Consider the following 56,199-nt stretch of genomic DNA (forward strand, 5'->3'; position numbering starts at 1 on the left):
TGCCGGTCAACTCCCGCAGGTCCAGACCGCTTTCCCGGGCGAGGCGGCGGACCAGCGGCGAGATCACGGGAACGGGGCCGGAGTCCGCGGGCCGGGTCGCCCGGGCCGGGGGCCCGGCGGTCACGGACGGCACGGGGGAGGCCGGTGGCGCGGACTGCGCCGGGGCCGCCTGCGCGCTGTGCACCGAGGCGCCGTTGACCGCGGGCTCGCGGCGCACCCGCCGCCGGCGGGCGGCGGGCGCCGCGGTGCCGTACCCAACGAGGACGTTGCCGGAGCCTTCCTCCCCGGAGGTCTGCGGGGCGGCCTCCTGCGCGGTGCCGGCGGCCGCGCCCACGGCGACGGTCAGCAGCGGTGACCCGACGGGGAGTTCGGTGCCCTCCTCGCCGAAGCGTGCGGTCACCACACCTCCGTAGGGGCACGGGACCTCCACCATCGCCTTGGCGGTCTCGACCTCGACGACCGTCTGGTCGACGGCCACGACGTCCCCGACCTGGACCAGCCAGCGGACGATCTCCGCCTCGGTGAGCCCTTCGCCGAGGTCGGGCAGCTTGAACTCGCGTACGACGGCCATCAGTTCCCCGCCTTCCCGGGCGTCCAGTCGGCTTCCCACTGGAGCCGGGCGACCGCGTCGAGGATGCGGTCCACTCCGGGCAGGTGATGCTGCTCGAGCATCGGGGCGGGATAGGGAATGTCGAAGCCGGTGACCCGGAGCACCGGCGCCTCCAGGTGGTGGAAGCAGCGCTCGCCGATCCGGGCGGCGATCTCGCCGCCGGGGCCGCCGAAGCCGGAGGACTCGTGGACCACGACCGCCCGGCCCGTCCGCCGCACCGAGGCGAACACCGTCTCCTCGTCGAAGGGGACGAGCCCGCGCAGGTCCAGGACCTCGAGGTCCCAGCCCTCGGCCCGGGCCGCCTCGGCCGCTTCCAGGCACACCGGCAGCGAGGGGCCGTAGGTGATCAGGGTGGCGCTGCGCCCCGTACGCCGGACCACGGCGCGACCGATCGGCTCGACCGCCTCGGGCCGTTCCGGCGACCAGTCCGCCTTCGACCAGTAGAGCCGCTTGGGCTCCAGGAAGACGACCGGGTCGTCGGAGGCGATGGACGCCCGCAGCAGCCCGTACGCGTCGGCCACGGTCGCCGGGGCCACCACGTGCAGCCCGGGCGTGGCCATGTAGTACGCCTCGGAGGAGTCGCTGTGGTGCTCGACGCCGCCGATCCCGCCGCCGTAGGGGACCCGGATGGTGATCGGCATCGGCATCGCTCCGCCGGTGCGGTTGCGCATCTTGGCGACGTGGCTCAGCAGCTGTTCGAAGGCCGGGTAGGCGAACGCGTCGAACTGCATCTCGACCACGGGCCGCAGACCGTACATCGCCATGCCGACCGCGGCGCCGAGGATGCCGGCCTCGGCGAGCGGGGTGTCCGTGCAGCGGTCGTCGCCGAACTCCTTCGCCAGGCCGTCGGTGACCCTGAAGACCCCGCCGAGTGTGCCGACGTCCTCGCCGAGGACGTGGACGTCCGGGTCCGCGGCCATGGCGTCGCGCAGCGCCCTGCCGAGCGCCTGCGCCATGGTGGCCGGCCTGCGTGTCACGGCGGCCGGCTCTGCGGTTGCTGCTGCGGTGGTCACCGGTTCTCCTCCCCCGCTTCCGCGGCTGCCTCGAGCTCTGCCCGCAACTGCTCCGCCTGGTCGCGCAGTTGCACGGTCCGTTCCGCGTAGACGTGGGCGAAGAGGTCCATCGGGTCGAGGACCGGGTCCTCGTTCATCCGCTCCCGCAGGTCGGAGGCCATGGCCTCGGCCGCCTCCTGCGCGGACCGGGAGGTGTCGTCGTCGAGCAGCCCGGCCGAGCGCATTTCCCGCTCCAGCAGGGCTATCGGGTCGTGGCCGCGCCACTCCTCGACCTCGTCGTCCTCCCGGTAGCGGGTGGCGTCGTCGGCGTTGGTGTGGGCCTCCATGCGGTAGGTGACCGCCTCGACCAGGGTGGGGCCGCCGCCGCTGCGGGCCCGGCGCACGGCCTCGCCCAGCACCTCGTGGACGGCGACCGCGTCGTTGCCGTCGACCAGCCGGCCCGGCATGCCGTACCCGACCGCCTTGTGGGCCAGCGAGGGGGCCGCGGTCTGCTTGGCGAGCGGCACGGAGATGGCGAACCCGTTGTTCTGCACCAGGAAGACCACCGGAGCCTGCCAGACGGCGGCGAAGTTCAGCGCCTCGTGGAAGTCGCCCTCGCTGGTGCCGCCGTCGCCGACCATCGCCAGGGCCACCACGTCGTCGCCCTTGAGCCGGGCGGCGTGCGCCAGGCCCACGGCGTGCGGCAGCTGGGTGGCGAGCGGGGTGCACAGCGGCGCGATGCGGTGCTTGCGGGCGTCGTATCCGGTGTGCCGGTCGCCGCGCAGCAGGGTGAGCGCCTCGACCGGATCGAGGCCGCGGGCGACCGCCGCGAGGGTGTCGCGGTAGCTGGGGAACAGCCAGTCCCGCTCCTCCAGCACGGCCGCCGCCGCGATCTCGCAGGCCTCCTGGCCGGTGCTGGACGGGTAGACGGCGAGCCGCCCCTGCTTGGTGAGGGCGGTTGCCTGGGCGTTGTACCGGCGGCCGAGCACCAGCTGGGCGTGCAGCCGGCGGAGCAGGTCCGGGTCGGCGGCCGCGGCCGCGGGCGTGCCCAGCACGCGGTGGGGCTCGGCATCCGGCAGCAGCGGCGCGGGGTCGACGCGCGGCCGCCAGGCCGGCGGCGGAACGGGATGGTACGACCCTGGCTGCTCCAAGACCGTCATGACGAGCACCTCCTTGTGGGCAGGCCAGCAGAGCGCGTTCGGTGGACGCTCACCTACCGATTGTTCGGTTGCCGGCACATTTTGGCTACAGGGGGGTTCAGCCTGTGGACAAACGGCTCTCCACAGCCTGAGATGGCTGCAGGACGTCCACGACGGGGAGGCGCACGGGGATGGAACCTGAACGGATGGCCGGAGACGGATCACTGCCGCCCGCGCGGCGGCTGGACGCCATCGACCGGGCGATCCTGCGGATGCTGAGGTCCGACGGCCGCGCCTCGATACGCTCGGTCGCCGACCAGGTGCACATATCCCGGGCCAATGCCTATTCCCGCATCAACCGGCTCATCGACGACGGCGTGATCCGCGGCTTCAGCGCCCGCGTCGACCACGAACGGGCAGGTCAGGGGGCTTCCGCGTACATCACCCTGAAGATCGTGCAGAACTCGTGGCGCACGGTGCGGGCCCAGCTCGAGCAGCTCCCCGGAGCCGCCCACATAGCCCTGGTGAGCGGCGACTTCGACGTTCTGCTGCTCGTCCACTCGGAGGACAACCGGGCGCTGCGGGAGCTGGTCCTCACCCGTATCCAGTCGATCCCCGAGGTGCTCAGCACCCGCACCCTGCTGGTCTTCGAGGAGACCGACCTGGAGCCGGAGAGCAGCTGACGGCCCGGCGCGGGGCACGGTCACCGGGCGCTCAGGTCGTGCGCAACCCCGAGAAGGCCATCCGGACGACCGCGTCGGCCACCTGCTCGCGGTCCGTCGCACCGCGGCCGTGCGGGCGGTACCACTCGACGATGGAGTTGATCATTCCGAACAGCAGCCGGGTCGCGAGGCCGAGGTCCACGTCGTCCCGCAGGTCGCCGTCGGCCGCCGCCCGCTCCAGCAGCTGCCGGACCTGGTGGTCGAACTCCCGGCGCCGCTCCATCGCCCAGCGCTCGGTGTCGGTGTTGCCTCGCACCCGCAGCAGCAGGGTGACGTACGGCAGCTCCGCCATCAGCACGTCCGCCGTGCGCCGGGTGACGTGCTCCAGCCGGTCGATCGCCCGCCCCCGGCACGCGCCGGGCTCCCGGAGGATGGCGAACAGGCCGTCCAGGGCCCGGCTTATCGCAAGCCGCAACAGCTCTTCCTTGCTGCGCACATGGTGGTAGATCGACGACTTGGAGATCCCCGCGGCGCGCGAGAGGTGCTCCATGGACGTGCCGTCGTAACCGCGCTCGATGAACACCTCGACGGCGACCGCGAGCAGCGATTCGGGCGTGTAGGTGTCGCGCTTGGCCATGGTCACGATTACAGCAGCTCCCCGGCGGCCACCGCACGGCGGCGAAGACGCTGCGAGGCGGCGTACCGGCCCGTCGGGTACTCCCGGTGGAGACGGTCCAGCGTCCGGCACAGCCAGGGGGCACCGAGCCGTTCGCTCCACTCCAGGGGGCCGAGCGGGTAGTTGACGCCCAGGCGCATCGCCGTGTCCACGTCCTCGGCCGTGGCCACACCCCGGCCCACCGCGTCGTGCCCGAAGTCGGCGAGCATCGCCACGGTCCGGGCGACGATCATGCCCGGGATGTCGTCGATGATGCTGACCTCCTTGCCGATGGCCTGGAACAGGCCGGTCGCGGCCTCCACGTCCTGCGGGAACGCGGTGTCGGACGGGGCGAGGGCGACACGTCCGGCGGTCCGGTAGTCGAGGGCGAGGTCGACGTGGATACGCCCGGCGCGCCGAACGTCCGTGGCCCGGCCGCCGTCGGTGAGGGCGAGCCGTGCGCCGCCGGGGAGCTCGATGCCCGGCTCGTGCCCCGGCTCGGCGTGGGTCACCGGGATGCCGGCCTCGGCGATCAGCTGCGGGAGGGCGGCCGCCGGTCCCAGGTCACCGGGGTGCAGCAGGATGCCGGCCGGCGCCTTGGCCGGTGCGGCGGTGTGCGGTACCGGCCGGCCGACCGCTCCGGCGTCGCCGTACGCATACCACCCGCGCCCCGACTTCCGCCCGTGCAGACCGGATTCGACGAGCCGGCGCTGGGCGAGCGACGGGGCGAACTTCGGGTCCTGCCCGAAGGAGTCCCACACCGACCTGGTGACGGCTTCGTTCACGTCCTGGCCGATGAGATCGGTCAGTTCGAACGGGCCCATCCGGAAGCCGCCGGATTCACGCAGCACGGCGTCGATGGTGGCGGGGGACGCGGCCCGCTCCTCGTGGACCCGGAACGCCTCGGCGTAGAAGGGGCGCGCCACCCGGTTGACGACGAACCCCGGGGTGTCGGTGCAGCGCACCGGCGTCTTGCCCCAGGCCGCCGCGATCTCGTACGCCCGGTCCGCCGCCGCGTCCCCGGTGGCGAAGCCGCTGACCACCTCGACCAGGGGGAGCAACGGCGCGGGATTGAAGAAGTGGAGTCCGACGAAGCGTTCCGGCCTGCGCAGCACCGCGGCGACCGCGGTCACCGAGAGCGAGGACGTGTTGGTGGCGAGGAGGCAGTCCTCGGGGACGACGGACTCGAGCTCGGCGAACAGCTGCTGCTTGACCGCCGCGTCCTCGACGATCGCCTCGACGACGAGCGCTGCGTCGGCCAGGTCGGCGAGCGCGCCGGCCGGCCGGAGCCGGGAGCGGGCGGCATCCCGTTCGGCGGAGTCGAGGCGGCCCTTCTCCACCAGCCGGTCGAGCCGTCCGAGAACGGTCCGGGCCGCCTCGGCGGCCCGCCCGGGAACGGCGTCGTACAGCCGTACGGTGTGCCCGGCGGTCAGCGCGACCTGGGCGATTCCCTGGCCCATCGTGCCGGTTCCGACGACGGCGACGGTGCTGCTGCGCGTCACGGTGTCCATGGCGGCGATCCTCCCCGAGGGTTGTCCACAGGTTCGACCGGACCCCTTGTCCCGACCGATCGTTCGGTTAGAGTACCTTCCAGGGCCTCCTGTCCCGCCGGCTCCCGGGACATCGGAGTCCACAACCGTTCCCGCCCGGCTCGACGAGGAGTTGGTCATCGATGGCCGCCGAACTGTCCGCAGTGCAGTTGATCGAGAAGCACCGCCCCACTCTGGACCGGGCCCTGGAGGCCATCCGCTCCCGCGCCTACTGGTCACCGCACCCGGAACACCCCAAGGCATACGGCGAGGGCGGCGCCCCCGGCAGCCTGGGTGCGGCCGAGGGGCAGGCTGCCTTCGACGCCCTGAGCGGCACCCGCATCGAGCTCGACCAGCCGGGGACCGACGGCTGGGTGGGCGGCGAGGTGTCCCCGTACGGCCCCGAGCTGGGCGTGGAGTACCCGCACCCGGACGTCGACGTGCTGCTCCCGGCCATGCGCAAGGCCGTCCCCGCATGGCGGGACGCCGGCGCGGAGGCCCGTTCCATGGTCTGCCTGGAGATCCTCTCCCGCATCAGCGCCCGCACCCACGAGTTCGCCCATGCGGTCATGCACACGTCCGGCCAGGCGTTCATGATGGCGTTCCAGGCGGGCGGCCCGCACGCCCAGGACCGCGGCCTCGAGGCCGTGGCGTACGCGTACGTGGAGCAGGTCCGCACCCCGGACGCGGCCGACTGGTCGAAGCCGCAGGGCAAGCGCGACCCGCTGAACCTGCGCAAGCAGTTCACCCCGGTCCCGCGCGGCGTGTCCCTGCTCATCGGCTGCAACACCTTCCCGACCTGGAACGGCTACCCGGGACTGTTCGCCTCGCTGGCGACGGGCAACCCGGTGCTGGTCAAGCCGCACCCGCGGGCCGTGCTCCCGCTCGCGCTGACCGTGGCCGTGGCCCGCGAGACGCTCCGTGAGGCCGGCTTCGACCCCAACCTGGTGTGCCTGGCCGCCGAGCGGCCCGATGAGGGGCTGGCCAAAACACTCGCGGTCCGCCCGGAGATCCGCATCATCGACTACACCGGGTCCACCTCCTTCGGCGACTGGCTGGAGGCCAACGCCCGCCAGGCGCAGGTCTACACGGAGAAGGCCGGCGTCAACACCGTGGTCGTGGACTCGACCGACGACTACAAGGGGATGCTGGGCAACCTCGCCTTCTCGCTCTCCCTCTACAGCGGGCAGATGTGCACCACCCCGCAGAACCTGCTGATCCCGCGGGACGGCATCGACACCGACCAGGGCCACCGCTCGTACGACGAGTTCGTGGCGGACCTGGCCACCGCGGTGGAGAAGCTGCTCGGGGACGACGCCCGGGCGAACGCCCTGCTGGGCGCGATCGTCAACCCGCAGGTGAAGGAGCGGCTCGAGGCGGCCTCCGGACTGGGCGAGGTCGCGCTCGCGTCGCGTACCGTCCAGAACCCGGACTTCCCCGGCGCCACGGTGCGCACCCCGGTCATCGTCAAGCTCGACGGGTCGAAGCCGGACGACGAGGCGTCGTACATGTCGGAGTGCTTCGGCCCGGTCTCCTTCGCCGTCTCCGTGGACTCGGCGGCCGACGCGGCCGCCCTGCTGCGCCGCACGGTCCGGGAGAAGGGCGCCATGACGGTCGGGGCGTACACGACCTCCCCCGAGGTCGAACGACTCGTCGAGGACGTCTGCCTGGAGGAGTGCGCCCAGCTCTCCCTCAACCTGACCGGCGGGGTCTACGTCAACCAGACGGCGGCGTTCTCCGACTTCCACGGATCGGGTGGCAATCCGGCCGCGAACGCCGCGCTGTGCGACGGCGCCTTCGTGGCGAACCGCTTCCGGACGGTCGAGGTCCGCAGGCCGGCCTGAGCCCCGTCCGGCTTCCCGGCGGGGGCGGCACCGACAGGTTCCGCACCCGCCGGCCCCGGCGGTGCTGCCGGGGGCGGCGCCGCCGCTTTCCGGCAGCCGTGGCTGTCAGATCTCGGCGTGCCGGCTGATCCAGGCATGCATGGCGATGGCCGCCGCCGCCCCGGCGTTGATCGAGCGGGTCGACCCGAACTGGGCGATGGAGCACACCATCGCCGCGTGCTCACGCGCCTCCTCGGTCAGTCCGGGGCCCTCCTGGCCGAACAACAGCACACAGTTCCGGGGCAGTTCGGTCGTCTCCAGCGGCACCGCCCCCGGCAGGTTGTCGATGCCGATGATCGGCAGTTCCTCGGTGGCCGCCCACGCCGTCAGCTCGGCCGTGCCCGGATGGTGCCGCACATGCTGGTATCGGTCGGTCACCATCGCCCCGCGCCGGTTCCACCGGCGTCGTCCGACGATGTGGACCTCTTTGGCGAGGAACGCGTTGGCGGTGCGCACGACGGAGCCGATGTTGAAGTCGTGGCCCCAGTTCTCGACCGCGACGTGGAAGTCGTGGCGACGGGTGTCCAGGTCGGCCACGATGGCCTCCCTGGTCCAGTAGCGGTAGCGGTCGACGACGTTCCGCCGGTCGCCGTGCTCGAGCAGCTCGGGGTCCCAGTGGGCTCCGGACGGCCAGGGCCGGCTGTGCGGGCCGACCCCGACCTCCGCCCCGGCAGCGCCGCCGGGTGCGAAGGCTTCGTCGTACTGGACGGGCTCGGTGGTCTCGCTGGTCACCCGACGAGGGTACGTTCCCGTTCCGCCGGCCCCGCTTCCGAGACTCCCGGTTTCCGTCGGTGCACCAGCCGGGCCCGGAGGCCGGCCGCCCGGTGCCCGAGCCGGCGCAGGAAGGACGTGGGAAGGAAGACTGCGTCCGCGGCGATCATGGCCAGGGAGAAGAACGGCAGACCGAGCAGCACCGCGATCCCGGCGTGCTCGGTGATCATCAGCGCGAGCAGGACGTTCTTGACCCGGCGGTTGAACAGCGTGAACGGGAACGCGACCTGGACGATCACCGTGCCGTAGGTGATGAGCATGACCATGACGCCGCTGGCGGCCAGCGCCTCCGAGAGGGCGGGCCAGGGCGAGAAGTAGTCGAGGTGCATCGGGTAGTACAGCGCGGTGCCGTCCTGCCAGCGTGATCCCTGGATCTTGTACCAGCCGGCCGTGGCGTAGATCAGGCAGACCTCCGTGACGATCACCAGGAAGGCGCCGTTGTGCACGAGGTTCCCGACGATCCGCATGACCGCGGGGATCTCGGAGCCGACGGCGTGACGGCAGGCGAGCCACCAGAGGGCGTGCCCCGTCCACAGTCCCCAGAAGAGCAGGGCCCAGCCACCGCTCAGCAGGCCGAGAAGGGTGGCCGTCACGAGTCCGGCGCCCAGCAACGACCAGAGCACGACGCCCGTGGCGTCCCGGCCGGACCTGGTGGACCGCAACTTCGTGGCGACGGCGGCGCCCGCCGTCGGTGCGTCCGCCGGTTCCTCCGGCGCGTCCGGCGCCTCCGAGGGCTTCCCCGACGCGTCGGCGGGAGCGCCCGTGGCCGCCGCCCGCCGGGCGCGACGGCGCGCGTCGAGCGACCACACCGTCCCGCAGCGGAGGAACATCAGGTAGAGCGCCATCAGCCGGATGACGTTGTCTCCCCCGTCCCCCATGAACACACTGCGGTTCTGCATGGCCAGGACGCCGAGCATGAACAGCACCGACATGGTGCGCGTGCGCCAGCCGAGCAGCAGGAGCGCCGCAGAGGTCAGAGCCAGCAGGTAGACCAACTCGAACCAGAATCCGCTGTCGGACCACATCAGCACCGTGAAGGCGTCGTTGTCGGCGATGAGCCGGCGCGCCATGTCCCAGCTCCACGGGCCGTCGGGCCCGTACAGCTCGGCCCGGTGCGGCCACTCCCGCAGCAGGAAGACGAACCAGGTGAAGGAGAACCCGATGCGCACGACGGCGGCCTGGTAGGGGCCGAGGGCGGTACGGGTGATCCGGTTCAGGCCGCGCGCGAGGGCGTTCTCGAATCGCATGTCGTTCACCGGGCCGCCTTCCCCTCCGCGGTGCGTGACGCGCGGGCCTCGTCGAGGGGCAGGTCCTGGTCGGTGACGTACCACCAGGGCAGCACCCGGCGCTCGGGCTTCATGTCGGTCTTCTCCCGGCTGTACGGCGGAGTGCCGATCGGCGTCGAGACGGAGCGCAGCTGGATGCGCTCCACCTTTCCGCCCTCGTGCTCGCGGCCGAAACGGAGCATGACTATCCGCTTCAGGTACTCCTCGGAGAGCCGGCCGCGCAATCCGTTCGGCTGCCCCTCGGTGTCGTGCGATCCCGTGAAGAAGTCCCAGGCACGGCGCAGTTCGTTCTGCTGGGTGTGGCTGGGGAGCGGATGATGGAGGATCGCGCGGCCGTCCTGGCCGGAGAGGTTCGTCCACCCGGTCTTCCGCAGGCCGCCGTCGGCGGTGCGGATCTGCGCCCGGGCGTGCACGGTGATGTTCTGCTGCAGCGGGTTGGGAGCGAAGAGCTTCCAGTTCTGCTCGAACTCGGGGTAGACATAGCCGTTGATCCGGTCCCCGTGCCGCTTGGTCAGCGTGTTCGACGGGGCGACGTGCAGGAAGACCATCGCCAGATGGAGGCCGACCGCGACCGTCACCACCGCGACGGCCAGCGCGACGGCTGCGCGAGCGGGCAGCGACAGCGAGGACACGCCTCGCGGTACCTCCGGATCCGGCTCCGCCCCTGCGGCGGTGTCGTGCCGCTCCATTGCCACTCCCCCTGGTCCACCGCCGCGGGGCAGTCGCCCCACGCCGTCCTTGCGCTGCGGTACGGCCCCTCCGGCACAACGGTGGTCCCGCACCGGAAGAACGGTACTCAGCCGACCGCACCCGGCACACCCCAACCGGGTTATCCACAGCCTTGACACCTTACGAGACGGGCCGCACCATTGAACCGAACGATCGGTCGGTCGGCTCGGACGGGAAGAAGGGGGCGCCGCATGGCGACGACGGTGGAAGCCGGAGGCGTACGCGAGGCCGCGTTCGACGCCGCGGTTGCGGCGGACGAACGGATCGAACCGCGCGACTGGATGCCTGACGCCTACCGGGCCACGCTCGTGCGGCAGATCGCCCAGCACGCCCACTCGGAGATCATCGGCATCCAGCCCGAGGCGAACTGGATCACCCGCGCCCCCTCCCTGCGCCGCAAGGCCATCCTGATGGCCAAGGTGCAGGACGAGGCCGGTCACGGGCTCTACCTCTACAGCGCCGCCGAGACCCTGGGCGTCGGCCGCGACGAGCTGCTCGACAAGCTTCACACGGGCCGCCAGAAATACTCGTCGATCTTCAACTACCCGACGCTGACCTGGGCCGACGTCGGCGCGATCGGCTGGCTGGTCGACGGCGCCGCGATCACCAACCAGGTCCCCCTGTGCCGCTGCTCGTACGGCCCGTACGCCCGCGCGATGGTCCGGATCTGCAAGGAGGAGTCCTTCCACCAGCGACAGGGATACGAACTCCTCCTCGCCCTCAGCCAGGGCACCGAGGCACAGCACGCGATGGCCCAGGACGCCGTGGACCGCTGGTGGTGGCCGTCGCTGATGATGTTCGGCCCGCCCGACGACGAGTCCTCGCACTCGGCACAGTCCATGGCCTGGAAGATCAAGCGCCATTCGAACGACGAACTGCGCCAGCGCTTCGTCGACATCTGTGTCCCGCAGGCCGAGGCCCTCGGTCTGACACTCCCGGACCCCGACCTGGTGTGGAACGAGGAGCGGGGCCATCACGACTTCGGACCCATCGACTGGGACGAGTTCCGTGAGGTGCTGCGCGGCAACGGACCGTGCAACGACGAACGGATCGGCCGGCGCCGCAGGGCCCACGAGGACGGCGCATGGGTACGGGAGGCCGCCGCGGCCTACGCGGCCAAGCACGGAGAGGCGAAGGCATGAGCTCGACCGACTGGCCCCTGTGGGAGGTGTTCGTGCGCAGCCGCCGCGGCCTGTCGCACACACACGCCGGAAGCCTGCACGCCCCCGATGCCGAGATGGCCCTGCGCAATGCCCGGGACCTCTACACCCGCCGGGCCGAGGGCGTGTCCGTCTGGGTCGTGCCCTCCACCGCGATCACGGCCTCGTCACCGGACGAGAAGGACCCCTTCTTCGCCTCGGCCGCCGACAAGCCCTACCGGCACCCGACCTTCTACACGATCCCGGACGGGGTGAAGCACCTGTGAGCGCGGGCCCCGTGGAGACCGGAACCGCCCCCATACGGCCGGCGGACAGGACCGCGGCCCTCGCCCTCGGCGACGACGCGCTCGTACTCGCCCAGCGCCTGGGGGAATGGGCCGGCCACGGCCCCGTACTGGAGGAGGAGGTCGCCCTCGCCAACATCGCGCTGGACCTCCTCGGACAGGCCCGGCACCTGCTGTCCCTGGTTGGGAACGAGGACGAACTCGCCTATCTCCGCGAGGAGCGCGAGTTCCGCAACTGCCAGCTGGTGGAGCAACCCAACGGGGACTTCGCGCACACCATCGCCCGGCAGCTGTACTTCTCCACCTACCAGGAGCTGCTCCACAACCGCCTGGCCCGCACCGGGACCCCCTTCGCCCCGCTGTCCGCGAAGGCGGTCAAGGAGATCGCCTACCACCGCGATCACGCCGAGCACTGGACGCTGCGCCTCGGCGACGGCACCCCGGAGAGCCGCGAGCGGATGCAGCGGGCCACCGACGCCCTGTGGCGCTACACCGGTGAGCTGTTCGAGCCGGTCGGGGAACTCCCCGTCGACTGGACCGAGTTGAACGACAGCTGGCTCGCTTCCGTCACGTCGGTGCTCGAGCGGGCCACGCTGACGGTGCCCGAGGGCCCCCGACGCGGAGCCTGGACCGCCGGCGCCGGCCGCGAGGGTCTCCACACCGAACCCTTCGGCCGGATGCTCGCGGAGATGCAGCACCTCCACCGCAGCCACCCGGGGGCGTCGTGGTGACGACGACACCGGCCGGACGGACACCCGTCGAGGAGGAACTGCGACGGCTCGCGGGATCCGTCCCCGATCCGGAACTCCCGGTGGTGACGCTGGAGGAGCTCGGCGTGCTCCGGGACGTCAGGATGCCCGCCCCCGGCCGCGTGGAGGTCGAGCTGACCCCGACCTACACCGGCTGCCCCGCCATCGAGGCGATGAGCAGCGACATCGAGCGGGTGCTGCACGACCACGGCATACCCGACGTCGAAGTCCGCACGGTACTCTCCCCGGCCTGGTCGACGGACGCCATCAGCGCCGAGGGGCGTCGCAAGCTGGAGGAGCACGGGGTCGCCCCGCCCCGGCCCGGAGGCAGCCGGGGACCGGTGCCGGTCGGCCTGTCGGTGCGGTGCCCGCACTGCGGCTCCACCGACACGGAACTGCTGAGCCGCTTCTCCTCCACCGCCTGCAAGGCACTGCGCCGCTGTGTCTCGTGCCGCGAACCCTTCGACCACTTCAAGGAGCTGTAGATGGCCGGCCCGGCGACCGCGCCCCCGCCCCTCCGTCATGGAGCGTTCCACGCGCTCCGCGTGACGGCGGTCGATCGGCTGACCGACGACTCGGTGGCCGTGACCTTCGAGGTTCCCGCCGAACTGCGGACGACCTTCCGCCATCTGCCGGGCCAGCACATCGCCGTGCGCCGGTTCGCCGAGGACGGCGCCGAGATCCGCCGGACGTATTCGGTCTGTTCCCCGGTGACGGGCCCGGACGGGCCGTCGTCGCTCCGGGTCGGCGTGCGTCTCGTCGAGGGCGGTGTCTTCTCGACCTACGCCCTGAAGGAGCTGAACGCGGGCGACGTCGTGGAGGTGATGGCCCCGGCCGGTCGCTTCGTCCTCGAACCACGGCCGGGCCGGTACGCGGCCGTTGTCGGCGGCAGCGGGATCACCCCGGTGCTGTCGATCGTCTCGACACTGCTCGCGAACGAACCGGGGGCGCGATTCTGCCTGATCCGCAGCGACCGGACCGCGGCGTCGACGATGTTCCTGGAGGAAGTGGCGGAGCTCAAGGACCGGTACCCGGACCGGCTGCAGCTCGTCCACGCCCTCTCCCGCGAGGAGCAGCAGTCGGGTCTGCCGTCGGGCCGTCTCGACGCCGAGCGTCTGACCGGTCTCCTGCCCGCGCTGCTGCCCGTGGACGCAGTGGACGGGTGGTTCCTCTGCGGGCCCTACGGACTCGTCCGGTCCGCGGAGCAAGCCCTGCACACCCTCGGCGTGCCGCGCAGCAACGTCCACCAGGAGATCTTCCACGTGGACGACGGCCCGTCGGCCACGACGGAGGCCGCCACCACGGCCCCCGCGCACAGCACGGTCACCGCGACCCTGGACGGCCGGGCCGGCAGCTGGCCGGTGGACTCCGGCGAGACGCTGCTGGAAGCGGTGCTGCGCAACCGTTCCGACGCGCCCTACGCCTGCAAGGGCGGTGTGTGCGGCACCTGCCGGGCGTTCCTGGTCGCGGGCGAGGTCCGGATGGACCGCAACTTCGCACTGGAGCCCGAGGAGACGGAAGCGGGATACGTCCTGGCCTGCCAGTCCCACCCCGTGACCGAACAGGTGGAGCTGGACTTCGACCGCTGACGGCCCGGCCGGCAGGTCCCGTGCTTCCGGCGAGACACCTGTGCGCCGGGACCGGGCCGCCAACCGGAACCGAGCACCGCTTGCGCACGCGCTCCGGCACCGGAACTCCCCCGAAACGCCCGTGCCCGCGCCCTCCCCTCACCGGGGACGGGCACGGGACACGGAGATCGTCCACGACCGGCGGCACCTAGAGCACGACGGCCGGCACCTGGTTGTCGTTGACCAGGGGGCGGCCGGCGGCGTCCCAGGCCAGCATGCCGCCGCCCACGTTCACTGCGTCAACGCCCTGAGCAATGAGGTACTGGGCCACCTGCGCCGACCGGCCCCCGGCCCGGCACACCACGTGCACGGTGCGGCCGTCCGCGGCCTCGGTGACCTCGCCGAACCGCTCGGTGATCCGCCCCATGGGAATGTGCACGGCGCCCTCGGCGTGCCCGGCACCCCATTCGTCGTCCTCACGGACGTCCAGCAGGAAGCCGTCCGACGGCACGGCGGCGGCGTCCACTGCGGGCAGCTGGCTGAAATGCATGACGACGGCCTCTCTCGGTACGGGTGCGTCGGGTACTCCCTCGGCGGGTGGCAGCCGTGGCTGCCCTCCGGCACGTTACCCAACCAGCTCGGCGAGACGTGCCTCACGCTCGGCGACCTGCGCCAGCAGCTGCTCGGCGATCTCGTCGAGCAGAGCGTCGGGGTCCTCGGGCGCCATCCGCAGCATGGCGCCGATCGCACTGGCCTCCAGCTCGGCCGCAGCCGCCGCCAGCAGCTCCTTGCGCTCGGCCAGCCACTCCAGCCGCGCGTACAGCATCTCGCTGGGGTCGGTGTCCTCCTCCCCGGCTGCCGCGGCGGTCACCGGCCCGGTCTCCCACTCCGCGGCGAGCGCCTCCAGCGCGGCGGCATCCCCCAGCGTGTACGCCTCGTTGACCCGGACGATGAACTCGCTCCGGCGCCGCTGCTCGTCGTCGTCACGCGCCAGATCGGGGTGCGCCTTGCGGACCAGTTCGCGGTAGATCCGCCGCGCCGCCTCGCTCGGCCGCACCCGCGACGGAGGCTGCACCGGCTGGCCGTTGAGCATCGCGGAGGCCTCGGGCGACAGCCCGTCGGAGTCGATCCAGCCGTGGAACAGCTCCTCCACGCCCGGCATCGGCAGGACCAGGCCGCGGGCCTCCTGCGCCCGGCGCACGTCCTCGGGGTCCCCCGAGCGCGCGGCGACGGCTTCGGCGATCTGGGCGTCGAGCTCGTCCAGCCGCGAGTACATCGGGCCGAGCCGCTGGTGGTGCAGCCGCGAGAAGTTGTCCACCTCCACCCGGAAGGTCTCCACCGCGATCTCGAACTCGATCAACGCCTGTTCAGCCGCACGCACCGCCTGCTCCAAGCGCTGCGTGGCCCGTTCCGCCGCCTGATCTTCCGCCTGCTCTGCCTCCGGATTCGTCACCCGACCAGCGTAAGGGTCCGGCGCCCGGTGCGGCCCCGGGGCGTCGGGACCGAGGGCGGGGAGCCGTCGGACCGGCCAGGCGGCACAGGCGGGGCGCGTCCCGTTCCGCGGCCCCGGCCCCGCGGTCCCCGGCTACACGCCGAGTTCCGCCGGGATCCGTCCGGCCCGGACAGCAGCCGTGAGCTGCTCGTGGTCGGCCTCCGTCCGGTCCGCGTACAGCACCGCGAAGTCCGCCACGGCCGTGTCCAGGGCCTCGCCCTTGCCGCAGTACCCGCTGATCAGCCGGGGGTCCGAGCCCCGGGCGTGGGCCCGCGCCAGCAGCGCTCCCGTCATCCGCCCGTAGTCGTCGAACTGCTTCGCGGCGAGTTCCGCGGGGTCCACGCTGCCCTTGCGGTTGCGGAACTGCCGCACCTGGTACGGCAGTCCGTCCACGCTCGTCCATCCCAGCAGCGGGTCGCTGACCACCTGCATCAGCTGCTGCCCGAGCACCACCCGGTGCCCCTCGTGCCGCTCGGGGTTCGCCCCCGCGAAACCGGCCTCCGCCACGTGCGGCAGCAGAGCGGACGCCCGCGCCTCCTTCACCTGGAGCACCATCGGCTCGTCCCGGTGGTCGAGCAGCAGCACGACGTACGACCGGGTGCCGACACTGCCCGTCCCGACCACCCGGAAGGCGACGTCCTGGATCGCATGCCGGGACAGCAGCGGCAGCCGCGCGTCGGGCAGCGTGCGGAGGTAGGGCCCCAGCGCGGCCGCGACCGCCGTCGCCTCGGCGTCCCGGACCCGCCGCAGCACCGGCGGAGCGTCCGTGAACCGCAGCCCGCCGTCCGGCCGGACCTCGGTGGCCTTGGCCGCGAACCGAGCGGAGGTGTTGCGCCGCGCCTTCTCGGAGACCCGCTCGAGGGTGCCGACGAGGTCGCGGGCGTCGGCGTGCGAGACGAGGGCTTCGTCGGCGATCGCGTTCCACGCATCGGCCGCGCCCATCTTCGCCAGCAACCGCATGGTCCGCCGGTACGAGCCCACCGTGTCGAACGCGGCCTCACGGCAGGTGTGCTCATCGGCGCCGGCCACCCGTGCCGCCAGCACCAGGGACGTGACCAGGCGCTTCAGGTCCCACTCCCACGGGCCGTGCACGGTCTCGTCGAAATCGTTGATGTCGATGACGAGCAGGCCGCGGTGGTCGCCGTAAAGACCGAAGTTGCCCGCGTGCGCGTCGCCGCAGATCTGGGTGCCGATACCCGTGACCGGCGTCCCCACCAGGTCGTACGCCATCAGGCCGGCCGCCCCGCGCAGGAACGCGAACGGGTTGGCGGCCATCCGCCCGACCCGGATCGGGGTCAGGTGCGCCAGGCGACCGGCGTTCGACTGCTGCACCGCCGTGACGGCGTCCGGCCGGTGCGGGCGCTCCGCGAGCCCGGCATGGGAGGCACGCGGCACCCGCTCCCGCAGGTCCTTGCCCCGCACCCGGGCGGTGGGCGACGGCTCCGGCCAGGGTGCGAAACCCTCGACCCGGGGCACGCGGGCCCCGGTCGTCGCCGTCCCGGTCGCGCCCCCGGCCCCGGATATTCGTCCGTCCTGCTGCACCGACGTCATGCTCCGCCCTTCCCCACCGCTCCGGCCAGGGCACGACGCTACCCCGGGCCCCGCGCCCCGACTGCTGGATCGCATCCTGGGAATGCCCGGGCGGATGTCATCCTTGTAGAGGACGGAAATGTACCCGGTGGGGTATCGAAAGGGGACGCAACTGTGGATTTGGAGCTTGCGGGTGCGGAATTGAGGGCCGTGGTCAACCGGCTGCGCCGCGCCCAGGGGCAGATCGCCGGAATCATCAAGATGATCGAGGAAGGACGGGACTGCGAGGAGGTCATCACCCAGCTCTCGGCAGCCTCCCGGGCTCTGGACCGGGCCGGCTTCGCGATCATCGCCACGGGACTGCAGCACTGCCTGGCGGCAGGTGAAGCCGGGAACGGTGAGAACCGGGACGAGATGCGCGCCCGGCTGGAGAAGCTGTTCCTGTCCCTCGCCTGAGCCGCCGGCCGTCGGCCCTCCCGAGCGGCTGACCGGCCGGCCACCGCCGTCCGCCCCACCGAAGCCCCGTACCCACGGCAGCCCGGCCGCCTCCGGACACACCGCGGGGACCGCGCCGGACGAAGCCGCGCGGTCCCCGTGTACACGCTGCACCGGGCAGGGTCAGCGTCGCGCCTTCGCCCGGTCCAGAGCTGCCACTCCCAGTGCGGCCAGCACGATCTGGATCAGCCACTCGATCCAGTCCACCCCGCCGCTGTCCGAGACTCCGAGTCCCTGGGCCAGGGCGGTGCCCAGCAGGGCTGCGACGATGCCGACCAGAATCGTGACCAGTACGCCTATGCGCTGGCGGCCGGGTACGACCAGGCGCCCCAGTACACCGATCACGATGCCGATGACGATGGCGCTGATGATGCCGGAGATCTCCACGGGTACCGTCCCTTTCCTGCAGAAGTTGTGCTTGCCGCATGCCCCGGCAGCGGCACGTCACGCCACTTCGAGGACGGCCGTCCTCATCCGCGCAGTGCGGCAAGGGTGGCGTCGAGGTCGGCCGGCCGGGGCCGGTTGTGGGGCAGCTTGGCCAGCATCGCGGCCATCCCGCAGGTGTCGGTCAGCGCGGAGAACACCAGGCCGCCCGCGATGCCGGCCGACAGCAGCATCGCCCAGGGGAACACGAGCCCCAGCAGCAGGCCGATGAGCACCAGGCTGCCCGCGACGAGCCGGACCTGACGCTCCATGCCCCAGGTGGTGCGGGCGCCCTCGGGCCGGTGCAGGTCGTGTCCGCGCTCGCGCCAGGCGTTCGTGCCGCCCGCGAGGGTGGTAGCGGTGATGCCCTCGGCGGCCAGCTTCCGGACCGCCTGGGCGGAACGGGCGCCGGAGGCGCAGACGACGAGCAGGTCGCCGCGGCCCGCCGCTTCCCGCAGGGCGGGCAGCGCGTGGTCCAGCCGGTCCAGCGGGACGTTGTGAGCGGCGGGCAGGTGCCCCGAGGCGTACTCGCCGGGCGTACGGACGTCGATGACGGTCAGGTCCTGGATCCGGGCGCCGGCCCGGTCGACGCCGATTTCGGTGGGGGTGGTGTTCATGGTGCTGCTCATCTCCTTTGCGTGCGTCGGCGGGACGCTCTTCTCGGGGTTTCCGAGGGTTCGGGGTTCGGGGGTTCGGGGGTTCGGGGTTGGGGAGCATGGGTCCGGTGCGGCCCACGAGGGCTCGCGGGCGAGGGCCGGGTGTCCGGGGCGGCCGTTCGCGGCGCGGCCGGCCGCCGTCGGAAAGCCTCACATCACCGCGTCCACCAGCATGAACACGGCCACGGCAAGCAGGGCGACCGCGAAAGCGCGCTGCAGCACGGTGCCCGACACCTTGGCGGCCAGCCGCTTGCCGTCCCATGCGCCGAGGACGGCCGCTGCGGTGAACGGGGCGACGACCGCCCAGTCCAGCCCGCCGAAACTGTCTCCCCGGGCAGTCAGAGCGGCCAGAGAGTTGACCGCGATCACCAGCAGGCTGGTGCCGATGGCGGCCCGCATGCGGAACCCCAGCACGTTCACCAGGGCCGGCACGACGAGGAAACCGCCGCCCACACCCAGCAGGCCGGTCACGCCGCCCAGTCCCGCCCCCGTGACCGCCGCCGGACCGGGACGGGCCGGGCGCGCAGCCTCTTCGGACTCGGCCGCGGGCCGCGGACGCAGCATCGTCACGGCGACGACGCCGGCGAGCACGGCGAATGCGGCCGTCAGGACCCCCTGCGGCAGCCGGGCGGCGGCGGCCCCGGCCAGCGCGGCCGGGATCAGGCCGGCCGCCGCGAAGGCGGCTCCCTGTTTCCAGCGGACGTTCCCCGCCCGGGTGTGGGTGACCAGCGCGGTCAGCGAGGTCGCGGTGACGATCAGCAGGCTCGCCGTCGTCGCGGCCACCGGGCTGAAGTGCAGCAGGTAGATCAGTGCGGGGACGGCCAGCACGCTGCCGCCGCCGCCGAGGCCGCCGAGCGCCAGACCCACCACCGCACCTGCGACGAGCGCGAGGATCAGCGCGGTCACGCCACCACGCCGCGTCCACCGCGGCCGTCGACGACGGGCAGGCCCGCGGACTGCCAGGCCTCCATGCCGCCCTTGACGTCGACCACGTCGAACCCGCGCTCGGCCAGCAGCGTCGCGGCCTTCTGCGAGCGGTTTCCCGAGCGGCAGATCGCCACCACCGGGCGCCCCTGCGCGGCTTCGGGCAGGGACGTACCCGCTTGCAGGTCCGCGAGCGGGACGTGCACGGCATCGGGCGCGTGCCCGACCCACCACTCCCGCAGGTCCCGCACGTCGAGCAGGACGGGACTGCCGGGTGCGGACGCGCCGGTGCGCTGGTGGGCCTCGGCCGCAGTGACCCGCTCGGGACGGGACGGGCGGTCCGACGAACGGGAGAAGAAGCGCGAGAACATCAGGATCACTCCAGTTGTGCCAGGTGTGGTGGCCGCCGGGGGCGGTCGGAATCAGCGGTCGGTGGTGAGGCGCAGTCCGGCGTCTCCTGCGGCGTCGAAGCCGTCGTCGACGGCGACCACGTCACGGCCCACCGCGTCCAGCAGCGATGCCGCGATACCGGCCCGCATACCACCGGCGCAGTGCACCCAGACGGTGCCGGGCGGCACCTCGCCGAGCCTGTTGTGCAGTTCGTGGACGGGGATGTGGACCGAACCGGCGATGAAGCCGGCCGCGCGCTCGGAGTCCCGCCGGACGTCGAGCACCACGACGTCGGTGCGGTCCGTTCCGGCCAGGTCGGCGAACGTGGCGCGCGGGAGTGACCGCAGCGCGTCGCCGTCCTCGAGCCAGTCGCGGGGGTCTCCGGTCGCGGCCGCGGCCGGGCGGTCGATGCCGACCCGCACCAGTTCGCGCTGGGCCGCGGCGATCTGCTCGGCGGTGTCGGCGAGCAGGGTGACCGGCTTGCCCCACGGGATCATCCAGGCCAGGTAGGTGGCCAGCTTGCCCTCGAGTTCGAAGTTGAACGTGCCGGCCACGTGACCCTCGGCGAAGGCGACCCGGTTGCGCAGGTCGACGACCCACTCACCGGCCGCCAGCCGCTGGGCGATCTCACGGCTGTCCGCCTGCTGCGGCGGGGTGAGATCGACGCCGGCCGGGCCCTCGGCGTTCCGCGGTGCCATGTGCGTGTAGTACGCGGGCACGTTCTCCAGCCCGGCCAGCATGTCGGCGACGAACGTGTCGACGTCCTTGGCGAAGGCGTCGTTGCCGGCGCGCTCCTTGCCGATCGTGGTGGCGTCGCCCCCGGCCTGGGAGGAGGAGCAGAAGCTGCCGAATCCGTGGGTGGGCAGCACCGGGACCTCGTCGTCGAGTTCGCCGACCAGGCGGTGCGCCGAGTCGTACTGGGCGCGGGCGAGCTGCTCCGTCAGACGCGGGTCGACCAGGTCGGGGCGGCCGACGCTGCCGATCAGCAGCGATCCGCCGGTGAACACCGCGACCCCCTGGCCGGCTTCCTCGAGAACGTAGGAGGTGTGGTGCGGCGTGTGGCCGGGGGTGGCCATGGCCCGCAGGGTCAGCCCGTCGCCGAGGTCTGCGGTGTCGCCGTCGGTGACCGGGGTACGGGCGAAGGCGACATCGGCGGCAGCGGGTACGAGGTAGCGCGCTCCCGTCACCCGGGCCAGCTCCAACCCGCCGGTGACGTAGTCGTTGTGGATGTGGGTCTCCACCACGTGCGTGATGCGTACTCCGCGCCGGGCGGCCGCCCCGACCACCTGGTCGATGTCGCGCGGTGGGTCGACCGCCACTGCCGTCCGGGTACCGCCCGCGAGATAGCTGCGGTTGCCCAGTCCCTCCAGCTCGATCGTGTCGATGAAGAACACGCTCGTACTCCCTTCGCTGTCACGTACCCCAGGGGGTATCCTCGATCAACGTAACACACGTACCCCCGGGGGTATATTCCACAAGTTGAGATCGTGTCCATATACCCACAGGGGTATTTTGGCAGGGTGGGAGAAGGGAGGCGCACGATGGTCGTCGACAACGAGGCGGTCGGCCCGGTGCTGAACCGGCTGCGCAGGGCCCAGGGACAGCTGGCCGGCGTCATCGCCATGATCGAGGCGGGACGTGACTGCAAGGACGTGGTGACTCAGCTCTCCGCCGTGTCCCGCGCACTCGACCGCGCAGGCTTCAAGATTCTCGCGAGCGGCATGCGGCAGTGCCTGGACCGCGCCGACGGCACGCAGGCCCCCATGACCGAGGAGGAACTCGAGAAGCTCTTCCTCACCCTGGCCTGAGATTCCGGCCGTCGAGGGCGAAGAGGCTGCCGGGCCCGGCGGCAGTGGACGTGAGCGAGCGGGGCCGCCGCAGCCGCGAGCGCTCCCGGGACGAGGCCGGGGCACCCGACACACAGAGCGGACCGCGAACACGGGAGAGGCCCCGCGGAGCACTGCTTCAGCGGCGGCTCCCGCACGGCCGACTCGGTGGGGCCGAGGCCAGGGGCCGGGGTGACGGGCCCGTCCTCGCTTCGAAAACACCCGATCGGGGACGACGTCGCCCACGCTCCTCGTCTCGCCACCTCCCTGGTCTAAGGTGACGCTTGTTGTCGGTACGAGGAAGGTTCGTTCTGCCATGCCGGTCACGCGCCCCACGCAGCGGTTCGCCGCGGCGCCCGCGCGTGCCCTGCTCCTGCTGCTGACCGCCCTCCTCGTCATGGCCTGCGGGCCGGGCCACGCGTCAGCGGACAACGACCGGCAGCGCACCCGGACCGTCTCCGCCGTCCAGGTGGACGCTCCCGCGGACATTCCCCAGGCCGAGTCCGCCCCCGACGGCAAGGACCACTGCGGGGGGAAGCAGGTCCCGGCCACCCAGCCCGCCGTGCACGACAACGGCCACCGGGACCAGGACACAGCGCACGACGTCCGCGCGTCCTCGAAGACTGTCACTCTGCAGCGTCCCGCCGGCCGCCCCCACCCGGGTGGCCCCGCGCCGCCGGCACCCGACCTCGCCCAGCTCTCCGTTCTGCGGATCTAGACGCGCCCGTTCACGCGCGCCTTTTCGATCCGAACAGAACGGACATGAACCCATGATTCTCGCGTCCCGATCGCGCGGGTCCAGTGACGTGCAGACGTCGCTACGCCTGGCCTCCGCGACTCTCGCGGCCTGGCCGCCCTCCCGCTGGGCCGCAGCAGGCCTCGGCGCCCTGCTGACCGCACTCGTCGTCGGCATCCCGACCGACGTCGTCCCCAACCCCCTGTTCAGCCGGTCCGTGCCGGTCCAGTGGTGGAACTACCCGGTCCTGGCGCTCACCGCCGTGCCGGCCGGCCTGGTGCTGGCGACCTACGTCCGGCGACCGGCCGGCGGCGAAACGGAACCGGCCCTCTCCAAGGCCGGATCCGTCGGCGGTGTGCTGTCGTTCCTTGCGGTGGGCTGCCCCGTGTGCAACAAGCTGGTGCTGCTGCTCCTCGGCACCTCCGGTGCACTCACGATCTGGGCACCTCTGCAGCCGTTCGTCGCGCTCGCGTCCGTCGTGCTGATGGCCTTCGCCGCCGTGCGCCGGCTCTCGACCGAGGCCGCCTGCCCGGCGCGCCCCTCGGCCTGACCTTCCTCACGACCTTCCGTCCTCCTTCACAGGGAGAGGTGCATCCGTATGTCCACCACGCCCACGAAGCCCGCGTCACGTCGCCGGCTCGTCATCATCGTGCTCGCCGTCGTCCTGGCGGGCCTCCTGACCGGCCTCGTCGCCCTCGTCACGGGAGAGGGCGGCCGAACCTCGGAGTCCGGCCCCGATTCCGCGCCGGCCTCCGTGTCCCCCGGGGAGCAGACCGGCCCCGACCTCTCACGCCGCGACAAGGACGACGTACACGCCATGGGCCGTCGCAACGCGCCCGTCGTGCTGGTCGAGTACTCCGACTTCCAGTGCCCCTTCTGCGGCAAGTTCGCCCGGGACACCGAGCCCGAACTGATCAAGAAATACGTCAAGAAGGGGGTCCTGCGGATCGAGTGGCGGGACTTCCCGGTGTTCGGTGAGGAGTCCGTCACGTCGGCACGGGCGGGCTACGCGGCCGGACAGCAGGGCAGGTTCTGGGAGTTCCACGATGCCCTCTACGCCGAGCCCCGCCGCAGGAACGCGGGCGAGTTCGCCCCCGGGAAGCTCGTCGAGTACGCGCGCAAGGCGGGCGTCGCCGACCTGGAGCGCTTCCGCACGGACATGAACGGCGAAGCAGCCCGGAAGGCCGTCGAACGCGACCGCGAGGAAGGCTACAAAATCGGCGTCACGAGCACCCCCGCCTTCCTCGTCAACGGGCAGCCGATCCTCGGCGCCCAACCGACGGAGACCTTCGCCGAAGCCATCGAGAAGGCCGCGGCCGAGGAAGCCGAATGACCGACATCGGCTACGCCGCCGCATTTCTCGGCGGCCTGCTGGCCCTGCTCAGTCCCTGCAGCGCACTGCTGCTGCCGGCCTTCTTCGCCTACTCCTTCAGCAATCCGGTGCGCCTGATGAACCGGACCGCGCTCTTCTACGCCGGCCTGTGCGTGACGCTGATTCCCCTCGGCGTGGCGGGCTCGTTCGCGAGCCGGCTCTTCTACGGCAACCGTGACCTGCTGATCGCGGTCGGCGGATGGACCGTCATCGCCCTCGGCGTCATGCAGGCCCTCGGCCTGGGTTTCGGCTCTCGCCGCATGCAACAGGCAGCGGGCCGGGTACGTCCCGGGTCGGGCCCGTCGGTCGTCGCACTGGGCGCGGTCTACGGCCTGGCCGGATTCTGCGCGGGCCCGATTCTCGGGGGCATTCTCACCATCGCCGCCGTGCACGGCAGCCCCTGGTACGGCGGCACGCTGCTGGCGGTGTACGCCCTCGGCATGACGCTGCCGCTCTTCGTCATGGCCCTGCTGTGGAAGCGCTTCGAGCTCGGTTCACGACGGTGGCTGCGCGGCCGTCCCGTCACGGTGGGACGGCTGACCCTGCACAGCACCTCACTGCTCACCGGACTCATGTTCGTCCTGCTCGGCAGCGTCTTCCTGCTGTTCGACGGCACCTCGGCGCTCCCGGGACTGCTGAGCGTCGAGACCGAGTTCGCCCTGGAGGAGGTGATCACCCGGGCCGGCGGGGCGGTGCCGGACGCCCTTCTGCTCGGCTTGCCGGCGGTGGCGGCCCTCCTCACCGCCGGCGCCGTCGCGTTCCGGCGCTCCGTCCGGAAACCGCGCCGTGACGAGGAGGCGCCGACGCGAGCGGAAGGCTGATCCCCGTGCCGGGGCGGCCGAGGCCGCCCCGGCACCTCCGCCCGCCCCCGGGACTCCGGGCGGCCGACCCGGATCCGGATACGGGCACCGTCCCGATGCCGCTTCGATTCGGTAACAAGCCCCCGGCCGCCCCCGCCGGGTGAAAGCCCCCTGCGTAGGCTCGTGGAAATCCCGCACATCGCCGGAACCCTCCTCGACGGAGCGCACGTTGCATCTCCGTACATCCGGTCACGGAACGGGAGCACGATCGAAGCCCGAGGCAACGTCGCGCCACTCGCCCGGGCCGTGAAGCAGCCCACGCAGCGAGCCGGAGCGCACCTTGGCCGAACAGCCCGACCCGAGCGCGAGAGTGCTGGCCGTCCTGCCGTTCGTGGCCATGACGCTGGTGGCGGTCATGGACATCGCCAGCGGACCCGGCGCCGGACTCCTGGCACTCGTCTCGCTGGGGCCTGCCTTCTCCGGGCTGGTCGGCGGGTGGCGGCGCACGGCGGTCGTCGGCGCCTGCGCGCTGGCCCTCTGCGTGGGGCTCGGCTTCTACAACGGGCTGTTCGTGCAGAAGCGGGGGTTCTCGGCCATGGCGTCCGTCGCCGGCGTGACGGTGGCCGGTCTGGTGGCGGCCCGGATGCGACAGCGGCGCGAGGCCGAGCTCGCCGGCGTCCGCACCATCGCCGAGGTCGCGCAACGGGTCCTCCTGCGCCCGGTACCGAAGTACGCCGGACCGTTGCGCATCGCCGTCTCCTACACCTCCGCGGTCGCCGACGCCCGCATCGGCGGGGACCTCTACGAGGTCGTGGCCTCGCGGCACGGCGTACGCGCCATCATCGGCGACGTCCAGGGCAAGGGACTCGACGCCGTGGAGACGGCGGCGGTCGTCCTCGGCGCCTTCCGGGAGGCCGCCTACGACGAGCCGGACCTGACGGCCGTCGGCGAACGGCTCGAGCGCGCGCTGGCCCGGCACCTGTCGGGGGAGATGTTCGTGACGGCCGTACTCGCCGAAGCCGCGGGTCCGAGCATCACCCTGCTGAACTACGGTCACCCGGCCCCGCTGCGCGTCCGGCCCGACGGCACCGTCGACTACCTCGTGCCTCCGGAGCGTGCCCTCCCCCTCGGCCTCGCGGCCCACGGCGCCGAGCCGCCCGTCGGCCACACGTCGGACTTCGCTCCCGGCGACCAGATCCTCTTCTACACCGACGGCGTCGCCGAGGCGCGCGATGACGCGGGCCGCTTCTATCCGCTCGACCACCGGGCCTTCCTCCTGAAGGATCCCGACCCCGAGATCGCGCTGGACGCGATCCGGCGGGACCTGGCGGAGCACCTGCAAGGTCCCGGCCACGACGACGCGGCGATGCTGCTGCTGCGCTACCGCACGCCCGGCCCACCCGCCGCGTCCGGCTGACCGCCGGGAACACACCCCGCCGGGCACAGCCATCGACTCGGCGCGCGTGCGCGGCCGACGTCCCCTCCGCATCGAGGAGGGTTTCGGCACCCGGTTGCCCCGCGGGTTCCGTCGTCGCTCGTGTCATTCGCCGATCTCCCCGGCTCGCGACACCGATGTCGGTACGGTCGTCGCCGGGGGCGTTCAGCTGATCACGACGGACCGCGGGTGAGGGGGCCGCGCGCCATCGGAGGTGGGTGCCGTATGACCACTGCGGAGGATGCTGTCAGCGCTCCGGCGAAGGAGCACGTCGGAGGAAGGCCCCGGCCCGGACAGATCGTCGTCGACTGGCTGACCACCACCGATCACAAGACCATCGGCACGCTCTACCTCGTGACCTCGTTCGCCTTCTTCCTGGGGGGAGGCGTACTCGCGCTGGCTCTGCGGGCCGAACTCGCGCGACCCGGCCTCCAGATCGTGTCGAACGAGCAGTACAACCAGGCGTTCACGATGCACGGCACGGTCATGCTGCTGATGTTCGCGACGCCGCTGTTCGCCGGCTTCGCGAACTGGATCATGCCGCTGCAGATCGGCGCGCCCGACGTGGCGTTCCCGCGGCTGAACATGTTCGCCTACTGGCTCTACCTGTTCGGTTCGCTGATCGCGGTGGGTGCCTTCCTCACCCCGCAGGGCGCGGCCGACTTCGGCTGGACCGCCTACACCCCGCTGTCCGACGGAGTGCGTTCGCCGGGCATCGGGGGCGACATGTGGATCATGGGTCTGGCCTTCTCCGGATTCGGAACGATCCTCGGCTCGGTCAACTTCATCACCACGATCATCTGCATGCGCGCACCGGGCATGACGATGTTCCGCATGCCGATCTTCACCTGGAACGTGCTGCTCACCGGTGTGCTGGTGCTGCTCGCCTTCCCGGTGCTGGCCGCCGCGCTGCTCGTCCTGGAGGCGGACCGGAAATTCGGGGCGCACGTCTTCGACCCCGCGAACGGCGGCCCCCTGCTGTGGCAGCACCTGTTCTGGTTCTTCGGCCACCCCGAGGTGTACATCATCGCGCTGCCGTTCTTCGGCATCATCACCGAGATCCTGCCGGTGTTCTCGCGCAAGCCCGTCTTCGGCTACATCGGTCTGATCGCCGCCACCATCGCCATCGCCGGACTGTCCATCACCGTGTGGGCGCACCACATGTTCGTCACAGGTGCCGTCCTGCTGCCGTTCTTCTCCTTCATGTCGTTCCTGATCGCCGTACCGACGGGGGTGAAGTTCTTCAACTGGATCGGCACCATGTGGAAGGGAAGCATCAGCTTCGAGACCCCCATGCTGTGGTCGGTCGGTTTCCTCGTCACCTTTCTCTTCGGGGGCCTGACCGGCGTCCTCCTCGCCTCGCCGCCGATGGACTTCCACGTATCCGACTCGTACTTCGTGGTGGCGCACTTCCACTACACCGTCTTCGGAACCGTCGTCTTCGCGATGTTCGCCGGCTTCTACTTCTGGTGGCCGAAGTTCACCGGCAAGATGCTCGACGAGCGGCTCGGCAAGATCCACTTCTGGACGCTGTTCATCGGCTTCCACACCACGTTCCTGGTCCAGCACTGGCTGGGCGCCGAGGGCATGCCCCGCCGGTACGCGGACTACCTTGCCGCCGACGGCTTCACCGCCCTCAACACCTTCTCCACCATCGGGTCCTTCCTTCTCGGACTCTCGGTGCTCCCCTTCGGCTACAACGTGTGGAGAACCGCGCAGTACGGCCGCAAGGTGGAGCTCGACGACCCGTGGGGCTACGGCCGCTCGCTCGAGTGGGCGACCTCGTGCCCGCCTCCCCGGCACAACTTCGTCACCATCCCCCGGGTCCGTTCCGAGTCCCCGGCGTTCGACCTGCACCACCCCGAAGTGGCGGAGCTGGACCGGATCGCGAACGCGCCCCACCGGGACGTCGTCGAGCCCGGCGAAGGGACGGCCCCGCCGATGCAGGACCGGGACGAGGAATGAGGGGGCGCCCCGAGGAGGGGACGGACGACTTCGCGCAGGGCCTGGCCAAGCTGGAGGGGTACCTGCTGTGTCACGCCGAACGGTCCTCCGCCCGGGCCCGGGCGGAGGCTTTCGCGCGCCGGATGCCGTGGTTGACGCGTGCCCAGCACGACGAGGTGGTGCGGCTCTACACGGAGGACCACATGGAGGTCACGCGCGAGAAGCTGCGAGCCATCGAGAAGCGGTGCCGGGAACTGCGCGGAGAATACGGCGACCGCTACGCAGAACTGCGACGGCGCCTGCTCTGCACCGGTGCCGTCCTCGTACTGAGCGCATCCGCACTCTGCGTGTGCACCGTGCCGTTCGCCCGGCTCGGGGTGTGACGCCCGGGGGTGGCAGGGCAGGCGCGAGGAACCGGCCGGACCGCACAGCGGTCCCGGCAGATGCGGCGGCCGTGGCCTGCCGGAGCCGTCACGATCCCGGGGCCGGCCCGCAGCGTCCGTGGCAGTCGGGCGCTGGGGTGTCCGGGCACCGCATGCGGCGCAGGCAGCGGCCGGGCGCCGGGCGCGCCCCCGACCGTGCCGCCCTGACCGCAACGGTCCGGTCCGCGAACACCTCCCGTCGACGAGCACGTGCGTTCCGGGGTCCGGGCCGGGTCGGTCCCCGGGAGCCGGGCCGGGTCAGTGCCCTGGAGCCGGATCGGCCCAGCCCAGCGGATACAGGTCCTTCGCGTCGACGGCCGGCTCGCCGCCCGCCGCGGCGAAGGCCGCCAGGGCGTCGACGAGTGCCGCCCGCCGGTCGGGGGCCATGCGGGCGACGATCCGCGCGATCTCGTCCCGCCTCCGGGACGTGGTCTCGTCGACGATCCGGCGGCCGTCCGGCGTGAGTCCCAGCAGCGTCTCGCGCCGGTCGTCGGGGTTGGGCCGGCGTTCGACGAACCCGGTGGACACCAGCCGGTCGACCATCCGCATCGCGGTGGACGGGTTCACTCCGAGGTGCTCGGCGACCTTCACCAGTTTGACCGGCCCCTGAGCGGACAGCACCACCAGCAGCCGGAACTGATGCAGCGTCACCGCGTCCTGGACCGCGGCGAGCGATCGCGCCGAGACCGCCACCAGCAGCCGGGAAGCGGTCAGTACCGCGCGGGTCACCGCATCCACGTCCTCCGCACCCCCGGGGGCGCCCACTCGCTCAGCCACAGCCTCTTTCTACCCCGGAGACCCGCGCCCCGGACCGGCCACCCGGACAGGAATCGGCAGGGCGTAACCTTTGCACAGTGCAATGGAGTCGGCGCAGAGGCATGGAGGCACACGCATGGACGGCGGAACGAGGACCGCGGCCGGGACGACCGCGGGCGGCGGCACGGTGCGCGTCCGCACCGGCAGGTCCTCCCTGGCGACCGGGATCCGCGAAGCCCCCTGGGGACTGACGGTCCTCGCCCTGACGGTCGGTGCCGGAGCCGGGCTCGGCTCGATCGCCTTCCGGTGGCTGATCGAGACGTTCACCCGCCTGTTCTCCGGCCACGCCGACTACGCAGGCGCCGGTCACGCCGCCAACCCGCACGTTCCCGGACTCGGCCCGTACTTCGTCGTGCTGGCCCCGGTGCTGGGCGGGCTGCTGTACGGCCCGCTCGTCGACCGCTTCGCCAAGGAGGCCCGCGGCCACGGCGTCCCCGAGGTGATGCTCGCGGTGGCCCAGCGCGGCGGACGCATCAACCCCAACGTCTCCGTCGTCAAGGCCCTGGCATCGGCCCTGTGCATCGGCTCCGGAGGATCGGTGGGCCGGGAGGGCCCGATCGTGCAGATCGGCTCAGCACTCGGCTCCACCCTCGGACGCATGGTCGCGGTCGCCGAGGGCCGGATGCGGCTGCTGGTCGCGTGCGGCGCGGCCGGAGGGATCGCCGCCACCTTCAACGCCCCGCTGGCCGGGGTCTTCTTCGCCATGGAGCTGATCCTCAGCGACTTCGCCGTCGACGCGTTCGGCGCCGTCGTCCTGGCCTCGGTGTCCGCCTCCGTCATCGGCCGCGCCGCCTTCGGCGACACCGCCTTCCTGACCCTGCCCGCCTTCCACGTCGACCACGTCGCGCAATACCTGCTGTTCGCCCTGCTCGGCATCGTCGCCGGACTCGTCGGGGTCGGATTCACCCGCGTCCTCTACGCCGTCGAGGACGCCTGCGACTGGGCCTGGCGCGGCCCGGAGTGGCTCCGGCCCGCCGTGGGCGGCCTGCTGCTCGGGCTGCTGCTGCTCGTCCTCCCGGAGATGTACGGCGTCGGCTACCCGGTGCTGGAGAAGGCGACCCGGGGGGACTACGTCGCCGTGTTCCTGCTCCTGCTGCTCGCCGGCAAGATCCTGGCCACCGCCCTCACCATCGGCATCGGCGGCTCCGGCGGCGTGTTCGCCCCGAGTCTGTTCATCGGCGCAATGCTCGGGGCGGCCTTCGGGTCGACCGTGCACGGCCTGCTGCCCGGCACGGCGGGCGCGGTCGGCGCCTACGCACTGGTCGGCATGGGGGCGGTGTTCGCCGGGTCCTCGCGCGCGCCCATCACCGCGGTGGTCATCCTGTTCGAGTTGACCGGGCAGTACTCGATCATCCTGCCGCTCATGCTCGCCATCGTCACGGCCACCCTGACCAGCCGTCTGCTGTCGCGCGACACCGTCTACACCCTCAAGCTCCGCCGCCGCGGCATCGACCTGGCCGGGCCGGCGCCCCGCGCGCGCCTCGGCTCTCGCACGGTGTCGTCCGTGATGGAGGGTCTGCCCCCGACGCTCCCGGCATTCACCGCCCTCGACGAGGCGGCGCCTCTCCTGAGCCTGTCCGAGCACGGGGTTCTGCCGGTGCTCGACTCCGACGGCCGCTACCTGGGGACCCTGACGGCGCGATCAGTGGCGGAGGCACTCGCCGAGAGTCCCGGGGACGGGCCGGCGCCCCCTGAGACCGCCGGCGAACTGGCGGAACTCCCCACCCCGGTCACCGCCGACATGGCACTGGCCACCGCACTGCACGCGCTGGTCGCCGCCCCGGGCACCGGTTTGCCCGTACTCGACGCGGACCGGACCCGCCTGGTCGGCTGGCTCACCCACCAGAGCGCGCTGCGCGCCGTCCATCCGCCCGCGCCGGCCTGAGAGTTCGGCACCCGAGCGGCGGGTCGGGCGCGCGCTCCCGGCGCAGTGCCTGCGACCTCCGGCGTCCTCCGCTGCCTTCCGGGGACAGCAGGGCGCCGGGGCTCCCGCATGCCCGGCCCGGCCGGCCGGGGACCCGTCCACACATGACCCGGCCCTCCCGGAGCGCGGTGGTGAGCGCTCGGGGAGGGCCGTGAACGACCGACGGGACCGGCTCTCAGCGGCCGGCCGGTACCGGAGTCCGCTGCGCATCCGGGCGGACGTCGTCCGCCGTGCGGCTGCGGGCCGTCCCGGCGGGGTCCTTCCGGAAGGCCCACTCCATCCTGGGCTCCATCGCGAACCGGAACATCCGCTGGACGGGCGGGGTGCACAGGGACGTCACCAAGGCGGCCGCGAAGACCGTCAGGGCGATCATGCCGTCGGCCGTGTGCAGCCACGGCAGCTCGTACCAGTCCCAGAACCGCGAGCCCTTGGCGAGGAAACCGTGCAGCAGATAGCCGTACAGGGTGCCTGCGCCGAGTGCGGTGAACCACATGGTCCGCTTCGGCACCCAGACGAAGAAGCACGCGGCCAGAAGCGTCGAGCAACCGAAGAGGGCGAGCGTCATGAGTCCGCCGGTCCAGGCCGGGGCGCCGAGTTCCTGGGCGCTGTCGCGCTTGTAGAACCAGGCGGCGTTCATGCGCGGCGCGGCCCAGTAGGCGAAGAGCAGCGCGCCGGAAATCACCGGCAGGGAGAGGAGTTTGGCCTCGCGGCGGCGCAGCAGCTGAAAATGCTCGGGCTTCAGTACGAGACCGAGGACGAAGAACGGCATGAACTGCAGCACGCGCTGCAGATCGAGATCGTCACCGATGTCCGGTGACACTGCGGCGAGTACGGCAATCGCCAGCGCGAGCGGAACGGGCCACCGGGCGATTTTCCACAACGGTGTGGACAGCCGCCAGACGACCAGCGCGACCAGGAACCAGGTGAGATACCACGGATCGAGAAGGCTGATCGGATACGTGGGGTCGTCGTTCGCCACCCGTTTGAACAGCGTGTACGCCACCTCGAAGATGATGTACGGCACCGCAACGCCCGTGATCAGGCGCTTCAGCTGAGCCGGCCTCGCGGTGAAGCTGCGCGAGAAGTAGCCGGAGATGATGATGAACGCCGGCATGTGAAAGGCGTAGACGAAGATGTAGAGCGCGGCAGCGGTGCGGCTTCCGTCCCTCAGCGGTTCCCACGCGTGACCGCAGGCGACGAGGGCGATCGCCAGGTACTTGGCATTGTCGAAGAAGGGGTCCCGTTCCTTGGGTCTGCCCGTCTCCGGTGATCCGGCCCTGCTGTTCTCGGCGTTACCGCCTCTTTCCTCGTTCCGTGCGGACGCGTCTCCGGCCGGCTGACTCTCCGGGGACTTCCGGCTGTGAAGTGAGGCACTCGTCATGGGCACCCTCGCCAGGTATGGGTGGATGAACGAATTGATGTCGATGCACGACCGCGATGTTGGGCTCGTGACGGCACCCGGGCACCCTAGTAGTGATCTCCTGCGCGTGAAAAATTCGTTCCGCCCGACGGGGATCCCGACCGCCCGGCACCGAGTGCCGCATTCCGCTCCGGGGATCACACGACTCCGGCTCGCCTGTCGTCGGTGCGCTGCGGTCCCGTCCCCCGGCATGCCCGACGCGACGGGACGGAACCGTGCCGTCCCGGCGTCCGCGAGCCGCATCCGGGACCGACGGCACTCCGTGACGTGCCTCTCCCGCCCCGGACGTGACGATGTGACGAAGTCGTCACCCGGAAGGCCCACCGGCCTCTTTCGAATGACGACTCCATCGGCGATGACGGTCGACGACATCCGCCGAACGGGCGACCGCCAAGATGTCGTGATCATGTTCGCTTCCGCCCGGCGGGCCGCGCCGGCCCGGCGGTTGCGCCATCCGCCGTGACGTGGCCGTGCACCACCTCGACCGCTGAACCGCGCTGCTGTTCACTCGAGTTCAGGCGATGGATCCCGCCTGGGCCGCTCAGGCCCGAACCGCCCCTCGGTGGCTGACGGACCCTGACCACGGGTCAGGAGCGCACGCCCCGAGGAGGTGCCCCCGGTGAAGCCGGCCTCGTCCGCTGCCGAAGTTCCTTCCGGAACGCTCGCCCGGCGTCGGCACGCCGCACACTCCTCGCCGCCCTGTCCGAGGACCTCCGTGCGGCACCCGGGCGCGCCCGACGAGAAGGGAACACCAGCGATGAACTGCTACGACTGCCACGCCACCGGAAGTGACACCACCGCCGTCGCCGCCTGCCGCACATGCGGAGCCGGCATCTGCGGCGACCACGCCCACAGCCGACCCGAGACCCTCCACCGCATCTCCGGCACGGGGGTGGCCACCCTCCCCCGCTCCGCTCGCCGCATCACCTGCGGCACCTGCACAGCAGCGGAAACCCGGCTGTGAGCGGGTGGGGGGCTGTCCGGCTCTCCGGGCCGGGGCAGCCCCCCACCCGGATCGGGGACGGTTGCGATCACCGACGCCCGGGTCGTCGGCTGCCGGGACCACCTCCCGCCCCCGGTCAGGAAGCCGATTGACCGGCACCGGCCGGGGCACCCGGAAGACGTCCCGGGCCCGTACCCCCGCGGTGCACCCGGCCTCGCTCGGGGGCCCCGGGCCGTTCGCGCACGGCCGCGGCCACGGCACGGCACTCCCGGCCAGGAGGACACGATGGAACCGTTCGACGTGATCGTGGAGATCCCCCAGGGCTCCCGCAACAAGTACGAGATGGACCACGAGCAGCACCGGATCCGGCTGGACCGGCTGCTCTTCACCTCGACCCAGTACCCGGCGGACTACGGCTACATCGACCACACCCTCGGCCGGGACGGGGACCCGCTGGATGCGCTGGTCACGGTCGGCGAGCCGACGTTCCCCGGCTGCACCATCCGGTGCCGGGCCATCGGCATGTTCGTCATGCGGGACGAGAAGGGCCCCGACGAGAAGGTCCTCTGCTTCCCCTCCCACGACCCGCGCTATGCGGCGGTCCAGGACATCACGGACGTGAGCGAGTTCGACCGGCTGGAGATCACCCATTTCTTCGAGGTCTACAAGGACCTCGAACCCGGAAAATCGGTCGAGGGGTCGCACTGGGAGGGCCGGGAACGGGCCTACGGCGAGATCGAGGCCTCCCGCAGCCGCGCGGCGGGTCCGGCGGGGCATCCGGGGTGAGCGGTCGGCCAGGCACCGTACAAGGAGGGCTCGGTACTCTGGGCGTCTGCGGTGATCCGTTCGCCGCGCGGCGGTGGGGCCCGCCGCACCCAACCGCGGCAGCGCTGCCGCCAACGGTCCCTGCTTGCGTCGAGGTGCGTCCGCCGGGAACGGCCGACGCCCTGCGAGTGGGGAGTGGTATGGGTGAAAGGCCGTGGCAAGAGTCGTGAACGAGCCCAGGGATCCCGATGTCGATCTCCATGTGCCGGCGCAGCGGCGCGAGTGGAGTCGAGGACAGCTGACACTGGTGGCCACCGTGGCCCTCGGCGGCGGCGTGGGGGCCACCGCCCGGTACGGGGCATCGCTGCTGTGGCCGACGGCACCCGACTCGTTTCCGTGGACGACACTGGCGGTCAACGCGGTGGGCTGTGCGGTCATCGGCGTCTTCATGGTCGTGATCACCGATGTGTGGGCGGCCCACCGGCTGGTGCGGCCGTTCTTCGGCACCGGTGTGCTGGGTGGCTTCACGACGTTCTCCACCTATGCGGTGGACATCCAGCAACTGGTCGTCCACGGGCGGGCCGCCGCCGGCCTCGCCTACATGGCGGCAACGGTGTGCGTGGCGCTGGCGTCGGTGTGGGCCGCGGCCGCGGCGACGCGGCGCCTGGTCGACGGGAGGCAGCGATGACGAGACTCACCGGCAGGGCACTCCGGCTGACGGTGTTCATCGGGGAGAACGACGTCTGGCATCACAAACCGCTGTTCTCCGAGATCGTGCATCGTGCGCATGCAGCGGGCCTGGCCGGCGCCTCGGTGTTCCGCGGAATCGAGGGCTTCGGCGCCTCGTCGCTGATCCACACCGCCCGATTGCTGTCGCTCAGCGAGGATCTGCCGGTGGCGATCGTGATCGTCGACGACGAGACGAGGATCCGTGCGTTCCTGCCACAACTCGACGAGTTGGTGCGGGAAGGACTGGTGATGCTCGACGCGTGCGAGGTCATCCGCTACGAGGGCCGGGACCAGAAGAAGTGAACTGGGTACTCGTCATCGCCGGTGCCATGGTCGGAGCGCCCCTGCGCTATCTGACCGACCGGGCCGTGCAGCGGCGGCACGACTCGGTCTTTCCGTGGGGGACGTTCACGGTGAACGTCGTGGGGTGCCTGACCCTGGGAGCAGTGACCGGTGTCGCGTCCCCGCACGTCCAGCTGCTCCTGGGGACCGGACTGTGCGGGGCTCTGACCACCTACTCCACGTTCTCCTACGAGACGCTGCGGCTGGCCGAGGACGGCGCGGGCTTCTTCGCTGCGGCGAATGCCGTGGCGAGTGCGGTCGCGGGGCTCGCGGCGGCATTCGCCGGTGCGGCGGTGGCGCAGGCGCTGTGACGGGGTCCCGCGTCCCGGCCGGCCACGGGACGGTGCCTGCGCGCCGACAGTGACCGCGCGGCCGGACCGCGAATGTCGGCAGGTCCGCCGGGGCCGACCGGGAACGTACACGGCGACCGCCCGGCAGCCGTCGGGTCCGACGGGCCCGAGCGGGGGCAGCCGTTCCCCGAATCCGGCCGGCTCCCTGCCGACGGCCCGCACCCGAGTTCCCCGCCATCACTATTCGTGTTAGTCTATAACTAAAGTTAGTGACTAACACGGAGTGTCCATGTCCACTGTGGTGATCGCCGGTGCCGGCCCGACGGGGCTCGCCCTCGCCTGCGGGCTCGCCGCCTCCGGCGTCCGGGTCCGTCTGCTGGAGAAGCGCGAGGAGCCCGCGCTCACCTCGCGCGCGCTCGGTCTGCAGCCACGCGGAGCGGAGGTACTGGACCGCCTCGGCGCGCTCGCGGATCTGCCCGACCGTTCCGTGCCCGTCGCCCGGGTCGTCACCCACGTCAACGGCACGCCGGTGGCCGACCTGCCCGTGGGCCGGCCCACGCCGCTGGTGACGAGGCCCGGACTGCTCATCTCCCAGGCGGAGATCGAAGCGTCCCTGCGCCATCGGCTCCGTGAACTGGGATGCGAGGTGGAGTGGGGAAAGGAGATCCACGCCGTCGCCCAGGACGCCTCCGGCGTGAGCGTCTCGTGCTCCGGGGAGAAGATCCGGTCCTCGTGGCTGATCGGGTGCGACGGCGCACACAGCCGCGTGCGCAAGGCGGCGGGGATCGGTTTCCCCGGAGTGCCCGTCGCCGAGGACTTCCTCCTGGCGGACGTGCGGGCCCCTCTGCCACTGCCGCGGGACGCCGTGTCCGTGTGGCTCCGGGCCGACAGCATGCTCGGTGCCTTCCCGCTGCCCGGCGACGGGATCTGGCGTCTCATGGCGCCCGCACGGGCCGAGAGCGTGAGCCCCGGATCCGGAGGCGTCCCGGACGAACTGACCCGGCAGCTGCGGGACCGGACCGGCCTCAAGCCCCCCGTGGCGGAAGAAGTGCTCTGGTCCTCACGGTTCCGCATCCACCGACGACTGGCGTCGACCTACCGGAGCGGCCGCGTTCTGCTGGCCGGCGATGCCGCCCACATCCACAGCCCCTTCGGCGGACAGGGCATGAACACCGGCCTCGGGGACGCGGAGAACCTCGCCTGGAAGCTGGCGCTCGTCGCCCACGGGGCCGCCCCCGGCACCCTGCTGGACACCTATGAGGCCGAGCGCAGGCCCGTCGCCCGCGAGGTGCTGGCTTCCACGAGTTCGCTCACGCGCCTGGTCGTCGGGGACACCGCCCTCGCCCGGGCCGCGCGCGACCGCGTCTTCGTACCGCTGATGAACCGGCCGCTGGTCCAGAGGCTCGTCCGGGAGCGGTCCTCGCAGCTGAGGATCCACTACCGCGGCGGTCCGCTGGGCGCCCGGCTGCGCGAGCGGTGGGCGCCGGGCCCTCCGCGGGCGGGGGACCGGGTGCCGGATCTGGTATGCCGGCACCCCGACGGCTCGCCGACCCGGCTCCATGCGGAACTGGGAGCCCGCTGGGCACTGCTGATCCCCGGACCGGGCAACGGGGCGGCGTACCGCACGACCGCCGAGCGTCACCTGGGACCGGAGACCCGCGTCATTCCGCTGGTGCCGTGCACGGCCGGGCACCGTTGCGTCATGCTGGTGAGGCCGGACGGTCATCTGGCCTGGCGGGGCAGTTCCGCCGCCTCGCTCGACGCATGGCTGAGGCACGGACTCGGCATCACCGAGCCCCACCCCCCGGAGGACGACGACGCATGAACCGCCCGGCGAGACCACCCGCGGGCCTGCGGGAACGCAAGAAGGCACAGACCCGGCGCACCATCCAGGAACAGGCACTCCGCCTGTTCCTGGACCAGGGTTACGACAACACCACCGTCGGGCAGATCGCCCGGGCCGCCGACGTCTCGAGCATGACGTTCTTCCGCCACTTCCCGACCAAGGAGTCCGTGGTCGAATCCGACGACTACGACCCCCTCGTCGTGCGACTCATCGAACAGCGGCCGCCCGAGGAGACACCGCTCGCCGCGCTCCGGCACGCCCTGCAGGAGGGCCTGGCCGGCGTCTACGCCACCGACCGGGAGGCGCTCTTCGTCCGCACCCGCCTCATCCTCACGACCCCCGCGCTACGTGCCCGCCTCTGGGAGAACCAGCACGCCACGGAGGAGATGCTCACCACGGCCCTCGCGGCCCGCTGCGGGCAGGAACCCGCCCTGCGGCTCCGCGTCACGGCCGCCGCCGCTCTGGCCGCGCTCACCGCGGCCCTCACGGTCTGGGTGGAGGGCGACGGCGAGGCCCATCTGCCCGCCCTGGTCGAGGAGGCCTTCGCAGCGCTGCGACCGTGAGGCACCGGTGCGCGCCCGCCCGGGTACGGACGTCGATGGTGGCGGCGGCCGACCGGGGCCGCCCTCGGCGGGCGTCCGCACGGTCCGGTCCGCAGGGGTGGCCGAACACCCGCCGAACCTGCCCGTCCGGTCCGGGGCGGGTTGGAACAGCACACGCGGAAAAAGGCTGTCGGCGTGCCGGTGCACCGTCAGGAAGGTCCGTCCGGCACCGCGTCCCGGGACCGCTCGCGGACGCCTGCCGGTCCGGGGCGGCCAACCGGTAGTGTGTTCCGCGGTGTGCCGGGAAGCCTGGTCGGCGAACAACGCAGTGGTCTGTTCACCGATCGGGGGGAACGTCGTGGTACTCGTCGCGGTCTTCGGGGTCGCTCTGCTCGTCGCCGTCCTGGTGTCGGGACTCGCGGCCCGTTCGGTGCTCTCCACCTCTCTGCTGTTCCTCGTCGCCGGTGCACTGGTCGGCGACGAGTTCCTCGGGCTGATCCACATCACCCCGGACAACCCGATGGTCGCGGCCACGGCCGATCTGGCCCTGTTCACCGTACTGTTCACCGACGGGATGCACGTCTCCTTCCCCGCCCTGCGCGGGGCGTGGCGCAATCCCGCCCGGGCCCTGGGGCTGGGCATGCCGCTCGCTTTCGCCGGCATGGCGCTGATCACGCACTATCTGGTCGGGCTCGACTGGACGACGTCCTTCCTCGTCGGGGCGGTCCTCGCGCCGACCGACCCCGTGTTCGCCTCGGCCATCGTCGGGCGCAAGGAAGTCCCGGCACGGCTGCGGCAGTTGCTGAACGTGGAGAGCGGGATCAATGACGGGCTGGCCCTGCCGGTCGTCCTGATCCTGATCGCGACGGCGGGCCCGACCTCGGGCCCCGCCCAGGCATCGCTACCGCAGATCGCCGCCGAACTCGTCGGCGGACTGGCACTGGGCGCCGTCCTGCCGTACGTGGTGAACCGGCTCGTCCGCCTCCCACTGCTCGGCGCCGAGCCCAAGCTGCAGCCACTGCTGCCCCTGGCGACCGGGGTGATCCTCTACGCGGTGTGTCATCTGACGCACGCCAACCCCTACCTGGCCGCGTTCTCGGCCGGCGCGGTCCTGGCATCCGTGTCGCCGGAGAGCCGGGCTGCCTTCGAGGGCCTCGGCGACGCCCTGGCGGAGCTGAGCAAGTTCGCCGCCCTGCTCGTCTTCGGAGCCCTGCTCACACCTCAGCTCTTCGGCGACCTCTCCGTCGGCGGCTACGTCGCGGTCGTCCTCGCCATCGTGCTGATCCGGCCGGCCTCCCTGCTCCTGTCGCTGGTCGGCAGCCGGTTCGACCGGCGCGAGCGGCTGGCGGCAGCGTGGTTCGGGCCCAAGGGGTTCGCCTCGGTCGTCTACGGGCTGCTGGTGCTGCAGTCCGGCATCCCCCAGGGAAGCGAGGCGTATGCCCTGATCGCGGTGTGCATCGCGTTCTCCATCGCCGCGCACAGCAGCACGGACGTCCCCATCGCCCGGCTCTTCGACGTCGAGGACCTCGTCGGGATCCCGGACGACGACGAAGACGGCAGACGCGCGCAGGTGGAGCGGGCGTCGCAGGCAGAGCGGGAGTCGCGGCCCGCGGACGCGCAAGGGTACGGCCGGGTGCGCACCTGATCAGCCGGGCGCCCGTCCTCGCACCGCACCCCCGGGGGGCCGGCCACTCAGGCTGACGGCATGCGGTCATCCGGCGCGCACACGGTGGGCATGCCGAGATCCGTACTGGCCGGGGCGGTGAGGCGGGGAGCAGCCCTGTGCCGTCGGCGCACGACGAGGATCCCGACCCCTTACCCTGCGCGGACTGACCTGTCGGATCTACGCAACGCCCGACGGCCACGCCGGGGCGCGCACCGTCGACCAGCTCGTCCAGGCGCTTCCCAGCGGATTCCCGGTACGTGGCAACGCTCGCCGAAGGTCTGGCGGTCTGCTCGGCATCATGCGCCCCGGGCCGGGGACCTGACTTCGACCGGCCATGAAGCGCATGCGCTCTTCGCCGGGTGCTCGAGGTGGGATCGGAGCGTGTCGAGAGGTGTGGCGCTGGACCGGACTGCGCTCCTCGGGGCGAGGCCCGAATTGTCCCGAGGACAAGCGCGTCAGTGAGAGGCGTGGACCGCGGCGTGGCCCTGGCCGCGGCCGATCATCCACTTGTTGACCGGGGTCGTGATCAGGAAGGCGACGGCGAAGCCGCCCAGCAGCGAGGACCAGAACAGGGCGTCGGAGAGGTGGGCGTCCATCGCCCCCGGCACCACGGCGATGATGCCGTTGTCCACGAGCTCCATCACGGCGATGGACACGGTGTCCGCGGCCAACGCCACCTTGATCGCGCTCTTCCAGCCCAGGTGTGACCTCCGCACGGCGAGCAGCGTGAGCGAGTAGCCGAAGAGGAACGCGAAAGCGATCGCCAGGAGCATGGTGGGCACGTTGCCCCACATCAGGGCGGTTCCGATGACCATGCCGAGGATTTCACCGATCGCACAGCCGGTCAGGCAGTGCAGGGTGGCCTTGGCCGCCATTCCCCAGGAGGCGCCGCCGTGAGCACCGTGATCTGCGTCCGCCATGTGCGCGGCGTGGTCGTGGGCGGTGTCGGTGTGGTCCGTCACAGTCATCCCCATCCCGTCCAGTGCGGTTCGGTTCCCGCGGCCACCATACCCCCACGGGGTATTCCCCACTCTCTCCGGATGCCGACGCTCACCAACTCCTCACACGTCGCGGACCGCTCGTGCTGTCAGGGGTGATGGCCGTCCTGGTGGGCGGGATCGCCGGCCGCGGGAGTCCCTGGACTCGAGTGGACGGTGCCGGGCCGGGGGCGTCTTCGGAAGGTGGTGCCGTCTCGTCGGGTTTCTCGTCTTCCTCCTCGCCACCGCTGTGGCTGTGCCCGCCGGAAGGCTGCTCGCCCATGGAGTCGGCCACGGAGCGAAGAGAGCCACCTCCCGCCCCCGGCCCGCCTGCGGGGCAACCGCGCGGCCTTGGAGGCCGGGGAACAGTGGTGCGTGGGCCTGCGGCTGCACGGGCGCATCGACGCAACCGCGTACCAGCGACGCATGAGCGACCCGGCCCACGGCCGGTTCACCCCGGCCCGCCGGTGACCCCGGGAGGCCCACGGGGAAGCCGGTTCGTGCTGACGTTCCGACCCTCGGCAGTGACAATCGACGTGAGGTGTGCAGATCCCGCAGAATCGGCCGGGTCGGCAACATCCCCTCGAGGGAGGGACGAGCGTGCACGACGTCGAAGACGGTCACGGCCGGTACGACACGGTGGCATCGCGCGACGGGCGCCGGAGGGCTGTGCTGGATGTGAGCGGGCTGGCGTGGGCGTCGCAGCAGAGCACGGTCGCCGCCGTGCTGGGCCGGCGCCCCGGGGTCCTCGAGGTCGAGGTCAATCCACTCGCCCAGTCGGCGACGGTCACGTTCGACCCACGGCGGACGTCGACGCTCCAGCTGCGGCGCTGGGTGACCGAATGCGGCTACCACTGCGCCGGACAGGTCGTGCCTTCGCACATCTGTGACCCGCTCGTGGATCCCGGCCGGGTCGTCGTCCCCGAAGCTCTCGCGCACGGCGCACCGACCCCGGAGGCAGAGCCTGTAGAGACACCTGCGGTCCCGGAAGCCGCGGCACCGCCCGAGGCTGTGGGCGAGCACGACCAGAAGTCGATGGCGGCGATGGTCTCCGACATGCGCAACCGCTTCCTGGTCGCGGTGCTGTTCTCCGTCCCCGTCGTCATCTGGTCGCCCATCGGCGAGGACGTATTCGGCCTCCACGCCCCCGTCCCGTTCGGTCTCCGGCAGGACGTGTGGGCGCTGCTGCTGAGTCTGCCGGTGATCTTCTATTCGTGCACGATCTTCTTCACCGGCGCCCTGCGCGCCTTGCGGGCCCGCACCCTGGACATGATGGTGCTGGTCGCGGTCGCCGTCGGCTCCGGCTGGCTGTACTCGCTGATCGTCACCCTGACCGGGGGCGGGGACGTCTTCTACGAGGCGGCCACCGTCCTGGCCTCCTTCGTCCTGCTCGGCCACTGGTTCGAGATGCGTGCCCGCGGCGGTGCCAACGACGCCATCCGCACGCTTCTCGACCTGGCCCCGCCCAAGGCCCTCGTCCTGCGTGACGGCGAGCCCGTCGAAGTCCCCACGGCCGAAGTCGAGGTCGGCGATCTCCTGCTGGTCCGCCCGGGCGGGAAGGTCGCCGTCGACGGGACCGTGGAGGAGGGCGAGAGCGAGGTCGACGAGTCCATGGTCACCGGCGAGAGCCTGCCGGTGCACAAGGCCCCCGGCGACCAGGTCGTCGGCGCCACGATCAACGCCAACGGCACGCTGCGGGTCCGTGCCACGAAGGTCGGCTCGGACACCGCGCTCGCGCAGATCGTCGAACTCGTCCAGGAAGCGCAGAACTCGAAAGCTCCCGGCCAGCGGCTCGCGGACCGGGCCGCGTTCTGGCTGGTGCTCGTCGCCCTCGTGGGCGGGATCGCGACCCTGGCCGTGTGGCTGCTGGCCACCGACCGTCCACTGGGCGCTGCGATGCTGTTCGCCATCACCGTCGTGGTGATCACCTGCCCGGACGCTCTGGGCCTGGCCACTCCGACGGCGATCATGGTCGGGACGAGTCTCGGGGCGAAACGCGGCGTACTGTTCAAGAACGCCATGGCCCTGGAGGCCTCCGCTTCCATCCGGACCGTGGTGATGGACAAGACCGGGACCCTGACCCGGGGGGAACCGGAAGTCACCGACCTGGTCACCGCTCCCGGGACGGATGAGGTACGCCTGCTGCAGCTGGTCGCAGCGGTGGAGCGCGAGTCCGAACATCCACTGGCCGACGCCGTCGTCCGTTACGCCGAGGCGCAAAGCTCCGGCACCACCGGGGGCACCCAGCAGTTCGAGAACGTTCCCGGGCAGGGCGCGGTGGCTGTGGTCGACGGCCGCCGGATCGCGGTCGGCAACCGCCGCCTCGCCGAGCAGGAGGGCGCCGATCTCGGCGAGCTCGCCTCGGCCCGTGAGGAACTGGCCGCAACGGGCCGCACCGTCGTCATCGCCTGCATCGACGGCCGGGCCGCCGGACTGATCGGCATCGCGGACGCGCCTCGCGAAACGTCGGCCGACGCTGTGGCCGAACTCCACGCCCTCGGTGTCGAGGTCGTCATGCTCACCGGCGACAACCGGGCGACGGCCGAGCGGATCGCTCAGCGGCTCGGCATCGACACGGTCATCGCCGAGGTGCTCCCCCGCGACAAGGCCGCCAGGATCGCCGAACTCCAGCGCGACGGCCGCAAGGTCGCCATGGTCGGCGACGGCGTCAACGACGCACCCGCACTCGCCCAGGCCGACCTGGGCATCGCGATCGGCGCCGGCACCGACGTCGCCATCGAAACCGCCGACCTCGTCCTGATGCGCTCCGACCCCCTGGACGTGCCCACGGCCCTGCGCATCGGCCGCGGCACCCTGCGCAAGATGCGGCAGAACCTCGGCTGGGCCATCGGCTACAACGCCATCGCCCTGCCCATCGCCGCCGGGGTCTTCGAACCCGCGACCGGGCTGATCCTCCGGCCCGAGATCGCCGCCGTGTCCATGTCCGGCTCCAGCATCATCGTCGCCGTCAACGCCCTCGCCCTCAAGCGACTGCACCTGCCGCGGCACGTCCCTGGCATCCGATGAGCCCTCCTGACCCGAACAGCTGCACCTGCCGGCGTCCGATGCTCCGGCGCCGGGCAGGTTCAACGACGCGGACGTCACGTTCGCCCAGTCGATGATCCCCCGCCACCAGCAGGCGGTGGAGATGGCGCAGCCGGCGGACGGCCGGGCCTCCGACCCGGAGATCAAGAGCCTGGCCTCGAAGATCGAGAAGGCCCAGGACCCCGAGATCACGACCATGCGAGCATGGCTGAAGTCCTGGGACAAGCCGGAGTCGGGTTCGGCGCACGGCATGGACCACGGCTCCGGTGACATGGAGGGCATGGACCACTCCGGGATGGCCGGGATGATGTCGAAGAAGGACATGGCCGGCCTCGAGGCCGCGAAGGGCACCGACTTCGACAAGAAGTTCGCCCGGATGTTGATCGCCCACCACGAGGGCGCGATCAACATGGCCGAGGACGAGCAGAGCAAGGGGCGCAACGCCACCGCCAAGGAGCTCGCCGGCGTGATCATCAAGGCCCAGACCGCCGAGATCGAGCAGATGAAGGCCCTGCTCGAACGGCTCTGACCGTCAGTAGGACGACGCTGTTCCGGGCCCGCCGGTCGCGGGTCCGGAACAGCCCTGCCCAACTCCCCCCCGATCGCTGCGCGGTGCCCGTTCTCCTGCCTGCCGCACCCGCCTCAGGACGAGGAACGAACAAGACCCCCAACACCGCCGGCGCCGCAGTGCTCACCTTCGCCCTGACTCGCGTTCACCGGCCGGCCGGGAGGACGAGACGCGCATCACACCGGCACCCGGTGCGGCAACGCGAGACGGGCTCCTCCGGCGTGACCTTCGTCACTCGGAGAAGCCCGTCTCGGTACTTCTGGTGCGCGAGGGGGGAGTTGAACCCCCACGCCCTTTCGGGCACTGGAACCTGAATCCAGCGCGTCTGCCTATTCCGCCACCCGCGCATGGGTGCTGTCGCTCGGCTCTCGTTCCGGACCGTCCGGTCCTGGGAGCGCCTCCCGACATCGAAAACACTAGCACGCTGGCGGGAGTGGTCTCACATGCCCGATCGGCCGCCCGGAGCGCACCGGGCTACCCTCGACAGCCCCGCCCCGTCGAGGAGGTCGCCGGTTGCGGGACACTGTCCGGACACCGCCCCTACGATCCCTGTACGAGCCGACACCGAGCCCGGGGCAGGAAAGGGGAACCACCGGCCCTTGCGGCTCGTGGATACGATCAGTCAGCAGTACGACGACTTCGACACCGACATCAGGGAAGGAGGTGCCCCGTGGGAGTACTGAAACGGTTCGAGCAGCGGCTCGAAGGTCTCGTGAACGGCACCTTCGCCAAGGTGTTCAAGTCGGAGGTCCAGCCGGTCGAGATCGCCGGCGCCCTCCAGCGCGAGTGCGACAACAACGCAACGATCTGGAACCGCGACCGGACGGTCGTGCCCAACGACTTCATCGTCGAGCTGAGCACCCCCGACTACGACCGCCTCAGTCCGTACTCCGGACAGCTCGGCGACGAGCTGTCCGCGATGGTGCGCGACTATGCGAAGCAGCAGCGGTACACCTTCATGGGTTCCATCAAGGTGCACCTCGAGAAGGCGGACGACCTCGACACCGGCCTCTACCGGATCCGCAGCCGCACGCTCGCCTCCAGCGAGTCCCGGGGCCGGCAGCCCTCGGCCGCACCCCATCCCGGCGGCTACCCTGCACAGCCCTCGGGCCCGCCGCCCATGCCCGCTTCCCCGCCTCCCGGCGGGCGCCCCTCCACGGACGACCGTCCCGGTGAAGCCGGCCCCGTGCCGAGCTCCCGGGCCCGTCGCTGGATCGAGATCAACGGCACCCGCCACCAGATCTCCCGGCCGACACTCGTCCTGGGACGCAGCACCGACGCCGACGTGCGGATCGACGATCCGGGCGTCTCGCGCCGACACTGCGAGATCCGCGTCGGTGCCGCCGCGACCGTCCAGGACCTGGGGTCGACCAACGGCATCGTGGTGGACGGGCAGCACACCACCCGCGCTACGCTCCGCGACGGCTCGCGAATCGTCGTGGGCAGCACCACCATCGTTTACCGGCAAGCCGAAGGGTGAAGCGGGGGCAATGTCAGAGCTGACCCTGACGGTCATGCGGTTGGGCTTTCTCGCCGTACTGTGGCTGTTCGTCATCGTGGCCGTGCAGGTCATCCGTAGCGACCTGTTCGGAACCCGGGTGACCCAGCGCGCGTCGCGCCGGGGCGCCGAGCAGAGCCGCGCGTCCGGCGGGCGGCAGCAGCCCCCGCCCCAGCGCCAGCAGAGCGGGCGCGGCTCGGGCGGCCGCCAGCGCCGCGGCGCCCCCACCAAGCTGGTCGTGTCGGAGGGCACCCTGACCGGTACCACCGTCGCGCTCCAGGGCCAGACGATCAGCCTCGGCCGGGCCCACGACTCGACCATCGTGCTGGACGACGACTACGCCTCCAGCCGGCACGCCAGGATCTACCCGGACCGCGACGGACAGTGGATCGTCGAGGACCTCGGGTCGACGAACGGCACGTACCTCGACCGGACCCGGCTCACCACGCCCACACCGATTCCGCTGGGCGCACCGATCCGCATCGGCAAGACCGTCATCGAGCTGCGGAAGTAGTACGACAATGAGCGAGCGAGCCATGACCACCTTGGTCGCCTTGTCGGTCCCCGAACGGGACTGCGGCACGCTCCCGACCGGAGGGTGGGCACCGTGCGGATGTACCCGGAGCCGACAGGCGAGGTGCGCATGAGTCTGTCACTGCGTTTCGCCGCGGGATCCCACAAGGGGATGATCCGTGAGGGCAACGAGGACTCCGGCTACGCCGGTCCTCGCCTCCTCGCGATCGCGGACGGCATGGGCGGTCAGGCCGCCGGTGAGGTCGCGAGCTCCGAGGTGATCTCCACGCTGGTCGGCCTGGACGACGACGTCCCCGGCTCCGACATCCTCACCTCGCTCGGCTCGGCGGTTCAGCAGGCCAACGACCAGCTGCGCGTCATGGTCGAGGAGGACCCCCAGCTCGAGGGGATGGGCACGACCCTCACCGCCCTGCTGTGGACCGGCCGGCGGCTCGGGCTCGTCCACGTCGGCGACTCGCGCGCCTACCTGCTCCGCGATGGCCGTCTCACCCAGATCACGCAGGACCACACCTGGGTCCAGCGGCTGGTGGACGAGGGCCGGATCACCGAGGAGGAGGCCACCACGCACCCGCAGCGCTCGCTGCTGATGCGGGCCCTCGGCAGCGGCGACCACGTGGATCCCGACCTCTCCGTCCGCGAGGTCCGCGCCGGTGACCGCTACCTGATCTGCTCCGACGGGCTCTCGGGCGTCGTGAGCCACCAGACGCTCGAGGAGACCCTCGCCGGTTACCAGGGCCCGCACGAGACGGTGCAGGAGCTGATCCAGCTGGCCCTGCGCGGCGGCGGCCCCGACAACATCACCTGCATCGTGGCCGACGTGCTCGACGTCGACGGCAACGAGACCCTCGACGGGCAGCTCAACGACACCCCCGTGGTGGTCGGCGCCGTCGCCGAGAACCAGTCCCAGCTCGGTGACGCCGGGGCCATGCACACGCCGGCCGGACGGGCGGCCGGACTCGGCCGCGGCGTCCCCCACCAGGCGGCCACCCCGCCCGCCGGCGGCTTCGGCCCGCCCGGAAGCGGCGACGCGTCGCACGAGGACGGGGCCTACGAGCTCTACAGCGACGACGAGCTCACCAAGCCGCGCCGCGGCCGGTGGCTCAAGCGGTCCCTGATCCTGGTGCTCGGCCTCGGCGCCGTCGGTGCGGCGCTCTACGGCGGCTATCGCTGGACCCAGACCCAGTACTACGTGGGCGCCAAGGAAGGCCACGTAGCGCTGTACCAGGGGGTCAGCCAGGACTTCGCCTGGTTCAGCCTCGGCAAGGTGCGCGAGGAGCGCCGCGACGTCGAACTCAAGTACCTCCCCGCCTACCAGCGGAACCAGGTCAAGGAGACCATCGCCGTCGGCAGCCTCGACCAGGCCCGGGACAAGCTCCAGGAGCTCGGCAAGCAGGCGTCGGCCTGTGAGAAGCGCGCCGTACTGGCCAAGCAGGCCGAGGAGCGTCGCAAGGCCGAGGAGCGCAAGAAGGCCGAGGAGAAGGAGAAGGCCGCCGCCGAGCGCACCAGTGCGTCCGGCAGCGCGCCCGTGACCCGTACGGTCAGCGCCGGCGCGCAGAGCACGAGCACGCCGAAGCCAGGTCCCAGCCTCTCGGAGGATGAGCAGCTGCTGGCCAAACAGTGCGATAGCACCCAGCAGTAGCCGTAGGGGGCCATCCAGCCATGAGCAGCAGCACCACGAACACCACCACCATCGGCGCGATGGGCGCACCGAGCCGGCGCAACACCGAGCTCGCCATGCTCGTCTTCGCCGTGATCATCCCCGTCTTCGCCTACGCCAACGTCGGCCTGGCCCTGAACGACGAGCTGCCGGCGGGCATGCTCGCCTACGGCCTGGGCCTCGGCCTGCTCGCGGGCGTCGCGCACCTGGTGGTGCGCAAGTTCGCGCCGTACGCGGACCCGCTGATGCTGCCGATCGCCACCCTCCTCAACGGGCTGGGCCTGGTGCTCATCTGGCGGCTCGACCAGTCGCCGCGCCTGATCCGGCAGGCGGCCGGGCAGGGCATCTCGAACAGCTCCGCCCCCACCCAGCTGATGTACTCGGCGATGGGCATCGCGCTCTTCGTCGGCGTGCTGCTGCTGCTCAAGGACCACCGCGTCCTGCAGCGCTACACGTACATCAGCATGGTCGTCGCGCTGATCCTGCTGATCGCCCCGGTGTTCTTCCCGGCCCGCTTCGGCGCCCGGATCTGGATCACCATCGGCGGATTCTCCATCCAGCCGGCCGAGTTCGCGAAGATCATCATCGCGGTCTTCTTCGCCGGCTACCTGATGGTGAAGCGGGACGCGCTCGCGCTCGCCAGCCGCCGCTTCATGGGCCTGTACCTGCCGCGTGGCCGTGACCTCGGGCCGATCCTGGTGATCTGGGCGATGAGCCTGCTCATCCTCGTCTTCGAGACCGACCTCGGCACCTCGCTGCTGTTCTTCGGCCTCTTCGTGATCATGCTGTACGTGGCCACCGAGCGCACCAGCTGGATCGTGTTCGGTCTGCTGATGTCGGCGATCGGAGCGGTGGTCGTCGGCTCGGTGGAACCGCACGTCAACGTCCGTGTGATGGCGTGGCTGCACCCCTTCGCGGTCTACGCCCCGAACCCGCCGTCTTGGGCGACGACCGAGCAGATCGCGCAGTCCCTCTTCGCGTTCGGGTCGGGCGGCATCTTCGGAACCGGCCTCGGCCAGGGCAACTCGGACCTCATCGGCTTCGCCGCCAAGGCCGACTTCATCCTGGGCACCGTCGGCGAGGAGCTCGGGCTCGCGGGCATGATGGCGTTCCTGCTGCTGTACGCGCTGCTCGTGGAGCGCGGCGTGCGGACCGCGCTCGCGGCCCGCGACCCGTTCGGCAAGCTGCTCGCGGTCGGCCTGTCCGCAGCGTTCGCCATCCAGATCTTCGTCGTCACCGGCGGCGTCACCGGCCTGATCCCGCTGACCGGCATGAACATGCCGTTCATCGCCCAGGGCGGTTCGTCGGTGATCGCCAACTGGGCCCTGATCGCGGTCCTGCTGAGGATCAGCGACACGGCCCGCAGGCCGGCTCCGACGCCCGCACCGTCCACCGACGCCGAGATGACCCAGGTGGTCCGACCGTGAACAAGCCCCTGCGCCGGGTCGCCATCTTCTGCGGCCTGCTCGTCCTCGTCCTCATGGTCCGCGCGAACTGGGTTCAGTTCGTGCAGGCCGAGGAGTTGAAGACGCACGACAACAACCGCCGGGTGGCCATCGAGCGCTACAGCCAGAAGCGCGGCAACATCATCGTCGACGGACACGCGATCACCGGGTCCAAGGCGACGAACGGCACGGACTACAAGTACAAGCGCACGTACGAGAACGGCCGGATGTGGGCGCCCGTCACCGGGTACGCCTCGCAGGCCTACGGCGCGAACCAGCTCGAGAACCTCAACGACGGCATCCTCACCGGCACCGACGACCGGCTGTTCTTCACCCGGACCATCGACATGATCACGGGAAAGGGCAAGCACGGCGGCGACGTCGTCACCACGCTCAACGGCAAGGCGCAGCGCGCCGCTTACGAGGGACTCGGCAGCAAGAAGGGTGCCGTCGCCGCGATCGACCCGAAGACCGGAGCGATTCTCGCGCTGGCCAGCACCCCGTCCTACGACCCGTCGTCCTTCGCGGGCATGAGCAACGACGACGAGAACGCCTGGAAGCGGCTGGCCAAGGACAAGGACCAGCCGATGCTCAACCGGGCGCTGCGGCAGACCTACCCGCCCGGCTCCACCTTCAAGGTCGTCACCGCCGCCGCCGCGCTGGAGAACGGCAAGTACGAGGACATCGACGAGAAGACCGACTCGCCGCTGCCCTGGCAGCTGCCACTCAGCAGCAAGAACCTCGTCAACGAGGGCAACATCCCGTGCGAGGACGCGACGCTCCGGGACGCGCTGCGGGTCTCCTGCAACACCGTCTTCGGCAAGCTCGGCGACGACCTCGGCAAGGACAAGATGCGGGAGCAGGCCGAGAAGTTCGGCTTCAACGACCCCGAGGTCGACACCCCGGTCCGAGCCGCCGAGAGCGTCTACCCCGAGGAGATGGACCGGCCGTCCAACGCCATGGCCGCCATCGGCCAGTTCGAGACCCGGGCCACGCCGCTGCAGATGGCGATGATCGCCGCAGCCGTTGCGAACGACGGCAAGCTGATGAAGCCCTACATGGTCGACCAGTTGCGGGCGCGGAACCTGAACGTCGTCGAGCAGCACCGCCCGCAGGAGATGGACCGCCCGCTCTCCGCGGAGAACGCACAGAAGCTCCAGGAGATGATGGAGACCGTCGTCAAGGACGGCACCGGAACGCGGGCGCAGATCCCCGGCGTGACGATCGGCGGCAAGACCGGTACTGCGCAGCACGGCGTCGACAACAGTGAGAAGCCCTACGCGTGGTTCATCTCCTACGCCAAGACCGACCAGGGTTCGCCGGTCGCCGTCGCCGTCGTCGTCGAGGACGGATCCGCCGACCGCGGTGACATCTCCGGTGGCGGCCTGGCCGCGCCCATTGCCCGCGACGTGATGGAAGCGGTACTGGAAAGCGAAGGGAACAGGTGACTTCCGTCACCTCTTCACCGGTCCGACTCCCCGTACCGATGAGGTATCAGGTTACGGTCACCCCCGGGCCCCGTGATGCGGGCCGGGTACGGTATGCGCGAGCAGCACACCGCCGGACCCCACATCGGTGCGGTCGGGAATGACGGAGAGGGCTGGAGAAGTTATGGAAGAGCCGCGTCGCCTCGGCGGCCGGTACGAGCTGGGTTCGGTGCTCGGCCGTGGTGGCATGGCCGAGGTCTACATCGCCCACGACAGCCGCCTCGGCCGCACGGTGGCCGTGAAGACGCTGCGTGTGGACCTGGCCCGTGACCCGTCGTTCCAGGCCCGGTTCCGCCGGGAGGCCCAGTCGGCCGCCTCGCTCAACCACCCGTCGATCGTGGCCGTGTACGACACCGGCGAGGACTACGTCGACGGCGTCTCCATCCCGTACATCGTGATGGAGTACGTCGACGGATCCACGCTGCGTGAGCTCCTCCACTCCGGCAGGAAGCTGCTGCCGGAACGATCGATGGAGATGACCACCGGGATCCTCCAGGCGCTGGAGTACTCGCACCGGGCCGGGATCGTGCACCGCGACATCAAGCCCGCGAACGTCATGCTGACCCGGACCGGTCAGGTCAAGGTCATGGACTTCGGCATCGCGCGGGCCATGGGCGATGCCGGCATGACCATGACGCAGACCGCGGCGGTCATCGGCACGGCCCAGTACCTCTCCCCCGAGCAGGCCAAGGGCGAGCAGGTCGACGCCCGCTCCGACCTCTACTCGACGGGCTGCCTGCTCTTCGAGCTGCTCACCGTCCGGCCGCCGTTCGTGGGCGACTCCCCGGTCGCGGTGGCCTACCAGCACGTGCGCGAGGAGCCGCAGCCGCCCAGCACGTACGACCCCGAGATCTCGCCGGAGATGGACGCGATCGTCCTCAAGGCGCTGACGAAGGACCCCGACTACCGCTACCAGAGCGCCGACGAGATGCGGGCCGACATCGACGCCGCACTCGACGGGCAGCCGGTGGCGGCCACTGCCGCGATGGGTGCGATGGGCGCGGTCGGCTACGGCGGGTACGGCGACCACCCGACGACCGCTCTGCGCACCCACGACGCGGCAGGCCAGACGTCCATGCTCCCGCCGATGCGGGACGACGACGGCGGTTACGAGGGCGACCGCCCCGACCGGCGTCGGGCCGGAAACCGGAGGAACAACACCTCGACCATCCTGCTGGCGGCCGCCGGCATCCTGGTACTGATCGGCGCGATCTTCATCGGCCGCGCGATCTTCGGCGGCAGCCCGCCGGACTCCGTCGAGGTGCCGAACCTCGTCGGTGACACCGTGGCCGAGGCGAAGCAGTCGGGCGAGAACGGCAACTTCACCGTCTCGGTCGGAGGCAAGAAGTTCTGCGAGGAGAAGAAGGGCCGCATCTGCTCGCAGGATCCGGAGAGCGGCGGCACCGTCGAGCGGGACGGCACCGTCACCGTCGTCGTCTCCAAGGGCGTGGAACGCGTCTCGGTCCCGGACGTCCGCGGCATCTCCTTCGGCGACGCCAAGTCCGAGCTCGAGGGCAAGGGCTTCGACGTCGAGCGCAAGGAGGTCGAGTCCGAGCGGACGCCGGGCACCGTCGCGGGCCAGGACCCGGAGGCCGGAACCCGCCAGCCGAAGGGCAGCACCATCACCCTCTCGGTGGCGACGGAGGCCCCCAAGGTCTCGGTGCCCGACGTCACGAACAAGCCGCTCGACCAGGCCAAGGCTCAGCTCGAGGCCGTGGGCCTCAAGGCCGAGGCGTCGACGGCCGACCGCTCCGATGTTCCCCCGAACACGGTCGTCTCGCAGTCGCCCGGGCCCAACAGCGAGGTCAAGCGCGGATCGACGGTCACCCTGACCGTCGCGCAGCCGGCGGAGAAGTTCGCGATGCCGGATGTGCGCGGGCAGAGCGTGAAGGACGCCCGGAAGGCGCTCACCGACGCCGGCCTCGTGGTGGGCAGCGTCGTCGGGGAGCAGGGACCGAACTCGACGGTCGTCGGCACCAACCCGCAGCCGGGCCAGGAGGTCAAGAAGGGCGACAGCGTCACCCTCATGGCCACCAAGGGAGGCGGCGGCGGGGGCGGCGGCTTCTTCGGCGGGACGACGGGCCAGCCGGACGGCTGAGCCCCCGCCCGGGCCCGGACCGGCAGAGCGTGAACCGTGCCCCGGCACCCCTCATCGGGGGTGCCGGGGCACCCGCGTCCCCCGCTTCGCCCCGGCCGGGCGCGCACTGCTGCGGCACGGCGGCCGGCCGTGGTTCCGGTTGCCCGCCGTTCTTCTCCGGCCGGGCCGCGGAGTCCGCACGCCGGGGGACGTCCACGCAGGACGTCAGCCGTGGCGAAGTTCCTTCGGCGGCGTGCGGTCCGCGTCCACCTTCTCGGTACGCTCCAGCTCCGCCCAGACGATGTACCGGTAGTCCGAGGTGTAGACCGGCGTGCAGGTCGTCAGCGTGAGGTACCTGCCCCGCTTCTTCCTTCCCGACCCTTCCGGCACGTCCTTCAGCACGCCCACGTCGAACTTCGAGGTCTGCGGCAGCTCCGCGAAGACCTTGTAGACGTACCAGGTGTCGCGGGTCTCGAAGACGACCGCGTCGCCCGGGTGCACCTGGTGGATGTTGTGGAACTTGGCGCCGTGTCCGTCGCGGTGCGCCGCGAGCGTGAAGTTGCCCTTGGCGTCCCACGGCATCGCGGACTTGAAGGGCTTAGTGTAGTAGCCGGCGACGCCCGCGTTGAGGTTCTTGGTGCCCGTCCCCTTGGTGACGAGCACCTCGCCCTCGTCCATCGCCGGCACGTGCAGGAAGCCGATGCCCTTGCCGGTGTCCAGCTCGCCCGGCCCCTCGTCCGCCCAGGCGTTGCGGATGCTGTCGCCCCTGCGTGAGGCGTCCCGGTCGGCCAGGACGTTCGTCCACCACAGTGAGTAGGCGACGAACAGCCCGAGGACCAGGCCCATGGTGATGAGGAGCTCGCCGATGAAGCCGACCGTGGCGGCGATGCGCCCGCGCCGCCTGGACGGCCTTCGGCGGACCGGCTGCGCCGGCGCCCCGGTGCTCTCGTCGTGATCGGTCGTGGCTGCCACCGCAGTGCCCCCCGTTTGGTTCCGTGCTGCTTGCCGTTCCGGTGCCGCGCTCACTGGACGAGCGCGTCCGGTTTGCCCTTGCTCCGCGGCCGCTCGTCGACCAGCTTGCCCCAGACGATCAGCCGGTAGGTGCTGGTGAACTCCGGCGTGCACGTGGTGAGCGTGATGTAGCGCCCCGGCTTCGTGAACCCGGACCCCCGGGGGACGGGATCGATCACCGAGGTGTTCGACGGCGAGGTCTGCGGCAGGATGCTGGTCATCTTGTAGGTGTAGAAGGCGCGCCGGGTCTCGACCACGATCTCGTCGCCGGGCCGGAGACGGTTCACGTACCGGAACGGCTCACCGTGGGTGTTGCGGTGGCCGGCCAGCGCGAAGTTCCCCTTCTTCGACCAGGGCATGGCGGTCTTCAGCGGTGCTTCGCCGTAGTGGCCGACCATGCCGCGGTCGAGCACCCGGTGCTTGTCGATCCCCTCGGCGATGGGGGCCTTCACGTCCAGCTTCGGGATGTAGATGATCGCGAATCCCTGGCCGGGCGAGAACGCGCCCGGATCGCGCTGCTTCTTCGCCCACTCGTCCTGCAGGGTGCTGGCGGCGCCGCCGGCCTCCTGGTGCGCGAGGACGTTGGTCCACCAGAGCTGGTAGGTGACGAAGAGCAGCATGAGGACACCGAGGGTGATGAACGCCTCGCCGATCCAGCGGCTGGCTATCACACCCGGCGGCTCCTTGGCGGCCCGTGCCGCCCGGCGCGCCTCGAGCCGCGTTCTGGGAGCCTGCACGGGACCGTCGGACGCCGCGGAGGCGGCGCCGGGCGAGTGGCGCCCCCGGGCCCGTCTGCCGCCGCGTCCGGCCGAGTTCTGCGCGGCCCTGCGCCGGGCCGCCCGTCCGCCGGGCGCGGGATCGCCGGTGTCGCCCGCGTTCGTGTCCTCGCCGGCCGGTCTCCTCCGGCCCGGCATCCGCAGGGCGACGGTCTCGTCGTGGGACGGGTGAAGCTCCCGGCCGGCCCGGACTGCGGGGCCCCGCTCCCCCGTTGCAGGGCCGGGGCCCGCAACGGGGCTCTCCGCGTCCTGCGCGCCCGTCCGTTCCCGGCCGCCCCGGGGGCCGGGAGCCGCCGGTTCGCCGTACGCCGTTTCGCGCCGGCCGGGCCCGGCGTACCCCGCATCGCGGAACCCGGGATCGCGGTACCCGGCGGCCGGCCGTGCCGCGGGGGCCTGCCGGTCGTAGGGGCCCGGCGCACGGCCGGCCTCCCCGTCGGAGCCCTGGCCGGGCGGGTACCAGCCCGAGGCGCCCTGGCCGGGCGACGGCCGTTCCGCATGCGCGGGATACGACGGGCCGGGCATGGGATCGAGGAGCGGGTCGCCCGCCGGTGCTCCGTACCAGTCCTGGGACGCCCCTGCGGAGGCCTCCCCGCTCGGGTGCCCGTACGAGCCGCTCCGGAACCGGTCCGGGTAGGACGGGTCCGGCAGCGGGTCGTTCAGGGGATCGTCGAGCCGTCCGACGGCGTCTTCGAACGCGTCGCCGTCACGGTACGGGGAGGGCCGTCCGCCGCCGTAGGCACTGTCGCCATCGGGGCGGAACGTGGTCACGCGTGAACCTTGCCGACCACCGGGGCGAGTCCCGCCGACCGTTCCACCGCAGTGCTGTCCCCGCACTCGGCCAGCCAGTTGGCCAGCATCAGGTGGCCCCACTCGGTGAGGACGGACTCGGGGTGGAACTGCACGCCCTCGACCGGCAGATCGCGGTGGCGCAGCCCCATCGCGATGCCGTTCTCGGTCCATGCGGTGACCCGCAACTCGTCCGGGATCGTGTCCCGTTCGACCGCGAGCGAGTGGTAGCGGGTGGCGGTGAACGGCGACGGCAGGCCGTGGAAGACGCCCACGCCCTCGTGGGTGACGAGCGATGTCTTGCCGTGCAGCAGCTCGGGGGCGCGGCCGACCACTCCGCCGTAGGCCACCGCCATCGACTGCATGCCCAGGCAGACACCGAAGACCGGGACGCCCTTCTCCGCGCAGTGCCGGACCATGTCCACGCAGACTCCGGCCTGCTCGGGCGTTCCCGGGCCGGGTGACAGCAGGACGCCGTCGAAGCCGTCCCGGGCGTGCTCGGGCCGGACCTGGTCGTTGCGCAGCACCTCGCACTCGGCACCGAGCTGGTACAGGTACTGGACGAGGTTGAAGACGAAGCTGTCGTAGTTGTC

The 56,199-nt window shown here is 71.5% G+C and carries 55 protein-coding genes and 1 tRNA gene (1 of these 56 only partly in view); 33 read left to right on the plus strand and 23 right to left on the minus strand.

Going from position 1 to position 56,199, the window contains the following annotated elements; genetic code table 11:
* The 3 genes from M1E25_RS13720 to pdhA all read right to left on the minus strand — a co-directional run.
* Positions 1 to 571 (minus strand): biotin/lipoyl-containing protein (locus tag M1E25_RS13720; protein ID WP_251414919.1); only part of this gene is annotated, 571 nt, incomplete at its 3' end.
* Complete coding sequence (locus M1E25_RS13725; protein ID WP_372500757.1) at positions 571 to 1,623, minus strand: alpha-ketoacid dehydrogenase subunit beta; 1,053 nt, start codon at positions 1,621 to 1,623, stop codon at positions 571 to 573. The genes M1E25_RS13720 and M1E25_RS13725, both read right to left, overlap by 1 nt.
* Positions 1,620 to 2,762 carry a pyruvate dehydrogenase (acetyl-transferring) E1 component subunit alpha gene (pdhA, locus tag M1E25_RS13730; RefSeq protein WP_251414922.1) on the minus strand — a complete coding sequence of 381 codons (1,143 nt, stop codon included), beginning with the start codon at positions 2,760 to 2,762 and terminating at the stop codon, positions 1,620 to 1,622. The genes M1E25_RS13725 and pdhA overlap by 4 nt, the downstream gene beginning before the upstream one ends.
* Positions 2,763 to 2,932: 170 nt before the next feature.
* On the opposite strand from pdhA, the gene M1E25_RS13735 reads away from it, so the two are divergent.
* A complete protein-coding gene (locus M1E25_RS13735) occupies positions 2,933 to 3,424 on the plus strand; it encodes an Lrp/AsnC family transcriptional regulator (RefSeq protein ID WP_251414924.1) in 492 nt (163 codons plus the stop codon).
* 31 nt (positions 3,425 to 3,455) lie between these two features.
* Here the strand turns inward: M1E25_RS13735 and M1E25_RS13740 are convergent, their stop codons facing one another.
* Positions 3,456 to 4,046, minus strand: a complete 591-nt coding sequence (locus tag M1E25_RS13740; RefSeq protein WP_251414926.1) for a TetR/AcrR family transcriptional regulator — start codon at positions 4,044 to 4,046, stop codon at positions 3,456 to 3,458.
* 2 nt (positions 4,047 to 4,048) lie between these two features.
* The gene (locus M1E25_RS13745) at positions 4,049 to 5,569 is read right to left on the minus strand and encodes a 3-hydroxyacyl-CoA dehydrogenase (RefSeq protein WP_251414928.1); all 1,521 of its coding nucleotides are present in this window, start codon (positions 5,567 to 5,569) and stop codon (positions 4,049 to 4,051) included.
* A gap of 161 nt (positions 5,570 to 5,730) precedes the next feature.
* Between M1E25_RS13745 and paaN the strand changes: the two genes are divergently transcribed.
* Positions 5,731 to 7,431 (plus strand): phenylacetic acid degradation protein PaaN, encoded by a 1,701-nt coding sequence (gene paaN, locus M1E25_RS13750; protein WP_251414930.1) that lies wholly within the window; start codon positions 5,731 to 5,733, stop codon positions 7,429 to 7,431.
* 105 nt (positions 7,432 to 7,536) lie between these two features.
* Here the strand turns inward: paaN and M1E25_RS13755 are convergent, their stop codons facing one another.
* From M1E25_RS13755 to M1E25_RS13765, 3 genes are read right to left on the minus strand one after another with little or no spacing between them, the layout of a single operon-like run.
* A complete protein-coding gene (locus M1E25_RS13755; RefSeq protein ID WP_251414933.1) occupies positions 7,537 to 8,202 on the minus strand; it encodes a TrmH family RNA methyltransferase in 666 nt (221 codons plus the stop codon).
* The gene (locus tag M1E25_RS13760) at positions 8,199 to 9,488 is read right to left on the minus strand and encodes an HTTM domain-containing protein (protein ID WP_251415355.1); all 1,290 of its coding nucleotides are present in this window, start codon (positions 9,486 to 9,488) and stop codon (positions 8,199 to 8,201) included. The genes M1E25_RS13755 and M1E25_RS13760 overlap by 4 nt, the downstream gene beginning before the upstream one ends.
* Positions 9,489 to 9,493: 5 nt before the next feature.
* Positions 9,494 to 10,216: a DUF5819 family protein gene (locus tag M1E25_RS13765; RefSeq protein ID WP_251414935.1), complete on the minus strand. Its 723-nt coding sequence runs from the start codon at positions 10,214 to 10,216 to the stop codon at positions 9,494 to 9,496.
* A 231-nt stretch (positions 10,217 to 10,447) separates the two neighbouring features.
* Here M1E25_RS13765 and paaA point away from each other — a divergent pair, with 231 nt between their 5' ends.
* From paaA to M1E25_RS13790, 5 genes are read left to right on the plus strand one after another with little or no spacing between them, the layout of a single operon-like run.
* Positions 10,448 to 11,398 carry a 1,2-phenylacetyl-CoA epoxidase subunit PaaA gene (paaA, locus tag M1E25_RS13770; protein WP_251414938.1) on the plus strand — a complete coding sequence of 317 codons (951 nt, stop codon included), beginning with the start codon at positions 10,448 to 10,450 and terminating at the stop codon, positions 11,396 to 11,398.
* Positions 11,395 to 11,682: a 1,2-phenylacetyl-CoA epoxidase subunit PaaB gene (gene paaB, locus M1E25_RS13775; RefSeq protein WP_251414941.1), complete on the plus strand. Its 288-nt coding sequence runs from the start codon at positions 11,395 to 11,397 to the stop codon at positions 11,680 to 11,682. The genes paaA and paaB overlap by 4 nt, the downstream gene beginning before the upstream one ends.
* Positions 11,679 to 12,431 carry a 1,2-phenylacetyl-CoA epoxidase subunit PaaC gene (paaC, locus tag M1E25_RS13780; RefSeq protein ID WP_251414944.1) on the plus strand — a complete coding sequence of 251 codons (753 nt, stop codon included), beginning with the start codon at positions 11,679 to 11,681 and terminating at the stop codon, positions 12,429 to 12,431. Before paaB ends, paaC begins: the two co-directional genes overlap by 4 nt.
* Complete coding sequence (paaD, locus tag M1E25_RS13785; protein ID WP_372500763.1) at positions 12,425 to 12,934, plus strand: 1,2-phenylacetyl-CoA epoxidase subunit PaaD; 510 nt, start codon at positions 12,425 to 12,427, stop codon at positions 12,932 to 12,934. The genes paaC and paaD overlap by 7 nt, the downstream gene beginning before the upstream one ends.
* Entirely contained in the window at positions 12,935 to 14,038 is a 1,104-nt protein-coding gene (locus M1E25_RS13790) for a 2Fe-2S iron-sulfur cluster-binding protein (RefSeq protein WP_251414950.1), read from the plus strand. It abuts the gene before it with no gap.
* 187 nt (positions 14,039 to 14,225) lie between these two features.
* Here the strand turns inward: M1E25_RS13790 and M1E25_RS13795 are convergent, their stop codons facing one another.
* The 3 genes from M1E25_RS13795 to M1E25_RS13805 all read right to left on the minus strand — a co-directional run bounded on the left by M1E25_RS13795 (position 14,226) and on the right by M1E25_RS13805 (position 17,060).
* A complete protein-coding gene (locus tag M1E25_RS13795) occupies positions 14,226 to 14,567 on the minus strand; it encodes a rhodanese-like domain-containing protein (protein WP_251414953.1) in 342 nt (113 codons plus the stop codon).
* Positions 14,568 to 14,642: 75 nt separating this feature from the next.
* The gene (locus tag M1E25_RS13800; protein ID WP_251414956.1) at positions 14,643 to 15,470 is read right to left on the minus strand and encodes a J domain-containing protein; all 828 of its coding nucleotides are present in this window, start codon (positions 15,468 to 15,470) and stop codon (positions 14,643 to 14,645) included.
* Positions 15,471 to 15,602: 132 nt separating this feature from the next.
* The gene (locus M1E25_RS13805) at positions 15,603 to 17,060 is read right to left on the minus strand and encodes a DUF2252 domain-containing protein (RefSeq protein ID WP_251414958.1); all 1,458 of its coding nucleotides are present in this window, start codon (positions 17,058 to 17,060) and stop codon (positions 15,603 to 15,605) included.
* Positions 17,061 to 17,213: 153 nt separating this feature from the next.
* On the opposite strand from M1E25_RS13805, the gene M1E25_RS13810 reads away from it, so the two are divergent.
* Positions 17,214 to 17,495, plus strand: coding sequence for a metal-sensitive transcriptional regulator (locus M1E25_RS13810; protein WP_251414962.1), 282 nt, complete (start codon positions 17,214 to 17,216; stop codon positions 17,493 to 17,495).
* A 162-nt stretch (positions 17,496 to 17,657) separates the two neighbouring features.
* On the opposite strand, the gene M1E25_RS13815 is transcribed toward M1E25_RS13810, so the two are convergent.
* The 5 genes from M1E25_RS13815 to M1E25_RS13835 all read right to left on the minus strand — a co-directional run bounded on the left by M1E25_RS13815 (position 17,658) and on the right by M1E25_RS13835 (position 21,321).
* Positions 17,658 to 17,921: a GlsB/YeaQ/YmgE family stress response membrane protein gene (locus tag M1E25_RS13815; protein ID WP_251414966.1), complete on the minus strand. Its 264-nt coding sequence runs from the start codon at positions 17,919 to 17,921 to the stop codon at positions 17,658 to 17,660.
* Positions 17,922 to 18,004: 83 nt separating this feature from the next.
* A complete protein-coding gene (locus M1E25_RS13820; RefSeq protein WP_251414968.1) occupies positions 18,005 to 18,586 on the minus strand; it encodes a rhodanese-like domain-containing protein in 582 nt (193 codons plus the stop codon).
* 177 nt (positions 18,587 to 18,763) lie between these two features.
* Positions 18,764 to 19,519, minus strand: a complete 756-nt coding sequence (locus M1E25_RS13825) for a sulfite exporter TauE/SafE family protein (protein WP_251414970.1) — start codon at positions 19,517 to 19,519, stop codon at positions 18,764 to 18,766.
* Entirely contained in the window at positions 19,516 to 19,908 is a 393-nt protein-coding gene (locus M1E25_RS13830; protein ID WP_251414972.1) for a rhodanese-like domain-containing protein, read from the minus strand. Before M1E25_RS13830 ends, M1E25_RS13825 begins: the two co-directional genes overlap by 4 nt.
* 51 nt (positions 19,909 to 19,959) lie before the next feature.
* A complete protein-coding gene (locus tag M1E25_RS13835; RefSeq protein ID WP_251414974.1) occupies positions 19,960 to 21,321 on the minus strand; it encodes an MBL fold metallo-hydrolase in 1,362 nt (453 codons plus the stop codon).
* A 147-nt stretch (positions 21,322 to 21,468) separates the two neighbouring features.
* On the opposite strand from M1E25_RS13835, the gene M1E25_RS13840 reads away from it, so the two are divergent.
* The 8 genes from M1E25_RS13840 (at position 21,469) to M1E25_RS13875 (ending at position 28,423) form a co-directional block, all read left to right on the plus strand.
* The gene (locus M1E25_RS13840) at positions 21,469 to 21,735 is read left to right on the plus strand and encodes a metal-sensitive transcriptional regulator (RefSeq protein ID WP_251414976.1); all 267 of its coding nucleotides are present in this window, start codon (positions 21,469 to 21,471) and stop codon (positions 21,733 to 21,735) included.
* Positions 21,736 to 22,069: 334 nt separating this feature from the next.
* Positions 22,070 to 22,471, plus strand: coding sequence for a hypothetical protein (locus tag M1E25_RS13845; protein ID WP_251414978.1), 402 nt, complete (start codon positions 22,070 to 22,072; stop codon positions 22,469 to 22,471).
* 52 nt (positions 22,472 to 22,523) lie between these two features.
* Positions 22,524 to 23,039, plus strand: a complete 516-nt coding sequence (locus M1E25_RS13850) for a hypothetical protein (RefSeq protein ID WP_251414980.1) — start codon at positions 22,524 to 22,526, stop codon at positions 23,037 to 23,039.
* 48 nt (positions 23,040 to 23,087) lie between these two features.
* Complete coding sequence (locus M1E25_RS13855; protein WP_251414981.1) at positions 23,088 to 23,822, plus strand: DsbA family protein; 735 nt, start codon at positions 23,088 to 23,090, stop codon at positions 23,820 to 23,822.
* Positions 23,819 to 24,682, plus strand: coding sequence for a cytochrome c biogenesis CcdA family protein (locus M1E25_RS13860; protein WP_251414984.1), 864 nt, complete (start codon positions 23,819 to 23,821; stop codon positions 24,680 to 24,682). The genes M1E25_RS13855 and M1E25_RS13860 overlap by 4 nt, the downstream gene beginning before the upstream one ends.
* 376 nt (positions 24,683 to 25,058) lie before the next feature.
* Positions 25,059 to 26,078 carry a PP2C family protein-serine/threonine phosphatase gene (locus tag M1E25_RS13865; RefSeq protein ID WP_251415358.1) on the plus strand — a complete coding sequence of 340 codons (1,020 nt, stop codon included), beginning with the start codon at positions 25,059 to 25,061 and terminating at the stop codon, positions 26,076 to 26,078.
* Positions 26,079 to 26,321: 243 nt separating this feature from the next.
* Positions 26,322 to 28,061 carry an aa3-type cytochrome oxidase subunit I gene (gene ctaD, locus M1E25_RS13870; RefSeq protein ID WP_251414987.1) on the plus strand — a complete coding sequence of 580 codons (1,740 nt, stop codon included), beginning with the start codon at positions 26,322 to 26,324 and terminating at the stop codon, positions 28,059 to 28,061.
* Positions 28,058 to 28,423: a hypothetical protein gene (locus M1E25_RS13875; RefSeq protein WP_251414990.1), complete on the plus strand. Its 366-nt coding sequence runs from the start codon at positions 28,058 to 28,060 to the stop codon at positions 28,421 to 28,423. The genes ctaD and M1E25_RS13875 overlap by 4 nt, the downstream gene beginning before the upstream one ends.
* Before the next feature lie 297 nt (positions 28,424 to 28,720).
* On the opposite strand, the gene M1E25_RS13880 is transcribed toward M1E25_RS13875, so the two are convergent.
* Positions 28,721 to 29,239: a MarR family winged helix-turn-helix transcriptional regulator gene (locus M1E25_RS13880; RefSeq protein WP_251414993.1), complete on the minus strand. Its 519-nt coding sequence runs from the start codon at positions 29,237 to 29,239 to the stop codon at positions 28,721 to 28,723.
* Positions 29,240 to 29,354: 115 nt separating this feature from the next.
* On the opposite strand from M1E25_RS13880, the gene M1E25_RS13885 reads away from it, so the two are divergent.
* On the plus strand, positions 29,355 to 31,163 hold the full coding sequence (locus M1E25_RS13885; RefSeq protein WP_251414996.1) for a chloride channel protein: 1,809 nt from the start codon (positions 29,355 to 29,357) through the stop codon (positions 31,161 to 31,163).
* Between the two features lie 214 nt (positions 31,164 to 31,377).
* On the opposite strand, the gene M1E25_RS13890 is transcribed toward M1E25_RS13885, so the two are convergent.
* Entirely contained in the window at positions 31,378 to 32,583 is a 1,206-nt protein-coding gene (locus M1E25_RS13890; protein WP_251414999.1) for an acyltransferase family protein, read from the minus strand.
* Positions 32,584 to 33,379: 796 nt separating this feature from the next.
* On the opposite strand from M1E25_RS13890, the gene M1E25_RS13895 reads away from it, so the two are divergent.
* The 8 genes from M1E25_RS13895 to M1E25_RS13930 all read left to right on the plus strand — a co-directional run bounded on the left by M1E25_RS13895 (position 33,380) and on the right by M1E25_RS13930 (position 39,724).
* A complete protein-coding gene (locus tag M1E25_RS13895) occupies positions 33,380 to 33,586 on the plus strand; it encodes a DUF2180 family protein (RefSeq protein WP_251415002.1) in 207 nt (68 codons plus the stop codon).
* Between the two features lie 264 nt (positions 33,587 to 33,850).
* Positions 33,851 to 34,351, plus strand: a complete 501-nt coding sequence (locus M1E25_RS13900) for an inorganic diphosphatase (protein ID WP_251415005.1) — start codon at positions 33,851 to 33,853, stop codon at positions 34,349 to 34,351.
* Between the two features lie 205 nt (positions 34,352 to 34,556).
* The gene (crcB, locus tag M1E25_RS13905) at positions 34,557 to 35,018 is read left to right on the plus strand and encodes a fluoride efflux transporter CrcB (protein WP_251415008.1); all 462 of its coding nucleotides are present in this window, start codon (positions 34,557 to 34,559) and stop codon (positions 35,016 to 35,018) included.
* On the plus strand, positions 35,015 to 35,362 hold the full coding sequence (locus M1E25_RS13910; RefSeq protein WP_251415011.1) for a DUF190 domain-containing protein: 348 nt from the start codon (positions 35,015 to 35,017) through the stop codon (positions 35,360 to 35,362). The genes crcB (M1E25_RS13905) and M1E25_RS13910 overlap by 4 nt, the downstream gene beginning before the upstream one ends.
* On the plus strand, positions 35,359 to 35,712 hold the full coding sequence (gene crcB / locus M1E25_RS13915) for a fluoride efflux transporter CrcB (protein WP_251415014.1): 354 nt from the start codon (positions 35,359 to 35,361) through the stop codon (positions 35,710 to 35,712). The genes M1E25_RS13910 and crcB (M1E25_RS13915) overlap by 4 nt, the downstream gene beginning before the upstream one ends.
* Before the next feature lie 268 nt (positions 35,713 to 35,980).
* The gene (locus tag M1E25_RS13920; RefSeq protein ID WP_251415017.1) at positions 35,981 to 37,516 is read left to right on the plus strand and encodes an FAD-dependent monooxygenase; all 1,536 of its coding nucleotides are present in this window, start codon (positions 35,981 to 35,983) and stop codon (positions 37,514 to 37,516) included.
* Positions 37,513 to 38,100, plus strand: coding sequence for a TetR/AcrR family transcriptional regulator (locus M1E25_RS13925; RefSeq protein WP_251415020.1), 588 nt, complete (start codon positions 37,513 to 37,515; stop codon positions 38,098 to 38,100). The genes M1E25_RS13920 and M1E25_RS13925 overlap by 4 nt, the downstream gene beginning before the upstream one ends.
* Positions 38,101 to 38,437: 337 nt before the next feature.
* Complete coding sequence (locus M1E25_RS13930) at positions 38,438 to 39,724, plus strand: cation:proton antiporter (RefSeq protein WP_251415024.1); 1,287 nt, start codon at positions 38,438 to 38,440, stop codon at positions 39,722 to 39,724.
* Positions 39,725 to 40,200: 476 nt separating this feature from the next.
* Here the strand turns inward: M1E25_RS13930 and M1E25_RS13935 are convergent, their stop codons facing one another.
* The gene (locus M1E25_RS13935; RefSeq protein WP_372500773.1) at positions 40,201 to 40,719 is read right to left on the minus strand and encodes a DUF4396 domain-containing protein; all 519 of its coding nucleotides are present in this window, start codon (positions 40,717 to 40,719) and stop codon (positions 40,201 to 40,203) included.
* 603 nt (positions 40,720 to 41,322) lie between these two features.
* Here M1E25_RS13935 and M1E25_RS13940 point away from each other — a divergent pair.
* Both M1E25_RS13940 and M1E25_RS13945 read left to right on the plus strand, forming a co-directional pair.
* Entirely contained in the window at positions 41,323 to 43,749 is a 2,427-nt protein-coding gene (locus M1E25_RS13940; RefSeq protein WP_251415027.1) for a heavy metal translocating P-type ATPase, read from the plus strand.
* A gap of 25 nt (positions 43,750 to 43,774) precedes the next feature.
* Positions 43,775 to 44,296 (plus strand): DUF305 domain-containing protein, encoded by a 522-nt coding sequence (locus tag M1E25_RS13945; protein WP_308290428.1) that lies wholly within the window; start codon positions 43,775 to 43,777, stop codon positions 44,294 to 44,296.
* A gap of 299 nt (positions 44,297 to 44,595) precedes the next feature.
* Here M1E25_RS13945 and M1E25_RS13950 read toward each other — a convergent pair.
* Positions 44,596 to 44,682 (minus strand) — tRNA-Leu (locus M1E25_RS13950).
* A gap of 323 nt (positions 44,683 to 45,005) precedes the next feature.
* Between M1E25_RS13950 and M1E25_RS13955 the strand changes: the two genes are divergently transcribed.
* The 6 genes from M1E25_RS13955 (at position 45,006) to pknB (ending at position 53,054) form a co-directional block, all read left to right on the plus strand.
* A complete protein-coding gene (locus M1E25_RS13955; RefSeq protein WP_251415030.1) occupies positions 45,006 to 45,815 on the plus strand; it encodes an FHA domain-containing protein in 810 nt (269 codons plus the stop codon).
* A gap of 10 nt (positions 45,816 to 45,825) precedes the next feature.
* Entirely contained in the window at positions 45,826 to 46,347 is a 522-nt protein-coding gene (locus M1E25_RS13960; protein ID WP_251415033.1) for an FHA domain-containing protein FhaB/FipA, read from the plus strand.
* Positions 46,348 to 46,476: 129 nt separating this feature from the next.
* Positions 46,477 to 48,006, plus strand: coding sequence for a PP2C family protein-serine/threonine phosphatase (locus M1E25_RS13965; protein WP_251415036.1), 1,530 nt, complete (start codon positions 46,477 to 46,479; stop codon positions 48,004 to 48,006).
* A 20-nt stretch (positions 48,007 to 48,026) separates the two neighbouring features.
* Positions 48,027 to 49,451 (plus strand): FtsW/RodA/SpoVE family cell cycle protein, encoded by a 1,425-nt coding sequence (locus M1E25_RS13970; protein ID WP_251415039.1) that lies wholly within the window; start codon positions 48,027 to 48,029, stop codon positions 49,449 to 49,451.
* Complete coding sequence (locus tag M1E25_RS13975; RefSeq protein WP_251415042.1) at positions 49,448 to 50,917, plus strand: peptidoglycan D,D-transpeptidase FtsI family protein; 1,470 nt, start codon at positions 49,448 to 49,450, stop codon at positions 50,915 to 50,917. The genes M1E25_RS13970 and M1E25_RS13975 overlap by 4 nt, the downstream gene beginning before the upstream one ends.
* A 163-nt stretch (positions 50,918 to 51,080) precedes the next feature.
* Positions 51,081 to 53,054: a Stk1 family PASTA domain-containing Ser/Thr kinase gene (gene pknB / locus M1E25_RS13980; RefSeq protein WP_251415045.1), complete on the plus strand. Its 1,974-nt coding sequence runs from the start codon at positions 51,081 to 51,083 to the stop codon at positions 53,052 to 53,054.
* A 204-nt stretch (positions 53,055 to 53,258) separates the two neighbouring features.
* Here the strand turns inward: pknB and M1E25_RS13985 are convergent, their stop codons facing one another.
* The 3 genes from M1E25_RS13985 to M1E25_RS13995 all read right to left on the minus strand — a co-directional run.
* Entirely contained in the window at positions 53,259 to 54,005 is a 747-nt protein-coding gene (locus tag M1E25_RS13985; RefSeq protein WP_251415048.1) for a class E sortase, read from the minus strand.
* Between the two features lie 50 nt (positions 54,006 to 54,055).
* Positions 54,056 to 55,342, minus strand: a complete 1,287-nt coding sequence (locus M1E25_RS13990; RefSeq protein ID WP_285830762.1) for a class E sortase — start codon at positions 55,340 to 55,342, stop codon at positions 54,056 to 54,058.
* A gap of 242 nt (positions 55,343 to 55,584) precedes the next feature.
* Positions 55,585 to 56,199: the 3' portion of an aminodeoxychorismate/anthranilate synthase component II gene (locus M1E25_RS13995; RefSeq protein ID WP_251415054.1), read on the minus strand. 24 nt of this gene lie beyond the right edge of the window; 615 of the gene's 639 nt are visible here — the last part of the coding sequence; its start codon lies beyond the right edge, outside the window — the gene reads right to left on this strand; it ends in the stop codon at positions 55,585 to 55,587.

Source organism: Streptomyces meridianus (assembly GCF_023703325.1).
Taxonomy (GTDB): domain Bacteria; phylum Actinomycetota; class Actinomycetes; order Streptomycetales; family Streptomycetaceae; genus Streptomyces; species Streptomyces meridianus.

Coding starts and splice junctions, on each gene's coding strand:
- pdhA (WP_251414922.1), bottom strand. CDS start 2,762: ATGACGGTCTTGGAGCAGCCAGGGTCGTACCATCCCGTTCCGCCGCCG.
- M1E25_RS13735 (WP_251414924.1), top strand. CDS start 2,933: ATGGAACCTGAACGGATGGCCGGAGACGGATCACTGCCGCCCGCGCGG.
- M1E25_RS13745 (WP_251414928.1), bottom strand. CDS start 5,569: ATGGACACCGTGACGCGCAGCAGCACCGTCGCCGTCGTCGGAACCGGC.
- paaN (WP_251414930.1), top strand. CDS start 5,731: ATGGCCGCCGAACTGTCCGCAGTGCAGTTGATCGAGAAGCACCGCCCC.
- M1E25_RS13760 (WP_251415355.1), bottom strand. CDS start 9,488: ATGCGATTCGAGAACGCCCTCGCGCGCGGCCTGAACCGGATCACCCGT.
- M1E25_RS13765 (WP_251414935.1), bottom strand. CDS start 10,216: ATGGAGCGGCACGACACCGCCGCAGGGGCGGAGCCGGATCCGGAGGTA.
- paaA (WP_251414938.1), top strand. CDS start 10,448: ATGGCGACGACGGTGGAAGCCGGAGGCGTACGCGAGGCCGCGTTCGAC.
- paaB (WP_251414941.1), top strand. CDS start 11,395: ATGAGCTCGACCGACTGGCCCCTGTGGGAGGTGTTCGTGCGCAGCCGC.
- M1E25_RS13790 (WP_251414950.1), top strand. CDS start 12,935: ATGGCCGGCCCGGCGACCGCGCCCCCGCCCCTCCGTCATGGAGCGTTC.
- M1E25_RS13795 (WP_251414953.1), bottom strand. CDS start 14,567: ATGCATTTCAGCCAGCTGCCCGCAGTGGACGCCGCCGCCGTGCCGTCG.
- M1E25_RS13805 (WP_251414958.1), bottom strand. CDS start 17,060: ATGACGTCGGTGCAGCAGGACGGACGAATATCCGGGGCCGGGGGCGCG.
- M1E25_RS13820 (WP_251414968.1), bottom strand. CDS start 18,586: ATGAGCAGCACCATGAACACCACCCCCACCGAAATCGGCGTCGACCGG.
- M1E25_RS13830 (WP_251414972.1), bottom strand. CDS start 19,908: ATGTTCTCGCGCTTCTTCTCCCGTTCGTCGGACCGCCCGTCCCGTCCC.
- M1E25_RS13840 (WP_251414976.1), top strand. CDS start 21,469: ATGGTCGTCGACAACGAGGCGGTCGGCCCGGTGCTGAACCGGCTGCGC.
- M1E25_RS13845 (WP_251414978.1), top strand. CDS start 22,070: ATGCCGGTCACGCGCCCCACGCAGCGGTTCGCCGCGGCGCCCGCGCGT.
- M1E25_RS13850 (WP_251414980.1), top strand. CDS start 22,524: ATGATTCTCGCGTCCCGATCGCGCGGGTCCAGTGACGTGCAGACGTCG.
- M1E25_RS13855 (WP_251414981.1), top strand. CDS start 23,088: ATGTCCACCACGCCCACGAAGCCCGCGTCACGTCGCCGGCTCGTCATC.
- M1E25_RS13860 (WP_251414984.1), top strand. CDS start 23,819: ATGACCGACATCGGCTACGCCGCCGCATTTCTCGGCGGCCTGCTGGCC.
- M1E25_RS13865 (WP_251415358.1), top strand. CDS start 25,059: ATGACGCTGGTGGCGGTCATGGACATCGCCAGCGGACCCGGCGCCGGA.
- ctaD (WP_251414987.1), top strand. CDS start 26,322: ATGACCACTGCGGAGGATGCTGTCAGCGCTCCGGCGAAGGAGCACGTC.
- M1E25_RS13875 (WP_251414990.1), top strand. CDS start 28,058: ATGAGGGGGCGCCCCGAGGAGGGGACGGACGACTTCGCGCAGGGCCTG.
- M1E25_RS13885 (WP_251414996.1), top strand. CDS start 29,355: ATGGACGGCGGAACGAGGACCGCGGCCGGGACGACCGCGGGCGGCGGC.
- M1E25_RS13890 (WP_251414999.1), bottom strand. CDS start 32,583: ATGACGAGTGCCTCACTTCACAGCCGGAAGTCCCCGGAGAGTCAGCCG.
- M1E25_RS13895 (WP_251415002.1), top strand. CDS start 33,380: ATGAACTGCTACGACTGCCACGCCACCGGAAGTGACACCACCGCCGTC.
- M1E25_RS13900 (WP_251415005.1), top strand. CDS start 33,851: ATGGAACCGTTCGACGTGATCGTGGAGATCCCCCAGGGCTCCCGCAAC.
- M1E25_RS13910 (WP_251415011.1), top strand. CDS start 35,015: ATGACGAGACTCACCGGCAGGGCACTCCGGCTGACGGTGTTCATCGGG.
- M1E25_RS13920 (WP_251415017.1), top strand. CDS start 35,981: ATGTCCACTGTGGTGATCGCCGGTGCCGGCCCGACGGGGCTCGCCCTC.
- M1E25_RS13925 (WP_251415020.1), top strand. CDS start 37,513: ATGAACCGCCCGGCGAGACCACCCGCGGGCCTGCGGGAACGCAAGAAG.
- M1E25_RS13935 (WP_372500773.1), bottom strand. CDS start 40,719: ATGGGGATGACTGTGACGGACCACACCGACACCGCCCACGACCACGCC.
- M1E25_RS13960 (WP_251415033.1), top strand. CDS start 45,826: ATGTCAGAGCTGACCCTGACGGTCATGCGGTTGGGCTTTCTCGCCGTA.
- M1E25_RS13965 (WP_251415036.1), top strand. CDS start 46,477: ATGAGTCTGTCACTGCGTTTCGCCGCGGGATCCCACAAGGGGATGATC.
- M1E25_RS13970 (WP_251415039.1), top strand. CDS start 48,027: ATGAGCAGCAGCACCACGAACACCACCACCATCGGCGCGATGGGCGCA.
- pknB (WP_251415045.1), top strand. CDS start 51,081: ATGGAAGAGCCGCGTCGCCTCGGCGGCCGGTACGAGCTGGGTTCGGTG.
- M1E25_RS13990 (WP_285830762.1), bottom strand. CDS start 55,342: ATGCCCGGCCCGTCGTATCCCGCGCATGCGGAACGGCCGTCGCCCGGC.